The organism is Streptomyces sp. AK02-01A (genome assembly GCF_033795305.1).
In the GTDB taxonomy this organism is placed as follows: Bacteria; Actinomycetota; Actinomycetes; order Streptomycetales; family Streptomycetaceae; genus Streptomyces.
This window is the reverse complement of the sequence record NZ_JARBAE010000023.1, coordinates 1-56,505: the sequence shown is the minus strand read 5'-3', so window position 1 is coordinate 56,505 and position 56,505 is coordinate 1. Positions and strand designations below refer to the sequence as shown.

At 67.5% G+C, this 56,505-nt stretch carries 54 protein-coding genes and 1 pseudogene (1 of these 55 only partly in view); 28 read left to right on the top strand and 27 right to left on the bottom strand.

Translation table 11 applies throughout. The features are described 5' to 3' along the window. A protein-coding gene (locus tag PV679_RS21415; RefSeq protein WP_319681948.1) for an Ohr family peroxiredoxin crosses the window boundary here: on the bottom strand, window positions 1-79 show its start. Its footprint begins 419 nt before the window's first position; only the first 79 of its 498 coding nucleotides appear in the window; the start codon lies at window positions 77-79; its stop codon lies beyond the left edge, outside the window. A 497-nt stretch (window positions 80-576) separates the two neighbouring features. Then, window positions 577-1,473, bottom strand: coding sequence for an RNA polymerase sigma-70 factor (locus PV679_RS21410; protein ID WP_319681947.1), 897 nt, complete (start codon window positions 1,471-1,473; stop codon window positions 577-579). Window positions 1,474-1,930: 457 nt separating this feature from the next. Between PV679_RS21410 and PV679_RS21405 the strand changes: the two genes are divergently transcribed. Further along, on the top strand, window positions 1,931-2,782 hold the full coding sequence (locus PV679_RS21405; protein ID WP_416069769.1) for a PP2C family protein-serine/threonine phosphatase: 852 nt from the start codon (window positions 1,931-1,933) through the stop codon (window positions 2,780-2,782). A gap of 216 nt (window positions 2,783-2,998) precedes the next feature. On the opposite strand, the gene PV679_RS21400 is transcribed toward PV679_RS21405, so the two are convergent. Continuing rightward, entirely contained in the window at window positions 2,999-3,739 is a 741-nt protein-coding gene (locus tag PV679_RS21400; protein WP_319681998.1) for an SDR family oxidoreductase, read from the bottom strand. A gap of 449 nt (window positions 3,740-4,188) precedes the next feature. On the opposite strand from PV679_RS21400, the gene PV679_RS21395 reads away from it, so the two are divergent. Next, window positions 4,189-4,560 (top strand): cupin domain-containing protein, encoded by a 372-nt coding sequence (locus PV679_RS21395; RefSeq protein ID WP_319681997.1) that lies wholly within the window; start codon window positions 4,189-4,191, stop codon window positions 4,558-4,560. Window positions 4,561-4,850: 290 nt separating this feature from the next. On the opposite strand, the gene PV679_RS21390 is transcribed toward PV679_RS21395, so the two are convergent. The 6 genes from PV679_RS21390 to PV679_RS21365 all read right to left on the bottom strand — a co-directional run bounded on the left by PV679_RS21390 (window position 4,851) and on the right by PV679_RS21365 (window position 10,884). Then, entirely contained in the window at window positions 4,851-6,251 is a 1,401-nt protein-coding gene (locus PV679_RS21390; RefSeq protein ID WP_319681946.1) for an aldehyde dehydrogenase family protein, read from the bottom strand. Beyond that, complete coding sequence (locus PV679_RS21385; protein WP_319681945.1) at window positions 6,251-7,351, bottom strand: AMP-binding protein; 1,101 nt, start codon at window positions 7,349-7,351, stop codon at window positions 6,251-6,253. Before PV679_RS21385 ends, PV679_RS21390 begins: the two co-directional genes overlap by 1 nt. Window positions 7,352-7,782: 431 nt before the next feature. Further along, complete coding sequence (locus PV679_RS21380; RefSeq protein ID WP_319681944.1) at window positions 7,783-8,217, bottom strand: VOC family protein; 435 nt, start codon at window positions 8,215-8,217, stop codon at window positions 7,783-7,785. Window positions 8,218-8,451: 234 nt separating this feature from the next. Then, window positions 8,452-8,934, bottom strand: a complete 483-nt coding sequence (locus PV679_RS21375) for a cupin domain-containing protein (protein ID WP_319681943.1) — start codon at window positions 8,932-8,934, stop codon at window positions 8,452-8,454. A gap of 221 nt (window positions 8,935-9,155) precedes the next feature. Continuing rightward, window positions 9,156-9,920 (bottom strand): SDR family oxidoreductase, encoded by a 765-nt coding sequence (locus PV679_RS21370; RefSeq protein ID WP_319681942.1) that lies wholly within the window; start codon window positions 9,918-9,920, stop codon window positions 9,156-9,158. A 490-nt stretch (window positions 9,921-10,410) separates the two neighbouring features. Further along, window positions 10,411-10,884: a carboxymuconolactone decarboxylase family protein gene (locus tag PV679_RS21365; protein WP_319681941.1), complete on the bottom strand. Its 474-nt coding sequence runs from the start codon at window positions 10,882-10,884 to the stop codon at window positions 10,411-10,413. Between the two features lie 203 nt (window positions 10,885-11,087). Between PV679_RS21365 and PV679_RS21360 the strand changes: the two genes are divergently transcribed. Further along, the gene (locus PV679_RS21360; protein ID WP_319681940.1) at window positions 11,088-11,438 is read left to right on the top strand and encodes a metalloregulator ArsR/SmtB family transcription factor; all 351 of its coding nucleotides are present in this window, start codon (window positions 11,088-11,090) and stop codon (window positions 11,436-11,438) included. A gap of 39 nt (window positions 11,439-11,477) precedes the next feature. Here the strand turns inward: PV679_RS21360 and PV679_RS21355 are convergent, their stop codons facing one another. Genes PV679_RS21355 through PV679_RS21345 form a run of 3 tightly spaced genes read right to left on the bottom strand, consistent with a single transcriptional unit; the run spans window position 11,478 to window position 14,243 of the window. Beyond that, on the bottom strand, window positions 11,478-12,332 hold the full coding sequence (locus PV679_RS21355; protein ID WP_319681939.1) for a prephenate dehydratase: 855 nt from the start codon (window positions 12,330-12,332) through the stop codon (window positions 11,478-11,480). Beyond that, window positions 12,329-13,279: a hypothetical protein gene (locus tag PV679_RS21350; RefSeq protein WP_319681938.1), complete on the bottom strand. Its 951-nt coding sequence runs from the start codon at window positions 13,277-13,279 to the stop codon at window positions 12,329-12,331. The genes PV679_RS21355 and PV679_RS21350 overlap by 4 nt, the downstream gene beginning before the upstream one ends. A 4-nt stretch (window positions 13,280-13,283) precedes the next feature. After that, entirely contained in the window at window positions 13,284-14,243 is a 960-nt protein-coding gene (locus PV679_RS21345; protein ID WP_319681937.1) for an NAD(P)-dependent oxidoreductase, read from the bottom strand. Between the two features lie 415 nt (window positions 14,244-14,658). On the opposite strand from PV679_RS21345, the gene PV679_RS21340 reads away from it, so the two are divergent. After that, a complete protein-coding gene (locus tag PV679_RS21340; RefSeq protein ID WP_319681936.1) occupies window positions 14,659-15,330 on the top strand; it encodes a helix-turn-helix domain-containing protein in 672 nt (223 codons plus the stop codon). A 306-nt stretch (window positions 15,331-15,636) separates the two neighbouring features. Here PV679_RS21340 and PV679_RS21335 read toward each other — a convergent pair whose 3' ends face one another. Next, a complete protein-coding gene (locus PV679_RS21335; RefSeq protein ID WP_319681935.1) occupies window positions 15,637-16,461 on the bottom strand; it encodes a helix-turn-helix transcriptional regulator in 825 nt (274 codons plus the stop codon). A gap of 795 nt (window positions 16,462-17,256) precedes the next feature. Here PV679_RS21335 and PV679_RS21330 point away from each other — a divergent pair. The 6 genes from PV679_RS21330 to PV679_RS21305 all read left to right on the top strand — a co-directional run bounded on the left by PV679_RS21330 (window position 17,257) and on the right by PV679_RS21305 (window position 24,797). Then, entirely contained in the window at window positions 17,257-18,723 is a 1,467-nt protein-coding gene (locus PV679_RS21330; protein WP_319681934.1) for an MFS transporter, read from the top strand. A gap of 98 nt (window positions 18,724-18,821) precedes the next feature. Then, window positions 18,822-19,274, top strand: a complete 453-nt coding sequence (locus tag PV679_RS21325; RefSeq protein ID WP_319681933.1) for an SRPBCC family protein — start codon at window positions 18,822-18,824, stop codon at window positions 19,272-19,274. A gap of 94 nt (window positions 19,275-19,368) precedes the next feature. After that, window positions 19,369-21,429, top strand: a complete 2,061-nt coding sequence (locus PV679_RS21320; protein ID WP_319681932.1) for a multicopper oxidase family protein — start codon at window positions 19,369-19,371, stop codon at window positions 21,427-21,429. A gap of 115 nt (window positions 21,430-21,544) precedes the next feature. Then, on the top strand, window positions 21,545-22,108 hold the full coding sequence (locus tag PV679_RS21315; RefSeq protein ID WP_319681931.1) for a TetR/AcrR family transcriptional regulator: 564 nt from the start codon (window positions 21,545-21,547) through the stop codon (window positions 22,106-22,108). Between the two features lie 129 nt (window positions 22,109-22,237). Continuing rightward, window positions 22,238-23,590: a carotenoid oxygenase family protein gene (locus tag PV679_RS21310; protein WP_319681930.1), complete on the top strand. Its 1,353-nt coding sequence runs from the start codon at window positions 22,238-22,240 to the stop codon at window positions 23,588-23,590. Window positions 23,591-23,696: 106 nt separating this feature from the next. Continuing rightward, window positions 23,697-24,797: a medium chain dehydrogenase/reductase family protein gene (locus tag PV679_RS21305; RefSeq protein ID WP_319681929.1), complete on the top strand. Its 1,101-nt coding sequence runs from the start codon at window positions 23,697-23,699 to the stop codon at window positions 24,795-24,797. 112 nt (window positions 24,798-24,909) lie between these two features. Here the strand turns inward: PV679_RS21305 and PV679_RS21300 are convergent, their stop codons facing one another. Together PV679_RS21300 and PV679_RS21295 are read right to left on the bottom strand one after the other, a co-directional pair. Beyond that, window positions 24,910-26,238, bottom strand: coding sequence for an FAD-binding oxidoreductase (locus PV679_RS21300; protein ID WP_319681928.1), 1,329 nt, complete (start codon window positions 26,236-26,238; stop codon window positions 24,910-24,912). Between the two features lie 147 nt (window positions 26,239-26,385). After that, entirely contained in the window at window positions 26,386-26,823 is a 438-nt protein-coding gene (locus PV679_RS21295; protein ID WP_319681927.1) for an Rrf2 family transcriptional regulator, read from the bottom strand. 274 nt (window positions 26,824-27,097) lie between these two features. Here PV679_RS21295 and PV679_RS21290 point away from each other — a divergent pair, with 274 nt between their 5' ends. Beyond that, entirely contained in the window at window positions 27,098-27,850 is a 753-nt protein-coding gene (locus tag PV679_RS21290) for a helix-turn-helix transcriptional regulator (RefSeq protein WP_319681926.1), read from the top strand. 97 nt (window positions 27,851-27,947) lie between these two features. Here the strand turns inward: PV679_RS21290 and PV679_RS21285 are convergent, their stop codons facing one another. Continuing rightward, window positions 27,948-28,646, bottom strand: coding sequence for an SDR family NAD(P)-dependent oxidoreductase (locus PV679_RS21285; RefSeq protein ID WP_319681925.1), 699 nt, complete (start codon window positions 28,644-28,646; stop codon window positions 27,948-27,950). A gap of 105 nt (window positions 28,647-28,751) precedes the next feature. On the opposite strand from PV679_RS21285, the gene PV679_RS21280 reads away from it, so the two are divergent. From PV679_RS21280 to lipA, 5 genes are all read left to right on the top strand, one after another. Further along, the gene (locus PV679_RS21280) at window positions 28,752-29,630 is read left to right on the top strand and encodes a helix-turn-helix transcriptional regulator (RefSeq protein WP_319681924.1); all 879 of its coding nucleotides are present in this window, start codon (window positions 28,752-28,754) and stop codon (window positions 29,628-29,630) included. Between the two features lie 222 nt (window positions 29,631-29,852). After that, window positions 29,853-30,005 (top strand): hypothetical protein, encoded by a 153-nt coding sequence (locus tag PV679_RS21275; RefSeq protein WP_319681923.1) that lies wholly within the window; start codon window positions 29,853-29,855, stop codon window positions 30,003-30,005. 47 nt (window positions 30,006-30,052) lie between these two features. Further along, window positions 30,053-30,724 (top strand): transposase family protein, encoded by a 672-nt coding sequence (locus tag PV679_RS21270; RefSeq protein WP_319681922.1) that lies wholly within the window; start codon window positions 30,053-30,055, stop codon window positions 30,722-30,724. Between the two features lie 326 nt (window positions 30,725-31,050). Beyond that, the gene (ilvA, locus tag PV679_RS21265; RefSeq protein ID WP_319681921.1) at window positions 31,051-32,298 is read left to right on the top strand and encodes a threonine ammonia-lyase IlvA; all 1,248 of its coding nucleotides are present in this window, start codon (window positions 31,051-31,053) and stop codon (window positions 32,296-32,298) included. Between the two features lie 493 nt (window positions 32,299-32,791). Then, window positions 32,792-33,697: a lipoyl synthase gene (gene lipA / locus PV679_RS21260; protein WP_319681920.1), complete on the top strand. Its 906-nt coding sequence runs from the start codon at window positions 32,792-32,794 to the stop codon at window positions 33,695-33,697. A gap of 237 nt (window positions 33,698-33,934) precedes the next feature. Here the strand turns inward: lipA and PV679_RS21255 are convergent, their stop codons facing one another. The 6 genes from PV679_RS21255 to PV679_RS21230 all read right to left on the bottom strand — a co-directional run bounded on the left by PV679_RS21255 (window position 33,935) and on the right by PV679_RS21230 (window position 40,538). Beyond that, window positions 33,935-34,198, bottom strand: coding sequence for a hypothetical protein (locus PV679_RS21255; RefSeq protein ID WP_319681919.1), 264 nt, complete (start codon window positions 34,196-34,198; stop codon window positions 33,935-33,937). Between the two features lie 216 nt (window positions 34,199-34,414). Beyond that, window positions 34,415-35,614, bottom strand: a complete 1,200-nt coding sequence (gene dxr, locus PV679_RS21250; protein ID WP_319681918.1) for a 1-deoxy-D-xylulose-5-phosphate reductoisomerase — start codon at window positions 35,612-35,614, stop codon at window positions 34,415-34,417. Next, window positions 35,611-36,384, bottom strand: coding sequence for a Fe-S cluster assembly ATPase SufC (gene sufC, locus PV679_RS21245; protein ID WP_319681917.1), 774 nt, complete (start codon window positions 36,382-36,384; stop codon window positions 35,611-35,613). Before sufC ends, dxr begins: the two co-directional genes overlap by 4 nt. Before the next feature lie 7 nt (window positions 36,385-36,391). Then, the gene (gene sufD / locus PV679_RS21240; RefSeq protein WP_319681916.1) at window positions 36,392-37,552 is read right to left on the bottom strand and encodes a Fe-S cluster assembly protein SufD; all 1,161 of its coding nucleotides are present in this window, start codon (window positions 37,550-37,552) and stop codon (window positions 36,392-36,394) included. After that, window positions 37,549-38,979, bottom strand: coding sequence for a Fe-S cluster assembly protein SufB (gene sufB / locus PV679_RS21235; RefSeq protein WP_319681915.1), 1,431 nt, complete (start codon window positions 38,977-38,979; stop codon window positions 37,549-37,551). Before sufB ends, sufD begins: the two co-directional genes overlap by 4 nt. 80 nt (window positions 38,980-39,059) lie before the next feature. After that, complete coding sequence (locus tag PV679_RS21230) at window positions 39,060-40,538, bottom strand: catalase (RefSeq protein WP_416069768.1); 1,479 nt, start codon at window positions 40,536-40,538, stop codon at window positions 39,060-39,062. A 618-nt stretch (window positions 40,539-41,156) separates the two neighbouring features. Between PV679_RS21230 and PV679_RS21225 the strand changes: the two genes are divergently transcribed. After that, the gene (locus PV679_RS21225) at window positions 41,157-42,149 is read left to right on the top strand and encodes an AraC family transcriptional regulator (protein ID WP_319681914.1); all 993 of its coding nucleotides are present in this window, start codon (window positions 41,157-41,159) and stop codon (window positions 42,147-42,149) included. Here the strand turns inward: PV679_RS21225 and PV679_RS21220 are convergent. Next, the gene (locus tag PV679_RS21220) at window positions 42,100-42,702 is read right to left on the bottom strand and encodes an NAD(P)H-dependent oxidoreductase (RefSeq protein ID WP_319681913.1); all 603 of its coding nucleotides are present in this window, start codon (window positions 42,700-42,702) and stop codon (window positions 42,100-42,102) included. The two genes, PV679_RS21225 and PV679_RS21220, sit on opposite strands and share 50 nt — an antisense overlap. A gap of 258 nt (window positions 42,703-42,960) precedes the next feature. Here PV679_RS21220 and PV679_RS21215 point away from each other — a divergent pair, with 258 nt between their 5' ends. From PV679_RS21215 to PV679_RS21200, 4 genes are all read left to right on the top strand, one after another. Continuing rightward, a complete protein-coding gene (locus PV679_RS21215) occupies window positions 42,961-43,689 on the top strand; it encodes a metal-dependent transcriptional regulator (protein WP_319681912.1) in 729 nt (242 codons plus the stop codon). 488 nt (window positions 43,690-44,177) lie between these two features. Further along, window positions 44,178-45,431 (top strand): NAD(P)/FAD-dependent oxidoreductase, encoded by a 1,254-nt coding sequence (locus PV679_RS21210; protein WP_319681911.1) that lies wholly within the window; start codon window positions 44,178-44,180, stop codon window positions 45,429-45,431. Window positions 45,432-45,738: 307 nt separating this feature from the next. After that, entirely contained in the window at window positions 45,739-46,143 is a 405-nt protein-coding gene (locus PV679_RS21205; protein ID WP_319681910.1) for a hypothetical protein, read from the top strand. A gap of 182 nt (window positions 46,144-46,325) precedes the next feature. Then, entirely contained in the window at window positions 46,326-46,868 is a 543-nt protein-coding gene (locus PV679_RS21200) for a DUF6328 family protein (RefSeq protein ID WP_319681909.1), read from the top strand. 91 nt (window positions 46,869-46,959) lie between these two features. On the opposite strand, the gene PV679_RS21195 is transcribed toward PV679_RS21200, so the two are convergent. After that, window positions 46,960-47,895 (bottom strand): SDR family oxidoreductase, encoded by a 936-nt coding sequence (locus PV679_RS21195; RefSeq protein WP_319681908.1) that lies wholly within the window; start codon window positions 47,893-47,895, stop codon window positions 46,960-46,962. Window positions 47,896-48,039: 144 nt separating this feature from the next. On the opposite strand from PV679_RS21195, the gene PV679_RS21190 reads away from it, so the two are divergent. Further along, the gene (locus PV679_RS21190) at window positions 48,040-48,609 is read left to right on the top strand and encodes a TetR family transcriptional regulator (protein WP_319681907.1); all 570 of its coding nucleotides are present in this window, start codon (window positions 48,040-48,042) and stop codon (window positions 48,607-48,609) included. Window positions 48,610-49,056: 447 nt separating this feature from the next. On the opposite strand, the gene PV679_RS21185 is transcribed toward PV679_RS21190, so the two are convergent. Continuing rightward, the gene (locus PV679_RS21185) at window positions 49,057-49,584 is read right to left on the bottom strand and encodes a GNAT family N-acetyltransferase (RefSeq protein WP_416069767.1); all 528 of its coding nucleotides are present in this window, start codon (window positions 49,582-49,584) and stop codon (window positions 49,057-49,059) included. A 143-nt stretch (window positions 49,585-49,727) separates the two neighbouring features. Here PV679_RS21185 and PV679_RS21180 point away from each other — a divergent pair, with 143 nt between their 5' ends. Continuing rightward, on the top strand, window positions 49,728-50,354 hold the full coding sequence (locus tag PV679_RS21180; RefSeq protein WP_319681994.1) for an alpha-ketoglutarate-dependent dioxygenase AlkB: 627 nt from the start codon (window positions 49,728-49,730) through the stop codon (window positions 50,352-50,354). A gap of 165 nt (window positions 50,355-50,519) precedes the next feature. Here the strand turns inward: PV679_RS21180 and PV679_RS21175 are convergent, their stop codons facing one another. Then, window positions 50,520-50,912, bottom strand: a complete 393-nt coding sequence (locus PV679_RS21175) for a helix-turn-helix domain-containing protein (protein ID WP_319681906.1) — start codon at window positions 50,910-50,912, stop codon at window positions 50,520-50,522. Window positions 50,913-51,153: 241 nt separating this feature from the next. Here PV679_RS21175 and PV679_RS21170 point away from each other — a divergent pair, with 241 nt between their 5' ends. From PV679_RS21170 to PV679_RS21150, 5 genes are all read left to right on the top strand, one after another. Continuing rightward, complete coding sequence (locus PV679_RS21170) at window positions 51,154-52,113, top strand: NADP-dependent oxidoreductase (protein WP_319681905.1); 960 nt, start codon at window positions 51,154-51,156, stop codon at window positions 52,111-52,113. Window positions 52,114-52,170: 57 nt separating this feature from the next. Further along, window positions 52,171-52,935: an SDR family oxidoreductase gene (locus tag PV679_RS21165; RefSeq protein WP_319681904.1), complete on the top strand. Its 765-nt coding sequence runs from the start codon at window positions 52,171-52,173 to the stop codon at window positions 52,933-52,935. Window positions 52,936-52,984: 49 nt separating this feature from the next. Then, on the top strand, window positions 52,985-53,641 hold the full coding sequence (locus PV679_RS36220; protein WP_416069773.1) for a cation transporter: 657 nt from the start codon (window positions 52,985-52,987) through the stop codon (window positions 53,639-53,641). A 130-nt stretch (window positions 53,642-53,771) separates the two neighbouring features. Continuing rightward, a complete protein-coding gene (locus PV679_RS21155; protein ID WP_319681903.1) occupies window positions 53,772-55,277 on the top strand; it encodes a GMC family oxidoreductase in 1,506 nt (501 codons plus the stop codon). A 581-nt stretch (window positions 55,278-55,858) separates the two neighbouring features. Next, window positions 55,859-56,221 carry a hypothetical protein gene (locus PV679_RS21150; protein WP_319681902.1) on the top strand — a complete coding sequence of 121 codons (363 nt, stop codon included), beginning with the start codon at window positions 55,859-55,861 and terminating at the stop codon, window positions 56,219-56,221. Between the two features lie 36 nt (window positions 56,222-56,257). Here the strand turns inward: PV679_RS21150 and PV679_RS21145 are convergent. Then, window positions 56,258-56,505: pseudogene (locus PV679_RS21145) on the bottom strand (transposase); the annotation flags it as partial.

The window sequence follows — 56,505 nt, the reverse complement described above, 5'->3', positions numbered from 1 at the left end:
TGGTGTAGATGGGGGCGAAGTACTCTCCGTCGAAGTCCTTGTCGGTGGACAGATTGGGCGGCGGGATCTGCTCGGTCACCGCATGTCTCCGTCAATGTCGCCGTACGCGGCCGGGCGCGCAGCCGACATCGATGAGGGAAGGCCGGTGTCCGCCGGAGGTGTGGTTTTACGCCGACACGCGATGCGAGAGACCCGGCCATGGGCAGACCTCGCCGAACCAACTGTGTCAAATGCCATATTTCATGCGCCTTCGTATCGTGAGGGAAATCCCGGGTTCCGGACAGCTAGTTGACCGACAAGTCACCCACCTTGTGACAGTCGCTGACAAGCGGCCCGCTTGAGCGCGACTCCGCCCTCGTCGAGCGGGCATTCCAATACGGAACGTGCGGCATCCTTGCGCTGTGTGACGATATCGAGGGTGCGGGCAGCCCAGAACATCCCGACCGTGTCAGTCGAAAGCGCAGGAGACGGACGGCTTGCTCAGGCCGGGAGGAGGGCCGGCCGCTGCTTGGACCGTGGTGGGGAACGCCGGCCCGACTCCGGGCACTCAGGCGCGGAGCCGGTGGAAAGGCCGCCTCAGTTGTCCAGCGAAGCCACGTAAGGAGCGAGTTTGGCCGGATTCATGACCCACATGATGCGTTCGATGCCGCGTGCCGACACGTCGACGGACAACAGAGCCACCGCGTTTCCATCGGCCGAGACAAGGACGGCCGGCCTGCCGTTGGCCTCGACCCAGCGAATGTCGGCCTGAGGCCAGAAACGTGGGGCGAAGGCGGCAAGGTACTTGGAGACGTGCGGACGTCCGACGACCGGAATCTTGGATGCCCCGCGCACTCCTCCGCCGTCGGAGTAGCTGACCACGTCCGCAGTGAGAACATCCTCAAGCACGGACAGACTGCCGGTCTGCGCCGCGGCGAGGAACACCTCCATCAGCCGCCGGTGCGCGGTAGAGCTGACCGGCTCCCGGCGTTCCGCAGCCAGATGCTTCCTGGCACGGCTCACCAGCTGACGCGTATTGGCTGCGCTCGTCTCCAGGATGTCCGCGATCTGCTTGTACGGGTAGTCGAAGGCTTCCCTCAGAACGTAAGCAGCCCGTTCCACCGGGTTGAGCTTCTCCAGAAGGAAGAGAACCGCCAGGTCGAGTGCCTCTGCCCGTTCCGCGCCCAACTGCGGATCCACGCTGGTGTCGACCGGCTCCGGAAGCCAGGGCCCGGTGTACGACTCACGCCGCATCCTGGCGGACTGGGCGAGGTTGATCGCCAGACGGGCGGTGACCGTCGCCAGGAACGCCGCCGGCTCCTGGATATCGGCGCGGTTGGTGTTCTGCCACCGCAGCCACGCCTCCTGGACGATGTCCTCGGCTTCCACAGTGCTGCCGAGCACGCGGTACGCGATCCCGAACAGTTGGGGACGCGCTGCGATGAATTCCCCCGTTGCCTGGTCAAGCGAGTCTGCGTCATCCCCGGCGCGCATATAGATGTCCTCCAGCTCTGGATCACCATGCTACAAGCCGTCACAGCGGGACGCGCGCCGCCCCGTGCGGGTTGTCCCGCTCCGCGCGGGCGCGTGCTCTCCCAGGCCCGCCGGCCCCGCGCGGTGGCCGACCGCGGTCCCAGGACGAGGCCGCCGAAGCGAAGCCGGGCGCCGCTGCGGAGTGGTCGAGCCTTCGCCTCCGAAGGGGACGAGCGCATACGAATCCAAGTGGGAAACAGTCGGAAGACCGAGCAGGTATGAATACCGTCACGCTGGACTCCGGCCCTTCTCCTGTCACAGATCCAGTGCCTCTCCTGTCTGTTTTTACGAACCTGAGGCGGCAACACGTGAATGAAGGTGGGGTACCACGCCAATGCCTTACGCAGCTGCAACCTTTACCACTGGCACGACATCGACGAATGAAGCTCGGCGTCTGGGGGCGGGATGCCAACACCACGTGGACACGAAGCGTATTGACGCATTCGGATTCAGTACTGAGCCCCGGCAGGCCGCGCAGCAGAAATTCTGGGAGACAACCATAGCTGCGATAGAGGCCAACGCGCTGATTGCCCAGGAAAAAGCATCTCTGGAACGAGGTCTCCTTCCTACGCCCGCACTGCGTGGAGACGACTTCATGGTCGCCTCGCGCTACGTTCCAGGCCGGACGCACGCGCTGCTGAGCGGTGACTTCTACGACATTGTGCAAACCGAGGATTCGACTGTGCACGTGATCTTGGGAGACGTCTCCGGACACGGAGCGGCGGAAGCCGCTCTCGCGGTTCACCTGCGGGTGGCGTGGCGGACTGCTGTTCTCTGCGGAAAAACCCAGTTCGAGCAACTGTGCATCCTTGAGAGGATCCTGGCCGACGAAAGAGCGGACGACGACACATACAGCACGGTTGTGTCGCTGGTGTTCCCTCCGGGAGGCTTGTCGGTCAGAGCGGTGAGCGCGGGGCACCCAGGGCTCCTGCTGCGAAGGTCCGGGGAAATCAGTTGGGTCGAGCCGCCTGCCGGAATCGCGCTGGGCCTGTTTCCGGGATGCGAAGACTGGACGGCGACGGATATCCCGCTTTCACCGCATGACGGTGTGGTCCTCTTCACCGATGGACTGTTCGAAGGAAAGACTGCCCCGAAGACACGACTCGGCGAAGAGGGCCTGCTGCGGTTGGCGACTCGGCACTCACACCTGCAAGGGCAGGATTTCATTGACGCCTTGGTCCATGGCGCCGCGTCCAAGTCGGCATCCTTCGGGGGCCTGGCGGACGATGTGGCTGTTCTCCATCTGGGCTGGAACGCGGAGAATGGCTGACCGCCCAGGCGCGCTCCGGCCCGGCGTGCCTGATGCAGGCGTCGAGTGACGCCTGCCATTCCCTCGTTTCCTCGGAGTCACCGCCGCGTAGCTGGTCGAGGCCTTCCTGCCAAGGCGTGGGGAGAGGAAGTACGGACGGCGTCGCGGGTACGAACATGCTGCCGGCGGCCGTCGAGAAGAGGTAGGCAGGGAGAAGTCGCCGCGCATCCGCGCGCGTCAGCGCTGCGCGAGCCACTCACCGAAGGACGTGCGACCGATCTGGGCGTCCATGCCTGGGAGAAGCGTGCGTTCCTGCAATCCCTCGGCGAAGAGCCCGGCGCGCCCATCGGAGACGACGCCACGCGTGTCGCCCCCGGCCGCCAGGAGCTTCGTCGTGAGCGTGTCGAGGCCGTACTCTTCCGGTCCTGCCACCTCAAGCGTGCCGTACAGCGGCAGTCCCACCGCGACACGCGCGACCGCGGCAGCGACATCGTCTGTCGCTACAGGACGGATCAGAGCAGGCGCGACGTGCACCTCGTCCTGGTGCGTGTCCGCGAGCGCCATGGCCTCAAGGGTTTCGAAGGACAGCGCGGCACGCACGATCGAGTGAGGGATCGGAGAGCGCCGTACTTGGTCCTCCTGCGTCAGCTTCGCGCGGCAGTAGCCCGACCACAGCCGCTCGGCTCCCACCAGCGACAGGACCACGTGGTGCTCGACGCCCGCCGAGCCGGCCGAGGCCAGGAGATTGGCCGTAGCGGTACGGAAGAACCGCAGGCCGGCTTCTTCGGTGCGCGCGGGCGCATCGGTGACGTCCACCACCACCTCAGCGCCACGCAAGGCCTTGTCGAGACCGGTCCCGGTGATCACATCAACGCCATTTCGGCGTGAAACGGGCACGACTTCCACGCCATGGTCACGGAGCCTGGCCACCGTTTTGGAGCCGATCAGCCCGGTGGCCCCTGCGACAACGACTCTCATCTGAATCCCTTCCCATCGAGGGGTCAGCGACCCCGTTGGCGTCCTGGTGACGGCGAAGTCAGCCACACGCACTACATACGACAGAACGCGCACCGCTGTTGTGACACTGAGTTGGGCTGTCACGATGCGCCCACTGAACGCTGCGGCCACCCGCGCCGGGAGGATCCAGGCGCGCGCTTCGAGCGGAGCTCTCTGGAGCGGCGACATCTGTCACAGAAGCAGGGTGCATTCGGTCTTCACTTCGAGGCGGTCGTGTGAGCCGCCTGGAACGCACGGACGCTGTTACCGCCGCGAGAGATGTTGGTACACCGACCTCACCATCTGGCGGCAAACGGTCGGCTGCCCGTGCAGGACAACAACTTCGGAGGTGCAACACCGTGTCTAGTAAGGACTCAGCGGGCGAGAACAACGAGAAGCCGCGCTCCGAGACGTGGCAGTCCGCGGCGACCATGCTGCAGGACGCCAAGCCGCTGTCCATCCCCGAGGGCGCCTCGGCGATGACCATCCTGGTCGAGTGGGAGCCCGGTGACCCCGGCACTCCGCCGCACCGCCACTCGGGGCCGGCGTTCGGGTACGTGATCGAGGGCGAGGTGCGCTTCGAGCTGGAGGGAGAGCCGGAACGCGTGGTCAAGGCCGGTGAGACGTTCTGGGAGCCGGGCGGCGACGTGATCCATTACCAGGACGGCAACGCCCGGACGGATGCCCGGTGCCGGTTCGTCGTGACCATGCTGTGCCAGCCGGGTGAGCCGATGCTCACGCTGGTCGACGAGGAGGAACTGGCACAGCGGGCCGCTCTGCGTGCTCCGCGCCCCGTGAACTGACCTGCGGCTTCCTGATCAGGCAGGTCGACCGAAGCAGACCCGCTCCGTGGGAGGGCTCGACGCATGGCCTTGTTCACGAGAAAGAATGCGTGAACAAGGCCATCGCACCTGGGAACGGTCGTGACGGTCCACCCAACGCGGTGTTCGCTGAACCGGCAAGCGGTGTGAACCCGTATGAGGCATGGGCCCCACCAGTCGCGGCGCGGGTGATGGCCGACGGCATCGCCGGAAACCACTCGCCCCGCGGACCTCGATGACCGAGCGGCAAGCTCGGGTTGGTTCATCGAGTGTCAGAACGGTCCTGGCCCGATCACGGCCTTGCTGCGCATCAGGAAGTCCGACAGGTAGCTGTCGTGCGGTACGCCAGGCGCCATCAGACAGGTGGGATGACCACCGATATACAGGTTGGAAATGGTCGGTTCGGCGAGCAGAGCGTCCAGGAGAGCGCTGTCGCGGGTCAGGGCCGACAGAACCAGCGTGTGCCGCAATGGTCCGATGCCGTCTTCCCGGCTCCAGGGAGCCAGCCACACGCAGGGAAAGGCGAGCTCGGTTCGTAGCTGTCCCGCATCGGCGTGGTCGACCTGGTGGACGGCAGGTCGCAGAACAGCACTGCCGTCACCGAGATCGTGTGCTACGCCGTTTCCTCCCAGCCAGGCCCGTGTTCCCGCGGCCACTTCCCTGAGGTGAGAACTGACAGCACCGGCCCGGCCGGACGGGCAGACAGGCAGCACCGCCCGCTCGTCCTGCGGAGGCAGGCTGGGCAGCGCGGCCAGGCGGGCAGTGATCGCCTCGGCAAGAGGTGCGGGATCTCCCTCGACGAGCACCGCGGTGGTGTTGACGCATGCCGTGCCACCTTCGGCACTGATCGAGCCCACGATCATGTCCAGATGCTCGCGCCAGTCGGTGTCCGCGGTGATGAGTATCTTCGTCCGGCCCGGACCCTGAGGAAGCACCCGGGAATCGTGCGCGTACTTCGCGATCACGTCGTCGCCGCCGTACACCACAGCACGGTCGGCGCCCCGCACGACGGAGTCGGCCGTCCGGTGATCAGTGGGCAGCAGCACGAGCTGGTCGTCGCGCACGCCTGCCTGACGCAACGCCCCGACCAACCGGTAAGGGGTGAACGGCTCCCGCTGGGAAGGACGGACCGCAACCCGGTAGCCCAGAGTCAGTGCCTCCAGCCACAGACGATGCACGCCGGGATGGTTGCCGGACGCGTTGACGGCGAACACCTCACCCTGACGCACCCAGACGGCGTGCCCGCTGCGCACCGCCGGACCGTCCCAGCCACCGGCCGCCGCGCCCCGCGGTCTGCCTTGCTGAGCGGACGAGTGTGCCTGCCGCAGGAAATGTGCCGTTTCCGCGGTCGCGGCCCGGACCACACTGATGGGAGTACCTGACGTCCGGCTGACGAGATACTCGTACTCCCGCACGCTCAAGCCGTCAATCGTGTCGGAAACGAACGCATCTCCTGCCGTCGCCAGTACGCCGTCGAGCTCGGCGGCCGGTACCGGCTCGGCCCGCCGCAAAGCGGCCATCGCCCGCGTGACATACACCGGCGGCACCAGGCTCAGCCGTGCCACCTCCCGACCGGAGACGTCCGTCACGGGACTCGGGTGACGGGTCCGGTAGGCCCCTCGGGGCCCCAGTGCGTCCAGATGGACAGGCGCGGCGACGGGCATGACCGCCATCAGTAGACCCCTTCGATCACCTTCGCGCCCTTGACGGAGGGCAAGGGCGCGACGTCCGCGACGGCGTCACCGGCGTGGCGTCCGGCGGGGCGGACACGCAGCGCCGTGTCGCGCTCCGCGTTGTTGGGAATCAGCATGGACTTGCTGACATGGCTGACCACAACATGACCCCGCTCGCCGTGAGCCACCGGTTCTCCGGTATCCGGATCCACAACTGACAGGAAGACGTAAGGGGATACAGGGTCGAACACACACGGATCCGATGCGGTGAGTCCAGCTCGCTCCACCAGAGCGGTGAGCATCATGGTGTTGCCATACATGCCAATGACCCGCACATCGGGGAAGACGTCGGTGCGCAGCAGGTCCCGGGTGTCGGGGTCCATGTGAGTACCGCCCCAAATGATGGCCTTGACACGGCTGTTGATGATCTCGACGAGCTCGTCCTCACGGGCGAACCGCTCCAGCAGCGGGGGAGTGGCACCAATGACCTCTACATTCTGGCTGCGCAGTACACGACGGCACTGCTCCACCAGGTGATCGGTGTAGGCGTTGACCTCGTCGGTCCTTCCTGCGGCGACAAGCCGTTTGACCCACCGGGGATCCATGTCGATGGTCAGGCCTGTGCCGCCGAGTCCCGCCGCCGCGCGCTGCAGGACGTCGCCGACGAGATGTGGACCCGTTGGCGCGACGGTCAGCCAATGGGCGCCGACCGGAAGATCATGAGCTCTCAGCCGGCTGTCCACCTGTCGCGCGCTGCGCCGCATCCAGTCGGCGAGCTGTATCACGCGCTTGGGCGCTCCGGTGGTGCCGCCGCTGTCGAAAACGTTCAGTAGCCCGGCGCGAGGACCGTACCCCTTCGGAATCAGGTCCGCGACCGGTACTTCCCGCAGCTCGTCGGCCATGTCGGGGAAAAAGGCAAGGTCCTCGACGCCCTTGACGTCGTGGATCGGGTCGAAGGCGAGGTCTTCGACCCGAGAGAGCCAGTACCGGGAGCCTGTCGCAGGGCCGAAGTGCCACTTCATAGCCGCTCTGACGAACTCGTCCGGATCCACTCCGTCGGATGGATCGGTCTCCAGGACCGTCAGCGACTCGTCCGACATGGGGATGTCCCTTCTCGATGGACCGCGCGTCCTGGCGGCAGCCGGCTGACCTCCGCTGTGCCGAAGTACGGCGTGCGCCGGCCGGTCCCACCACTACGACCGAATGGCCGTGCCGCTTGTGACAACGGCCTTTGCCGCGAGCCGATTTGACCTGATTCGTACGGACGTCAGGATGGCTCGCCCGCTTGACCGGCGTTGCCGCGGCTTGACCGTCGCGCTGGACAACGAGCGCGGCTGTCCCACCGGATCGGCCCGGTGGGACAAGCGGATGTGACGATGCGTCAGAAGATGCCTCAGGTATGCCCTGAGACGGACTGTGGGCGGTCACCACGCACAGGGGAGTGTCTGCCGGTTACGACGTGGTCGACAAGGGAGAACGCTTGGTGATGCCTGACCGTTGGCTGACGGCGTCGCTCGTCCGGCCCCCTGGGTTATTGGGATACGCAGAGTTCGTTGTTCTCCGGGTCTGCGAGTGTGGTCCATACAGAGGGTCCCTGCCTGCCGTGGTGCAGGAACGTGGCGCCCTTGGCGATCAGCCGCTCGACCACGGCTTGGGCATCGTCGGAACCGGTGCGCACGTCCAGGTGGACGCGGTTCTTGACCACTTTGGGCTCCTGCACGAGCTGAAAGAGGACACGCGGTGCGCGGTCCAGGCCCTCCGGATGACGGATCGCGGCGCCGGCCTTCCATACGAGGATGCCCTGGTGGGTGGTGGTGTCGTCCTCACTCGCATGGCCCTCGGCGACCATCCGGCGGATGAACGTCTCGTCGCCCGGCTCCACTTCCCAGCCAAGAGCATCAGCCCACCAGTCGGCAAGCGAGTGCGGGTTGGCCGAGTCAACAGTCACTTGAAAGGTGTATGCCATGGCCAGACTCTACTGAGAAGCCGTGGCCCACGCCGTTGTTTCCCGAGGGAGCCATGGCCGTGACAGGGAGGCAGCCGCGCGGGTCCTTTGAGCGATGACGAAGCGGGCCCGTGCGGCCTTGTCCCATCCTGTCCTGCGCCGAACTCGTGCTCGTCACACCGAAAGCCGTGTTGAATCACTCACCAGCCGAACGCCGTGGCCGGCACGTCCGACTCTCCACAGCCGGCGACGTCTTTACTCCACAAAGTACGAGTCGTGCTTGTCGAAGAACTTGGCGCGCTCGTCATCCGTGGCCTGTGCTAGTTGCGAAAGCCCCTCAAAATACTCTTCACGCGGTGCTCCTGGTGTGAAGAGCAGCAGCATTTCAGCCGGCGCGTCGGAGTCGTTGCGGAAGGCATGCAGTCCGCCCTGCGGTACATGCAAGAAGTCGCCCTGCCGCGCGTCGATCCACTGTGCGCCGTCGAAAAGACGAACGGTACCGTTGAGGATGAAGAAAGACTCCGAGATGGTCTTGTGGAAATGAGTCTTCGGGCCGCCCGCCTTCGCGCTCATCTCGACTCGGTAGAGCCCGAACTCGCCTCGCGTGGAGGTAGTGCTCGCCAGGTAGTGAATGGCATCACCGCCGGCTTTGCCAACATTCGGCGGAGTGTTCGCCGGCCGGAAATTCGCATTGATCTCGCCGTCATCTCCCGAGTACACCTGCTGGGGGTACGACATGAAAACCATCCCTTTCTTACGGTGGCTGCGCGACGACGCGCTGACAGGGAATGCGCGGACCATTCTCGTGGCCGTGAACCGCCGGCTTCTCGCGGGCTGCCCGCGGCCACGCCTCCCACAGGAGAGACCGAGCACCCCCGGCGTGTGTGACACCTTCCAGACCGCCTGCCGGCGGCGAATCCGGGGCCGGCGGTCCTGGACCGCCGCTGCCGCACAGCGGATCAGACGAGTTCAAGTCCCCCGTCGATCGTCAGCACTTGGCCGGTGACGTGCGTGCCCAGCGGATCGGCGATGCGCAGGATCCAGTTCGCGACGTCCTTCGGGTCGCCGAGACGGCCCGTGGGGATGCGGTCACGTTCGTAGGTGAACATCTCGTCGATGGTGTCCTGGGGCAGGCCCGTCGCGGCCAGGACGTCGGTCTTGGTGGGGCCGGGAGCGATCGCGTTGACCCGCACGCCTTCCGGCGCGAGTTCGAGTGCCCAGCTCCGCGTCAGTTGCTCCACGGCGCTCTTGGTGGCGGCGTAGTGGGCTCCTCCGGCCATGGGGCGGTGTCCGTAGGTGCTTGAGACGTTGACGATGGAACCCGACGAGTCGCGGAGGTGCGGCAGGGCCGCATGGGCGAGCATGCTCGGCGCCGTCACATTGAGCTCGAACAGGCTGGTGATCACGGCTCGGTCCGTCTCCGCCAGAGGCATCACGGCAGTGGTGCCGGCGTTGTTCACGAGCACGTCGAGCCGGCCCCACCACTCCACGGCCGTGGCAACGACCGTGTCTGCAGCGCCCTCCTCGCAGATGTTGAGCGGCAGGATCGCGATGTTGGAGTGGGCGCGAGCCGTCTCTTCCAGGGCTTCCTTCCGGCGCCCCACGCCGAGGACGCGTGCCCCTGACTCGGCCAAGGCGATCGAAGTGGCACGACCGATGCCCGATCCTGCCCCTGTGACGATTGCGACGCGGTCCGCGAAGTGTAGGGGTGTAGAGCTGGGCATTGCTTCCCTTTGTTCGATGTTCGTAGGACGTAGAACAACGTAGCAGACGTATGTGTGTGCCAGCGTGTGAGAAGGTGTGGAACATACGGGAAGGTGATGTCACGGGCCGGAGCCCGGGTCGCGGCCCCGGGACGTTTCGCGAGGCGATACCTGCCTCTGGCCTGGGAAGCCAGGCGTTGTCGGCACTGTCGGTACTGCCGTGCGGCTCGTTGAACAGGCAGGCGGAGCCGGGGCGTCAGGCAGGAGCGCCCGGCGGCGAGACCGGCTTGACGGTGGGGCGGCGACGGCCGAGCGCACGCGGTGACTGGGCCGCGCCATGTGCGGACCGCTCGGAGACGGTGTGTGTACGGCCCGCCCGCGCCGACCCCTGGGCTGCGAGGCGGCGAAGTCATGGTTCAGTGGGACCGGTTGGCGCCGGTAGCCCGACTCCCGCCGCGGGTTGGCGCGGCGTGGAGCCGGACCGTACGTGTCCGGCCGGGACAGGGGCCGGTCAGCCGAACTGGCCAGGCTGGTAGTCCCCGGCAGGCTGCTGGTTGATGACGTTGATGCGGTTGTAGGCGTTGATGACGGCGATGAGGGAAATCAGCGCGATCAACTGGTCCTCGTCGAAGTGCTTGGCGGCGTTTGCCCAGACCGTGTCCGTGACACCACCAGCGGCGTCGGCGAGGCGGGTGCCCTGCTCGGTCAGTTCCAGTGCGGCGCGCTCGGCTTCCGTGAAGACCGTGGCCTCACGCCAGACCGCGACCAGGTGGAGGCGCTGCGGGGTTTCTCCCGCCAGAGCGGCGTCCTTGGTGTGCATGTCAGTGCAGAAGCCGCAGCCGTTGATCTGGCTTGCGCGGATCTTCACCAGTTCCTGGACCACGGTCGGCAGCGTTGAGTCCGAAACCGCCTTGCCGGCCGAGTTGATGTGCTTCAGCACCTTCGCGGCGAGAGGGTTGCCGAAGTAGTTGAGACGCGATTCCACAGTGATCTCCTAGCCATGTCGCGGATACACCACTACTGACCGGGACACCCAGGTGAAGTGTGACAGGAAGCCGAGTGTGATGCGCGTCGCACTCTTATCCGCGGTGCAACATGTTCCGGTGCCGCGGACAGTGGTAACGACGGCCGTTCCTCTTCAGGGGACCGACGTTCGTAAGACACCGAACGAGCGGTAATCTGCTTCCCATGCCGGCTCCCTCGTCACCACCCTCCCAGAGCGAGATCACCTTGCCGCGTCTGCTTGGCGCACTCAGTGACCCGACGCGGCTCGGCATAGTCCGGATATTGTCCGACGACGCCGAACGCGGGTGGGGACAGTTGCGCGCACCCGTGGCCAAGTCCACTCTGAGCCATCACCTCAAGGTGCTGCGTGAAGCGGGCGTCACGCGGACCCGCCAGGAAGGCACTCGCTGCTTTGTGACCCTGCGCCGAGACAGCCTTGAGGCGCGCTTCCCCGGACTGTTGCCGGCCCTGCTGTCCGCAGCCGTCGCCGACGGCGTCGGCGAACACGTGACGGAGAGCAACGAGGAGGAGTGACTGTCGCGTTACCGGTCCGCTCCACGCGACAGCACCAATTCACTCCGCTCGGCGGTGCCCGCTGCTCAGCCGGTGCGGATGCGCCGGATACACACCGAGGATGCGTACTTCGGACGAGAAGAAGCCCAGTTCCTGCAGAGCGAGGGCAACGCGGGGCTCGTCAGGGTGTCCTTCGATCTCGACGTAGAAGCGGCTGGGATTCAGCCCGGCACCCATCTGGTAGCTCTCGATCTTGGTGAGGTTCACGGCGCCGCTCGCGAATCCGCCGAGCGCCTTGTAGAGCGCGCTTGGGATGTTCCGTACGCAGAAGAACAGACTCGTCATCGTCGGTTCGTCCGTCCTCGGCGAGAGAGCGGCGTCCCGGGACAGCACGACGAAGCGCGTGGTGTTGTCGGGATCGTCTTCGACCGCCGGCCTGAGCACTTCCAGACCGTAGAGCCGCGCCGCGGCGGGCGGGGCCAGCGCCGCGTGCCGGGGGTCGCCCAGCTCCGCGACTTCACGGGCCGCGCCCGCCGTGTCGTCGCTGACGAGTGTGCGCCAGTCGCCTTCGCGCAGCACCTTCCGGCACTGTCCGAGTGCGTGTACATGGCTGCGCACGCACTCCACCTGATCGAGCGACGTGCCGGGGACGGCCATGAGGTCGAAACGGATGGCGAGGAAATACTCGGCGACGATGAAGAGGCCTGACTCCGGCAGAAGATGGTGCACGTCCGCGACACGCCCGGCCGCGGAGTTGTCCACCGGAATGACCGCCACCTCGGCGGTGCCGAGCGTCACGGCCTCCAGGGCCTGCTCGAAACTCCTGCAGGCAAGCTCGCTGCTCCCGGGATACAGGGCATGGGCAGCGGTCGCCGAATTGGATCCCGGTTCACCCTGGTATGCGACGACCATCACGATGTCGGGCCTTCCGCCGTGGAGGTTGCGTCGCCGGGCGGCAGAAGCTCCACCGCGAACCGCATGCACTGCAGTACCGGCGTACTGCTCTCGATCAGGGACACCAGTGGGTGGTGACCGCTGCTTCTGTGGAAGGGCGCGGCGTATTCGTACGCTGCCGCGACCACCTCGTGGACCATGTTACTGGTCCGCCGCACCGGCGCGGTCAGCGAGTGGCCGAAGGACACCGCGGCACCTGGTGCCACGCTGGAAGCACCGGACGACCGCAGTGTCACCGCCAGACACAGTCGTTCGTCGTGCAGCGCGGCGGCCAGTTCAGCGGCCGCGGCAGCGGCCGGCATGGCCGCCGCGACGGGGAAGGCCGCCTCGTCCTGGGCCAGCGCCGCCAGCGCACCGGTCAGACGGCGGGCGGAGCCGAGTGCCATGGCGGTGACCGCCGTCCACAGGAAGGCAGCGTCTTCGGTCCGTAGCGGCGTGCCCGCTGAGCTGGTGGCGAATCCGCCCGGCACATACACCTTGTCCAGCCGGAACGCCGGCTCGTACGTGTCCGTGCCGCCGGTGACGCGGTGACGGCGCTGCGAGTGCGGCAGCACGTTCGAGGAGACCACGAAGACGTCCGGTCCTCTTTCCACCGTGTCGCTCCGGGGCTGCTGGCAGCGGTCGGTGAGCGGCAGCGCCAGCCACCGTCCCTGCTTCACATCCGACGGTATGCGCCACACCCCCGACAGTGAGAAGCCGCCCGGGACGGGACGGGCGGTGGTGAGGCGACCGTGGTCAGCGGGAAGGGCGGCGGGAAGCGGCGCGGCCCAGTTCCATGCGGCGGTGAACGACTCCCACGCCGCAGCAGGGTCCTGGTGTCCCTCACGCTCGTAGGCGTGCAGCACCTGTGCCAGGTCAGTGCCCGGCCCGACGGCCTCGGCGTGAGTGCCTCGCGAGGCTGTGGCCATATGCCTAGGCAGCTTGATCACCGGCCCAGTGCTTCCGCGTGATGGGGATGACGCTCTCCAATTCCTCTCCGTGCGCGTAGCGGTGGAGCTGCCGCCGCAGGAAGTCCATGGTCATCGGCCGGAACGCGTCGGTGAACGCCGCCACGTGAGGCGTGATCAGCGCACCAGGGAGGTTCCAGAGAGGGTGATCGGCGGGCAGGGGCTCTGGATCGGTCACGTCGAGCGCAACCCGCAGCCGGCCGGCGCGCACCTCTCGGGTTACGGCACTGGTGTCCACGAGTTCACCGCGGGCGGTGTTCACCAGCACCGCCCCGTCCTTCAACAGCGCCAGGGAGTCCGCTCCGAACATGCCGCGCGTCGCTTCTGTCAGCGGTGCGCACAGCACCACCGCGTCCGCCGTGGGCAGCAGTTCGGGCAGCGCTGCCACGCCGTGCACGTGGTCCGCCGGAGTGGTGCGCCCGGCCCGGGCCACTGGCACGACCTCGCATCCGAACGCGTTGAGCCGGGCCGCGACGGCCGTGCCCACGGCCCCGTAGCCGACGACCAGGACGCGCTTGCCGACCAGCGTGGGAAAGATCTTCAGCTTCCATTCATGGTCTGCCTGTTGGCCGATGAAGTGGTCAAGACCGCGCAGGAGGGCCAGCAGAAGTGTGACAGCCAGCTCGGCGGTGGCTTCACGGTGGACTCCTCGCGCGGTGGCCAGCCGCGCGCCGGGCGGCATCGCGTCCAGCAGCGGCGCCATGTTGTCGTATCCCGAGCTGAGGAGCTGGAGGACCTCCAGATTGGCCGTCCGCGGCAGCACATGGCTCAACGCGTACTTCACACCGGGCGCCGGAGGCCCGACGAGGAACCGGACGTCGTTCGGGTCACCAGGCAGCGAGTCGGAACCGTCCCAGTACTGATAGGAGAGTCCCTCCGGCAGGCCGGGAATCTCCCCTGGAGGATAAGGAAGCCACGCGGTCATGCCGTCTTTCATCGTGCATCAGCTTCTTCCGGGTCTTGTCGTGCTGCTCGGGTGACAACCGGCGTGCCGTCCACGTAGCGGAAGCTTCTCTGTGCGATGACCGTCCTCGCGGCACAGGACATGTGGACAGGATGGGCCGGCACCTGTTCCTGTGCTCGCGCGGGCTGTCTTTGAGAGCTGCGTCACAACGTTGCGCGGTCAACGGAACGCCGAACAGCACCGTGTCACACGTTATGTAAGGTTGCAACTTGCTTGACACGGTGCCGAGGAGCCGCCTTTCGCCCGTACGATCTGGCGTATGCCGCTGCCGTTCGGTGCCTGCCGCCGACGGCGGTGTCACGGCTTTCGCGGTCACACGGTCATACGTTGGGCGGGCCGGACTCCGGCCCGCTGAGGTTCAGACGACAACGCCGGTATGCCACTTCGGGCCGGCACTGACCTCAGTACGCCGGCGAGCGGGTGGAGGTTGGTCATGGCGGGGGACAGGGTGCGGCCGGCGTGCGGGACGCGCTGTCGTGGGTCTCGGGCGGACGCGGTGCGCAACCACGGCCGGATCCTTGCGGCCGCCCGGGACTTGTTCGCTCAAGAGGGGTCCCATGTGTCGCTGGACCGCATTGCTCGTCTGGCGGGCGTCAGCAACGCGACGCTGTACCGACACTACGACGGCCGTCAGGAGTTGTTGGCTGACGTCGCGAACAGTATCGCTGACGCGGTGTTGGCCGCGGAGTCACAGGTGCCCGGGAGCGATCCCTTCGTGGTGTTCCGGGGCTTCCTGGGGGTGTTGGCGCGTGAGCGGCCGGCTGCCCTGTTCTGCCTGCCGGATCAGATCGCGGACAGCGCACGGGCTCGCGTGGTGGCTGCGACGCGGCGACAGCTCGGACGGGTTCAGCGGGCAGGGCGAGTGCGCGACGACGTGACCGCCGGAGAAGTGCTGGCAGTTGTGGCACAGCTCGGCCGGCCGCTGCCAGGCGTCAGCTGGCAGGCCGCCGACGAGATGGGACCGCGTCTGCTTCAGCTGTTCGCCGACGGTCTGGCCGTCGCGGGCCGCGCGGGACGCTCTCCTGCCGCGCCCATGGCCGGCCCATGACCCGGGAGGTGCTCGGCCTTGTGGTCTGCGAGCGCGGCCTTCCCCCGGCCCGCCACCTGACCATGTGGCTCATGCGCGTGACCGCACGGATCGGAAACGCGTAGGAAGGGACGGCCGAGGCCGGCTTCCGCCGTCGCTGGACCGCAGGGCTGTCCGGTAATCCCCGGCGGGCGCGCGACGACGGCTATGGCACCTCGCCGCGTTGTCGGCACACCTCCATACGCCCAGCATGGGAACGCCCGTCCGCCTTCCTGCGCCCCGCATCTGACGCCGCGCGCTGATCCGCCAGGGATTACGGGACGGCCCTCAGCCATCGAGGACGGAGAGGAGCTGAAGGCTTGTATGGCTCTGCGTGCCCGGTACCGCGGTGAACACCAGAAGTCGCTGCGACTGGTCGGGGTCGACGAGCGTCTGGCAGTGCAGCTCCAGCGCTCCCAGCTTCGGGTGCTGGAAGCGTTTGGGCGCGCAGTACGGTCCGAGTACCGGGTGCTCACGCCAGAGCGCGGCGAATTCAGGGCTGGCTGCCCGCAGTGCGTCGACGAGGTCGGCGGTGCGCGAGTCACCGCCGTCCCGCGCATACGCGCCATGGAGATCCGCCACCAGCAGACGGCTCTGTGCGGCGCGGTCGCTCTCGGGATGGATCAGCCGGGAGGCTGGATCGGTGAACCACCGATAGTGCAGACTCCGGGCCCGTCCGGTGAAGGCGGTCGCGTCACCCAACAGCGCGACCGCCATGCGCGTCTGCTTCAGCGTCTGGCCCAGGTGGTTGACCACCTGCGCGGGAGTGTCCTCAAGCCGGTCGAGGATGCGCATCATCCCCGGGTTGAGGTGATCGCCGCGCCGCACCCTTTGAGGAACGGCGTGGCCGGCGAGCTGAAACAGATGATCACGTTCCTCAAGAGACAGATGGAGACCGCGGGCGATCGCGGCAAGCATCTGTTCCGAGGGATGAGGTCCCCGCGGCTGTTCGATCCTGCTGTAGTAGTCGGCCGACATGTCGCACAGCGCGGCGACTTCCTCTCGACGCAGACCGCCGGTACGCCGACGTCGCCCGCGTGGCAGTCCGACGTCCTCCGGCTGGAGCGCCGCTCGCCGTGCTCTGAGAAAGGCCGCCAATTCGGCTCTGTCCACTGTTGCTTGTCCTGTTCGTTCAAAGAGGATCTTCCTGACGGCACCGGCTGCCTCAGACGGCTGCGAAACGGTGCTCCGCCATGGACGGACAGAGCATGGCAGGAGCCACCTGGGGTCATTCCGCCGGAAGCGCCGGTCTGGCGCCGACCCGGCCATGACTCCCTGTAACAAGGTGTTGCTTCACACGGTATGTTCGCTGTACGTGCCTCGATACATGGTTGCATATCTGTACCTCGGCACTCATGGCGTTGGACCGGACGCCGAACGCCGTGACGCACCGGTGTCCTTCTTGTATGCCGAAGACATCTCGCCCGGCGGAGGGCTGTCCCGTAATCCCCGGCGGGCGCGCGACGACCCCCACGGCGCCTCGCCGCGTTGTCGGAACGCCCGAATACGTCCAGTATGTGAGCGCCCCTCCGTCTTGCGATCCACCGCGTCTGACGCCGCGCGCTGATCCACCAGGGATTACGGGACAGCCCTTGGACGAAATACATGGGCCCGGTCGCCTTCGTCGGTCATCGACGCATTCTTGATCAAGACCACCATGCGGTTGACACTCAGAATGAGTGAGTGGTTAAGTACTCACAGACGAGCAAGTCCAACGGATCGAGAGAGGCTGCCCGCCCGTCGGGCTGCGGCCACCTGGTCGCGGCCCCTCGCAGCCATAGTCGAACGGTCCGTGAAGCGCCGCATTGAAAAGCACCTCGGGGTCGACGGCCCCTTCGTCCCTGACGGCATAAGGCTGCCTCACCTTGGTCGCTTTAGTGAGTGGTCAACCACGCAAGGAGAAGTTGAATGAAGCCGACCGTAGCGGGCGGACCAGCGCTCGCCGTCCTGGCCGGGGCCCAGTTCGTCGTGACGATGAGCACTTCCATCGTCAATGTGGCCCTGCCGTCCGTCCGGGACGGTGTCGGCTTGTCGGACGCCGGCATGTCGTGGGTCGTCAACGCGTACGGCCTGGCCTTCGGAGCACTGCTCCTGCTCGGCGGAAGGGCCGCCGACCTCTTCGGCCGGCGCCGGGTCCTTCTCGCGGGGCTCGCCGTGTTCGCCGCGGCCTCTCTCACCGCCGGGCTGTCCACGACACCGGGTCTGTTGATCACATCCCGCACGCTTCAGGGGCTCGGCGCCGCTGCCGTGGCACCGGCCGCGCTCGCCCTGGTCATGGGCCTCTTCCCGCCGGGGCCGGGGCGGGGCAGAGCGCTCGGGGTGTGGGGAGCGGTTTCCGGTGCGGGCGGCGCGGCCGGGGTCCTGGCCGGCGGGCTGCTCACGCAAGGGCTGGGCTGGCCGTCGATCTTCTACGTGTCGAGCATCGGCGCCGTCCTCGTGGCCGCCGCGGTCGCCGTGCTGGTGCCCGCCACTGCGGCGTCCGGCGGGCCCGGCAACCGGCTGGACCTCGCGGGTACGTTCACCGTGACGCTGGGGCTCGTCGCGCTGGTCTACGGACTCACCACCGCCCGCCAGTCCGGCTGGACCTCTCCGCTTGTGCTCGGCACGCTGGGAGGCGGAGCGGTCCTGCTGGTGCTGTTCTCCTTCGTGGAGCGCCGCCACAGCACCCCTCTGCTGCCCCGGCGCCTGTTCTCCCAGGGGCTGGTCGTGCCCGCCAACGGAGCGATGGCCCTGCTCGGTGCGGTGTGGATCGGCCTGTTCTTCTTCCTGCCCCTCTACCACCAGCAGGTCCTCGGCGCAGGCCCACTGGAGACCGGCGTGTCCCAACTGCCCCTCGGCGCGGCGAACATAGCCGGTTCCTTCCTCGCGCCTCGGCTCGCCCGCCGCCTCGGGCCGCATGTGACGCTCGCCGCCGGGTTGCTGAGTCAGGCCGTCGGACTCCTGTGGCTGACCCGCGTCTCCGCACAGGGCAGCTTCGCCGCTGACCTGCTCGGGCCCGTCGTCGTCATCGGCCTCGGCCTGGGAATCGCCTTCGTACAACTCACCGCCGCGGCCGTCACCGGCGTCCGGCCCGCGGACTCCGGTCTGGCGGGCGGCCTGGTCAACACCAGCCGTCAGATCGGCGGCTCGATAGGCCTGGCGGTCTTGAGCACCCTGGCCGCTTCGACCACCGCGGCGGCCGAAACCCACCACATCGGTCACGCCGAAGCACTCACCGAGGGCTACCGGACCGCGTTCCTCCTCTCGGCCGCCCTCATCGTCGCCGCGGCCGCACTCACCCCGCTCCTCGCCCGCCGAACGGCCCGGCACAACGAAACGGACGCGACACGGGCCCTTCGTGCTGCCGCTCCGCGCCCTTTCCGCGCCCGCCGGTGAACCGGCGCTCCGCGCGGAGCCGCGACGACATCCCTGGCCACCACAGCACCACTCCCACCGATCTGAGCGCCATCCGCACTCCCGAAGGAGCAACCACCATGACGACACACCTCACCCACTTCGTCGACGAGACGGCCCCTGTCATCGTCCGCGTGTCGACGACGATCAACGCCGCGCTGGCGAAGGTGTGGGACATCCACACCGACATCGGTGCGTGGGCCACCTGGAACCCCGACATCTCGCAGGCCGAGTTCGCCGGCCCGCTCGTCCCCGGCGAGACCTTCCACTGGCTCACCCACGGCCTCGACATCACCTCCACCGTCCGTGAGGTCGTGCCCGCCGAGCGCATCGTCTGGGGCGGCCCCGCACACGGCATCGACGGCGTCCACGTATGGATGTTCGACGAGAAGGACGGCGTGGTGACCGTCCGCACCGAGGAGTCCTGGAGCGGCGCACCCATCGAGGCCCAGCCCGCGGCCATGGAGCAGGCACTCCGCCAGTCCCTGGAGAGCTGGCTCGGTCACCTGAAGTCGGAAGCCGAACAGCGCTGAGGCGTGTTCCGAACCGCGCTCCGTCGCGACCACCGGCCCCACCCCACCACTCCCTGTCCCCGTTCCCACTTCCTTGATCAGAGAGGCCGTTTCCGTGTTCGAACCACTTTTCATCATCGACCTGACCATCACTCTCCTCACTCTGGTCACCGCGCTCATGGCCGGTCGCAGGGCCGGCCGGCTCGCCCGCGCCACCGACGACGGAGCGGCGCAGGCGACGCGTCGCCTGCGGCGCGCGCTGTACGGCACCGTGGCGCTGACAGCGCTTCGTCTGGTGGTCGCGGGCCTGCTCCTGACCGGCGGCTGGAATCTCGCCTCGAACCGCCTTGTGGTGGTCCTGCCTCCGGCGGTGCTGGGCCTGGCCTGGGCGGTGACTGCCGAACGCCGTAACGCCCGCCACGGCACGGTGGGCCTCGCGCCCGCCGTACACACCGGGGTGGCCGGTGTGCTGCTCTCCGCCTACTGGCTGCTGGTGCCGTCGGGCCCCGGCGACACACCGGCGTCGGTCCTGATATCCGTCGCGGTGCTCGCGGCGGTCGCGGCTGGATCGACAGTCCTGGCCCGCCTCCGCGCCGCGCGCACCGGGTACGGAGCGGTCCACGCGCCCTGGCTCGCACTGGGCCTGGTGCTCGCCCTGGGCAGTGTCTCCTTCCTCGGATACCAGGGCAGTCTGTCGCGGCCGGCCGGTCACCAGGCGGGGCCCATGGACTGGGGCGGCGGCGCCGTACCCGCGCAGAACAGCGCGGCGGACGCGCACCAGGGCCATGGTGCGCAGCACACCGGCCACGACAGCAGCGGCGGAAGCGCGGGTACGCGCGATGTCGAGGATCTCACCGGCCCCCGTGCCCGCACTCCTGACGTCCGTTACACCCTGACCGCCGCGCACCGGACCGTGAAGCTCGCCTCCGGCACGACCGTGGATGCCCTCACTTTCAACGGCACCTCACCAGGGCCCGAACTGCGGGTGCGGCAGGGCGAGCTGTTGGAGGTGACGCTCGTCAACAAGGACGTGAAGGAGGGTGTCACCGTGCACTGGCACGGCGTCGACGTGCCCAACGCAGAAGACGGCGTGCCCGGCGTGACTCAGGACGCTGTTGTGCCCGGCGGCCGCCACGTGTACCGCTTCGTACCCGACCGTGCCGGCACCTTCTGGTACCACACCCACCGCGACGCGGCCCAGACCGTGAAGCGGGGACTGTTCGGAGCACTTGTCGTCGAACCGCCCGCCGATGCCACGCCCGCCGGATCCGCGTCCTCCGGGCAGCAGCCGTACGAGCGTGTCGTGTTCACGCACCTGTGGCCCGGCAAGGGCACGCAGGATCTGGTGCCCGCCTTCGACGCCGCCGACACCGTCCGCAGCACGTCCGTCGCGCCGGGCCGTCCCGTACGTCTGCGGCTGATCAACAGCTCCGACGAACCGCAGCGCATCCTGCTGGGCGGCGCTCCCTTCACCGTCGTGGCCATTGACGGCAACGCCCTCAACCGCCCCGCCGCGCTCAAGGCCCGGACCGACCTCCTGCTGCCCGCGGGCGGCCGTCTCGATGTCGCCTTCACCATGGGGCGTGAAGACTTCAGCCTGCGCCTCGACGGAGCCGAGACACCCAACCGGGCCGGGCTGGCCCTCAATCCCGGTCCCTCGAAGGCCCCGGCCGAACTGAGCCGCGGCACCCTTTTCGATCCCCTTGCCTACGGCGAGCCCACCTCCGGTCAGCCGGCCGGGACAGACAGGGCGGACCGCCGTTTCGAGATGGTCTTCGACAACGGATTCGGGTTCTTCGACGGCGGCTTCACCTTCGCCAACACCATCAACGGGCGGCTCTATCCGAATGTGCCGACCCTGATGGTCACCGAAGGCGACACCGTACGGATGCGGATCACCAACCGCAGCATCATGGACCACCCGGTCCACCTCCATGGCCACCGGGTACGTGTCCTGAGCCGTAACGGTGACGCGGTCACCGGCAGTCCCTGGTACACCGACACGCTCAACGTCGCGCCCGGCGAGGTCTTCGAGATCGTCTTCAGCGCCGACAACCCGGGCATCTGGATGGACCACTGCCACAACCAGGAACACGCCGCCGCCGGCATGGTGATGCACCTCGCCTACACGGGCATCACCAGCGACTTGCACGGCAACGGCCACTCTCCCGAATGAACAGCAAACCTCGACACCGGCTCCACACCACTGCCGCACCGCGCCCGCACAGAAGCAGGCGTCATCGCCGGGCTCCACGCTTGACACAGAAAAGAGTGAGTGGTTGAGTACTCACATGAAGACCGAGCGACGCCAACTGTCCACAGCCGAGGAACGCCGGGAAACGGTGCTGCGCACCGCCATCGGGGCCTTCGCCGCCCGAGGATACTTCGGGACCACCACCACGGAGGTGGGCAAGGCCGCCGGTATCTCTCAGGCTTACGTCTACCGCCTCTTCCCGAACAAGGAAGTCCTGTTCACCGCGGTTGTCGAGCACTGCTTCGTGCGGGTCCGCGCGGCCCTCGAAGTCGGAGCGGCCAAGGCCGAGAGCGGCACTCCCGAGGCGGTGCTCGCTTCGATGGGTGACGCGTACGCCCACCTGATCAGCGACAACGACCTCATGCTGGTCCAGTTGCACGCCCAGGCGGCCGCGGTCTCCGAGCCGGCGATCAGGGAAGCGGTACGGGCGGGGTACGCCCGCACGGTCGAGTACGTCCGCAGCGCCTCGGGCGGCGACGACCAGCAGGTGCAGCAGTTCTTCGCCACCGGCATGCTCTGCCACCTGCTGGTCTCCATCGACGCCGAGTCGGTGTCCGCGCCCTGGACCCGCACCCTGACGGCCGGGATCACGCACTACTGACGCGACGCCCGGATGGGCGGCCGTCAGTCCGCGGACTTGGCGGCGGCCCATCTTTTGCGCCATTTAGTGAGTGGTCAACCACGCACATCTTTCTCCTTCGTCGAATTCCTCCCGAGACCGAGGTTCATCATGGCCAGCAAGCCCTATCTGACCGGTCACTACACGCCCGTCGCCGACGAGATCACCGCCACCGAACTGACGGTGGAGGGTGCTCTGCCGCCCGAGCTGACCGGCCGACTGATCCGCAACAGCCACAACCCCAAGCCCGGTATCACTCCGAGCCACTGGTTCAAGGGCAGCGGCATGGTCCACGGCATCCGGCTGAACGAGGGCCGCGCCGAGTGGTACCGCAACCGGTGGGTCCACACTCCCGCTCTGGACGGCGCCCCCTATATGACCGAACACGGGCCGGACCTGAGCGTGAGCACCGCCGGCACGCATGTCATCGAGCACGGCGGGCGGCTCCTGGCGCTGTCCGAGGCGGCGCTGCCCTTCGAGCTGACAGCCGAGCTGGAGACGGTGGGTGCCTACGACTTCGGCGGCAGGCTGACCTCCGCCATGACCGCGCACCCCAAAGAGGACCCGGCCACCGGCGAGCTGCACTTCTTCGCCTCCTCGCCCTTCCCGCCGTTCCTGATCCATCATGTCGCCTCCGCCGACGGCCAGGTGTTCGACAGCCAAGAGGTGCCCGGTGCGAGCGCCGCGCTGAAGCACGATTTCGCGATCACCGAGCACTACGTGATCTTCCTGGAGGGCTCGGTCACCTTCGACCCCGCCGAGCACTCGGGCATTCCCTACACCTGGAGCGACGCGCAGGCCTCACGGATCGGGGTCATGCCACGCGGGACGGGCGGCGCGCGGGAGATCCGCTGGTTCGGGATCGGCCAGGGGTACGGCATGCACTTCGCCAACGCCTACGAGGACGCCAACGGGCGGATCGTTGTGGAGGGCCCCACCGTGGGCCGTGAGGGGTGGCAGCGCTCCTGGAACTGGTGGGTCGGAGCCCCGGACCGCGGCGCCGAGCCGAACTCCGGCTCGCGCGGCCGCCGCTGGACGCTCGACCTGGCGGCAGGGGTCGTCAAGGAGGAGCAGACCGACGACCTGACGGTGGAGTTCCCGACCATCAACGACAACTTCACCGGCCGCGAGCACCGCTACCAGTACGCCCTGTCCTTCCCCGACGACCTCGGCATCGGCAACCACACCCTGGTGAAGTACGACCGCACCACCGGCGGTCGCCAGCTCCTGCCCTTCGGCAACGGACAGTTGCCCAGCGAAGCCGTGTTCGTCCAGGCGGACGGCGCCACCGGTGAGGACGCCGGCTACCTCCTCACCGTCGTCAGTGACCTGAACGCCAACGCCTCGAAGATATTGGTCCTGGACGCCTCCGACCTCACCGTGCCTCCAGTCGCCACGATCCACCTTCCCCGTCGCGTGCCCGCGATGATCCACGGCTCCTGGATCCCCGACTCCGCACTCTGAAATCTCAACCGGCATCCGACGCACGCCCTCGCGGTACCCGGTGCCCAGCGCCTTCAGCTCCCACCTCACCTCGCCGCACCATCAGTCACACTGTCCAAGGAGAGCCATGAAGAACCTCAGCGGCCGCAATGCCGACACGGATCCCACGAGTGAAAACGCCTCCCCGTTCGCTTCGTCCACCGTCACCGAAGCCGTACTGCCCGGTGTCGTGGAGCCCGGCGGCATCCAGCTCCGCACCCGGCCCGCCCGGCCGGCCGGCCCGGGGCAGGTGGTGCTGGCGATGGAGGCCGCCGGAGTCTCCTTCGCCGAGCAGCAGATGCGGCGCGGCAAGTACTACGACCAGCCGCCCTTCCCCTTCGTCCCCGGCTACGACCTCATCGGGCGAGCCGTCGATGTGGGTGAGCGCGTGTCCAGGGACCTGCTGGGGCGGCGCTTCGCGGTCCTGACCAAGACCGGCGCCTGGGCCAGCCATGTCACGGTCGATGCCGGTGATCTGACCGAGGTACCGGAGTCGGTCGACTCCGCCGGCGCGGAAACCTTCGTGGTCAACGGCATCACCGCCTGGCAGATGCTCCACCGGCTCGCCAAGGTCCGCGCCGGAGGCACCGTGCTTGTGCTGGGTGCGAACGGCGGCGTGGGCTCCACGCTCGTGCAGCTCGCCCGGATCGCGGGCGCGCGGGTCGTCGGGACCGCCTCGGCCAAGCACCACGACGCCGTCCAGGCTCTGGGAGCCACGCCCGTCGACTACCGGGCCGCCGACCTCGACGACCGGCTGCGCACACTGGCTCCCCACGGTTATGACGCGGTGTTCGACCACGTGGGCGGCGAGGGCATCGTGGACTCCTTCCGCCTGCTCGCGCCCAAGGGCACGCTCGTGTCCTACGGCACGGCTTCGACCCGTGATGTCCAGGGCTCCTCCAGGGCCCCGGTCCTCAAGCTGTTCGGCCGTCTGATGCTGTGGAACGCACTGCCCAATGGCAAGAGCGCCCACTTCTACAACATCTGGGCCGGCCGGCGCAGGCTCGACACGTTCCGTACCAAGCTGCGCGCCGACCTGACGCAGGTCTTCGCACTGCTCGCCCAGGGCGCCCTCACACCTCAGGTCGCCGCACGCATCCCTCTCACCCAGGTCGGCGAAGCGGTACGGCTGGCCGAATCCGGCACCGTGGTGGGCAAGGTCGTTCTGGTACCGGAGGATGACGCCTGAGAACGCCAACTCGGCTCGGATGCCTCCCGCGGCCGGTCATCCATGCTCGCCGGCACGCCCTCTCCTGCGCACCAAGAGCCGTGCGGAGGAGAGGGCTTCGCCGTGTGGAGCATCAGAGATCTTCCGGTGCTGAGACCAGGACAGTCTTCCGGTGGGAGGGCTGGTTCTGGTGATGACCAGCGCCGTCCTCGCGCTGGACCGGGTGATCCGGTTCGACCTGTCCACCCTGATCGGGGGAGCGGTCTTCGGTCCCGAGCCACAGATCGGGACCGAAGACCTCGTAGTGGATGTGTGCGGGAGACACTCCTCGTGCCAGCAGTTGGGTTCTCACGGTCCGCATGAACGGCAGCGGGCCGCAGAGGTAGGCGTGCACGTTGTCGGGCAGGGAGATCCGGGAGATGTCGACCAGACCGGTGAGGTCCTCCGGGTCCGCGCCGTGTGGCCTCTCGTACCAGAAGTGGGTGCGACCGTCGGCGAGCCGGCCGGTCAGGTTCTTCTGCTGGGTGCGCAGCGCGTGCTCGGCGGCGGTGCGGTCGCCGTGGACGACGGTCACAGCGCCGCGGTGTCCTTGTACGGCCAACTGCTCCAGCATGGCGAGCATGGGAGTGCAGCCGATTCCGGCGGAAGCGAGCAACAGCGGGGCGGTGGTGTCCTTGATGACCAGGTCGCCGTACGGAGCCGAGACGTTGAGTGTGTCGCCCTCGTGGAGGTGTTCGTGGAGGTGATTGGACACTTCACCGTCCGGGTTGCCGCGTCCGTGGACACGTTTGACGGTGATGTGCCGAGTGTCGTCCTCTCCGGCGGCTCGGGAGAGGCTGTACTGGCGTATCTGGTTTGCTCCGTCCGGCAATTGGACCTGCACGGACACGTACTGCCCAGGCCGGAAGGCGGGAGCGCCGGCATGGTCGGCGGGTGTCAGGGCGAAGCTCGTCACATCGTCGGTCTCCTGTGTGCGAGCGGTGACGGTCCATGGTCTCCAGGTGCTGCCGACGAGCACTCCGTGCTGTGCGTAGAGACGCTGCTCGATGCGGATGAGGCTGTTGGCCATCAGCCAGTACACATCGCTCCAGACCGCGGCCACTTCGGCTGTGAACGGATCACCGAGCACCTCGCCGATGGCGGCTGTCAGATGCTCGTGCACCACCGGATACTGCCCCGGGCTGATGCCCAGTGAGGCGTGCTTGTTGGCGATGCGGCTGAGCAGCACATCGGGCCGCTGGTCCGGATTGTGCACCAGTGTGCCGGCGAAGGACGCGAACGCGCCGGCCAGTGCCTGCTGTTGGGAGCCGACGGCCTGGTTGCCGCGGTTGAACAGGTTCCGCAGCAGCCCGGGGTGAGCCGCGAAGAGCCGGTCGTAGAAGCGTTTGGAGATTTCCCCGAGGGCGCTTTCCACCAAGGGAAGAGTGTCACGGACGACAGCCGTGGACGCATCGCTGAGCATGGGAACTCCTCAATGGCATAGAATATGCATCGTAGATGAATGTTTTTTCTCAAGGCTGAGCCCGCCTGGTGACGGCGTCGCCAACCGCCGACGCGTGACAACGCCAAGCGAAGATCGGCGACAACCGTGGAAGGCGCTACAGGCTGATCAGGTGTTCCTGCCGACCAGGCTGACCAGAATCGGTCCCGTCGGTGACCCGGCCAGGTCTTCCACCGTCAATGGATCCAATGAGAGGTAGAAGGCCTCCTGGGCCTGGCGCAGTGCCCCGCGCAGCCGGCACGCCGCGTTGAGTGGGCATGGCGTGGCCCCTTCGCAGTCGACGACGTCACCCTCACCCTCCAGGCGTCGCACCAGACCTCCGACGGACGCCCGCCGCCCGGAGGCGGTGATCACCAGTCCGCCGCCGCGGCCCCGGCGCGTCTCCACCAGACCGAAATGCTGCAACTGGGCCACTACCTTTGTCAGGTGTGAGTACGGGACCCGCATCGCGTCGGCGATCTTCCGGATCGTCGACGACTCGTCTCCCATGACGGTGAGAGACATGACGACCCTCAGTGCGAGGTCGGTGGACTTGGTGAGCCTCATGGGCACACGTTAACATGCATTTCAGATGCACCTTAAAGGGGTCGGTCGGCTGCCCGGAGATGTTCGTGCAGCCGAGAGTCCCCGGGCGGCGGTGCGGCGCCTCGAAGGGCGAGGCTCTCGACCGGAAGAGATCGGCGCCGGCTCTCGCGCTCACCCGCGTGGCTTCCTGAGGTGTGACAGTCGCGACGTCCGTGCCACGCGGTGCTTGCCGCCGCCCTGCCCGCTCCCGTATGTTCGCAGTCCCACTCGCCCATTTTCGATAGAGTGCCAAGTAATGTCGAAATACACCCATGACTGGGAGACGGCAACGCTCGTCCTGACACTGCCGTCCAGGTCTGTCATCGCTCACCACGTACACGATGAACACCAACTGGTGTATGCCAGCGCCGGCGTCATCGCTGTGACCACCGCGGCCGGAAGCTGGATCGCGCCGTCAAACCGCGGCATCTGGATCCCCGCCGGCGCCACCCACCAACACCGTGCCTACGGCCCCACCAAGCTGCACGGAGTGGGGCTCCCGGCGGACTGCAACCCTTTGGGCCTGAGCAACCCAGCGGTCGTGGCGGTGGACCCGCTACTGCGCGAACTGATCATCCGCTACACCGCGCCGGCCACCGCCGAGGACGACCCAGCCAGACGAGCGCGCATATTGGAGGTTCTGCTCGACGAGGTCTCCCTCTCTCCTCAACAGCCGATACGACTTCCCACCGCCGTTGACCCGCGTCTCGTCGAGGCATGCCGGCACGTAGAAGCGCAGCTGGGCGCACCGATCGACCTTGAACATCTGGCGCGGCTCTGTGGTTCGAGCTCGCGGACGCTGGCCCGGCTTTTTCGGGAGGAGATGGCGATGAGTTACGTGCAGTGGCGCACTCAGCTACGCCTGCACCACGCTGTGCGGATGCTCGCGGACGACATCCCGGTCGGGACCGTCGCACACCGATGCGGCTGGAAGTCCGCCAGCTCGTTCGTCGTCGTCTTCCGTCGCACGTTCGGGCATACGCCCGGTGGCAGGCAGCCACGCCAGTGAGCCTCCGCCACCTTGAAGACGCAGGTCAAAGGGCTGGCGTGACGGTCGCCCCAGGTTCTCACGCTGGTCGGAGGCGGCAGTCTCCGGACTGCCGGGGTCAGGACCAGGCGATCTCGCCATGGCGGTCGATGAAGCGTCCGGTGCCGGCGCCGGGTTCCTCGGTGGCGAGGGCGACGATCGCGTCCGTGCCCTCGGTGAGGGTCTGAGAGCCGCTGTGACCGTTGATGTCGGTCGCGGTGTAGCCGGGGTCGGCGGCGTTGACGCGAATGCCCTTGAGCCCCTTGGCGTACTGCGTGGTCAACATCGTCAGCGCCGCCTTCGAGGAGGCGTACAGCGGCACGACGACGTGCGACTCGGACCGGCCGGGGTCGTGGGTGAAGGCGAGGGAGCCCATGCCGCTGCTGACGTTGATGATCACGGGGTCGTCCGAACGGCGCAGCAGCGGCAGGAACGCGGTGGTGGTGCGGACGACGCCGATGACGTTGACGTCGAGGACGGCGCGGGCGTCGGCGGCGGTGAGGTCGCCGGGATCACCGAAGGGACCCTGTACCCCCGCGTTGTTGATCAGGACGTCGATCCTGCCCTCGTGCTCGGCGACGTCCGCGGCGGCGGCGGCCACGGACGCGTCGTCGGTCACGTCGACGGGGACGAAGCGTGCGCCCAGCGCGGCGGCTGCCTCCTCACCCCGCTCTCGGTCGCGGGCTCCCAGGAGAACGGTGTGACCGCAGGCGATGAGGCGGCGGGCGGTCTCGCGGCCGATGCCCTTGTTGGCTCCGGTGATGAAAGTGATCGTCATGCCTTCGATGGTTGCCTGGACGAGGGAGCTGGACCAGGGACGCTTCGACGGTGGGAAGACCAGTACCACCCTCGCGCCCCCGCATGTGATCGGGGACGCGGGAGGATGGAGGGCATGACGACGACACCCCCCGGGGCCGGACTGGGCGCGGCGATCCGCACATGGCGGAACCGGCTGCCCCCGTCGGCCGCCGGGCTGCCGGTCGTCCGCAAGCGCCGGGCTGTCGGGCTGCGGCGCGAGGAACTGGCTGACCTGGCCGGAGTGTCGGTCGACTACGTCGTGCGTCTGGAGCAGGGGCGGGCCACGACACCCTCGGCGTCGGTGGTGGCGTCCCTGGCACGCGCCCTCCAGTTGTCCACTGCCGAGCGGGACCACCTCTACCGGCTGGCCCGGATCGTGCCGCCGGCGGACGGCACGATCTGCGACCATCTCCCGTCCGGTATGCAACGAGTGCTCGTCCGCCTCGGAGACGTACCGGTTGCCGTGTTCGCGGCGGACTGGCAACTGGTGTGGTGGAACCACGGGTGGGCCGCCCTGCTGGGCGACCCCTTGGCCTCGCCGCCGTGGATGCGCAACTTCGCCCGCGACAGGTTCCCGGTGGGCGCCGATCACACCCCCCTCGTGCTGTGGCCGGTCACCGATACGGACCCCGACACCACCGACGCCGCCCTCGTCTCCGACCTGCGCCGCGCCACCGGCCGCTTCCCCCGGGACAGTCGCCTGGCCGCGCTGGTCCGCGACCTGAACGCGGGCAACGAGAGGTTCGCCGAGTTGTGGGCGAAGGGAGAGGTGACCGCGAACCGCGAGGTCCGCAAGACGGTCGACCACCCGTCGGTGGGCCCGGTCACGGTGGACTGCGATGTCCTGACCGACGGCGACACCGAGCTCAAGATCGTCATCATGACCGCCGCGCCGGGCAGCGAGGACGAGACCAAACTCCAGCTCACCACCGTCGTCGGCCCACCGGCCGGCACGCGCAACTGATCCGCGCCGCGCGTCGGCCGACCGGCGGCTCACGGTCCCCTGTCAATCGCTTCGCGTCGTGGGGAACCTTTCAAGCGGCCAACTCCACGGAGGGGTCGGCAGTGGGACACGGCGCGACGAGACGCCCTTGGCCAATCGCCGGACCCGTCGAACACGGCCTGAACCTCGTCAGCTCGCCGATTCTTGCCCGCTGCGGCTGGGCGCCCTTCTACGATCCGGTGCATGGATCCCGAACTACTGAAACGGATCACCGCGCGGCGCGCGGAACTGGACGAACTCGAAGAACGGCTGGCTGCCCGCTTGATTACCAGTGCCGTCTGCCGCTGTCCACGCGCACCGTCAACCACCTCGCCGATCTACTGCGACGCCATCTGAAGGCAATACGGTCCAGGTGGCGGATCCTGCCGCCCGGGAGGATCACGGTGGTCGTCCTGACCGTGCTGCGCCACGACCGGCGCCTGGCCGACATGGCCGGCGGCAACAACGTGTCCGAGTCCACCGTCCGCCGCTGGCACGACGAGCTGATCGCCCTCCTCGCCGCGCAGGCTCCGCGTCTGGACCGCGCTCTGAAGAAGATCGCCAAGCAGGGCCGGGAGGTAGTCCTGATCGACGGCACCCTCATCCCCACCCGGCGCCGCACAGGAAAAGCCGACCGACGAAACTACTCCGGCAAACACCGTCATCACGGCCTGCACTTCCTCGCCCTGACCGACGAGAAAGGCCGCCTGACCTGGATATCCGCCGCCCGGCCCGGCTGCACCCACGACAACACCGCCGCCCGCCATGACCACATTCTGGCCCACCTGCGCGCCGCCGGTCTCGGCGCACTGGCGGACCTCGGCTTCCGCGGCCTGGACAACGACGTACGCGACCTCGTGATCGTCACCGGCTTCACAGCCACCCGCGCTCACAAGCTCACCCCCGGCCAGAAGACCGCCAACCGTGTCCTCGCCACCGGACGCGCACCGGTCGAACACGGATTCGCCCACCTCAAGAACTGGCGGACCCTCACCAAACTCCGCACCGACCCCGCCCGCGCCACCCACCTCCTGCGCGCCCTGCTCGTTCTGACGAACCTCGAAGTCAACCGCTGACGGATGATCTACTCCGCAGACCGTCGCCCACGACCAGCGTGAGCACCCCGTGAACCGGTCACACCAGCTCTTTGACCTGTGATTTCAAGTTGGCGGAGGCTCAGTGAGGTGCACCGCCCAATGCGTCGCCCGCGATCTCACTGAAGTCACCGCCGACGCATTGGCTCGTTTGCAATAGAGGATGGCACTTTAATCGCAAAGGGAAGAGCGAACGGCTGGAAGGATGCGTTGCGGGTCCAGGACGGTGCGTTCGAGAGACGCGCCACGGTCCGAAATGGTCTGCCGTGTGATGTCCACACGGCGGCACACACGGTGGAAGGAACGCGTTGGCGATCTTGAACGCGGCGCAGGTGGACGCGGCGGCGACGCGGCTTGCGGATATCGTCCGTACGACCGCGCTGGAGCGCAACGCACGGCTGTCCGACCAGTTGGGCGCACAGGTGTGGGTGAAGCGCGAGGACCAACAGGTGGTCCGCTCGTACAAGATCCGCGGGGCCTACAACCTGATCGCGCAGTTGGACCACGACGCGCGAACGACCGGGGTCGTTGCCGCGAGCGCGGGCAATCATGCCCAGGGAGTCGCCTTCGCGTGCTCGGCGCTGGGGGTGCGCGGCCGGCTGTATCTGCCGCGTACGACCCCGAGGCAGAAGCGAACCCGGATCGCCGCACTGGGCGGAGAGGCGATCGAGATCGTGGTCACCGGGGAGACCTATGACGAGGCGCGTCAGGCCGCTGCCGCCTATGAGCTGGAATCGGGCGCGACACCGGTGCCCGCTTTCGACGACGCCCGGACGATCGCCGGGCAGGGAACCGTCGTGCGGGAAGCGGTTGAGCAGCTTGGTCATGCCCCTGACGTCGTCGTGGTTCCGGTGGGCGGCGGCGGACTACTGGCCGGCACCGTGGCGTGGCTGCGAGAGCGGCATCCAAGAACACGCATTGTGGGGGTCGAACCCGCCGGGGCCGCGTGCATGGCCGCCGCGCTCGCGGCGGGCAAACCCGTGCCGCTCGCGGAAGTGGACCCGTTCGTCGACGGCGCCGCGGTCCGCACTGCCGGGGCGGTCACCTTTCCGCTGATCGCCTCCGGGGACGTGGAGCTCGCCTCCGTCACCGAAGGGCAGGTGTGTGCGGAGATGCTCACCCTTTACCAGGTGGAGGGCATTATCGCGGAGCCGGCAGGGGCTCTCGCCACGGCGGCACTCGGCGAGAGTGTCATCATCTCTCCGGGCGCAGACGTCCTGTGCATCCTGTCCGGCGGGAATAATGATGTCAGCCGATACGCCGAAATCGCGGAACGCGCCCTCGTCCACGAACGGCGTAAACACTACTTCCTGGTGGAATTCCCGCAAGAGCCCGGAGCTCTGCGAGATTTCCTCGACACGGTCCTGGGCCCAAATGATGACATCACGCTGTTTGAATATGTAAAGCGCAGTAACCGCGAGACCGGGCCCGCGCTGGTGGGAATTGAGCTGGGAGATCCGCAAGAATTTCCGGCACTCGTGTCCCGTCTGAACAAATCGGGCCCTCGCTTCGAGCTCATTGACTCTTCCAGCCCACTGTTTCGCTTTCTGCTGTGAAAGGGTCGAACTGACCGTTTCACCGTGAACTCCTCATCGCCGTCTCCCCCCGAAAAGCCGGGCCGGCGCCCGCGAGGCCGATCAGTGTGGCCGCGTCGACGTGCGGGGGAAGCCGTATCGGATGCAGGCCGCGGAGGTCACGGCGATCATGCCCGCGCCCGCATGCACCAGCGGGTGTTCGTCGTGCACATGATTTCAATACTGGTTGGCATTTTATCGACACTGGTCGGCGCAGGAGACTGCGAACATAGGCCGGAGGACGTTGCGGCGAAAAGCCCGCACGGCACAGACGCCGCGACTCTCAGCGGCTGGACACCAGGCCTTCGGTGCTCTCTCGCACCGGGCCCAGGAGAACGATGAACACCTCACCGACCCCAACCACCCGCGCTTGCGCGCTGTGGATGTATCCAGCGGCCCGTCGCGCCTACACGAAAGGCCCGCGGTGAGCATTCCGTCGGTATCCCCGGCTTCCGGGGCAGGAAGTCCGCGCCGCATGTTGCGCATCGAGGCACGCAATACGCGGGTCCCGATCGAACGCAAGCCCGCCTGGATCAAGACCAGGTTCCGCCCCGGACCCAACTACGCCGAACTCACAGAGCTGGTCCGGGGTCAGAACTTGCACACTGTCTGCCAGGAGGCGCAGTGTCCCAACATTTTCGAGTGCTGGGACGCACGCGAGGCGACTTTTCTGATCGGCGGCGGGACCTGCAGTCGCCGCTGCGACTTCTGCAAGATCAATACGGGCAAGCCCGACCCCCTGGACCGCGATGAGCCCGCGCGTGTCGCAGCCAGTGTCAAGACCATGGGACTGCGCTACGCGACCATCACCGGGGTGGCCCGGGACGACCTCGACGACGGCGGCGCCTGGCTCTACGCCCAGACGGTCCGCGAGATCCACTCCGTCAACCCCGGAACGGGCGTGGAGATGCTCGCTCCGGACTTCCGCGGCAACACCGCACGTCTGGCCGAGGTATTCGACAGCGGGCCCGAGGTCTTCGGACACAACATCGAGACGGTCCCGCGTCTATTTCGCCGTGTGAGGCCGGGATTCGACTATGAGCGCTCTCTGCAGGTGATCGAGGCGGCGGACTCGGCGGGCCTGATCACCAAGTCCAACCTCATCCTCGGGCTGGGCGAGACACGCGCTGAGATCTCTGTGGCGCTCCGCGACCTGCGCGCGGTGGGATGCGAACTCCTGACGCTGACGCAGTACCTGCGGCCGTCTCCACAGCATCACCCCGTGGAGCGCTGGATCCACCCGACCGAGTTTGTCGAGCTGCAAGAGGAAGCCCGCGCGGCAGGGTTCACCGCGGTGCTCAGCGGCCCGCTCGTGCGCTCTTCCTACAAGGCCGGCGCCATGTATCAGCAGGCCCTCGCCTCCAGGAGTTCCGGACACTGAGCCACGCCTGCGAGCGGTGCCGGCCGGCCGTCGAGCCCGAGGACGTAGCCGGCCGGCACCGCTCGCACGGGCGCTCTCGATCGTCAGCGCCGTCCGGCGCTGACGAACACGCGGATACGCGTCAGCCCAGCGCCCCCGCGAGAAGGGACCGGCACACACGCGGCCTCAGCCGGCATCGCCGCGGCCCGCGTCCGCCACCGGCGAACCACCACGTGAAACGATCCGTTGTCGCGTCGATCAGCGCCATCGCTGCGGGATGGTGGCCAACTGCGTCGGCAGATCCCAGTCGGCCGGCCTGAGCTTTGGCTCGTACCACTGGGCACCGCCGGCCACCCAGTGCTCGCGCAGCTCACGTACCTGTGAGACGGAGTCGTCTCCGATGCCGGACTCGTTGTAACAGCACGGGCAGATGACGTACTGCGGGACGCCGTACTCATCGAACAGCGGCACGCCGTCGTCGTATCCGCAGATCCGGCAGGCGGCCTCCGTCCTGTCCTCCATGGTCAGAGTCCACCGGGCACGCCGAACACAACGGCGTCTCAGAACACGCGGGACCTCACACGGACGACCGGCCATGCGCCTCGGCCCCCGCGACCGATCCGGCCCTGCGACAAGACCGGCTCGATCAGCGCCCACAGTTCGTCATCGACCACCCATGGTTGGGCCGCGTGACCGGCCCAACCGCCGCACCGGTCAAGGCCACCAGCACAGGCTTCTTCAGCGCTTCACCAGGTACTGGGCGTGATCGCGCGCCCAGGTCTGAGCGGATTCCACAGCTTCAAGTCCGTCGGCCGGCGTTTCGCTGTGCCGTGTGTCCAGCCAGGTGTACAGCGCCACGGAGACGAGATCGATGATGTCCAGAAAACCGATTTCGCCCCGAAGGAAGGCCGCGACCAGGAACTCGTTCGCGGTGTTGAGGACCGCCGGTGCGCACTCGCCCGCGATGCCCGCGGTGCGAGCGAGATCGACGGCGGGAAATGTGACGTGGTCGACGGGCTCGAAGTGCCAGTCGTGACAGGCCGTCCAGTCCAATGGTGTGACGGCGCCGGGGACACGCCGGGGCCAGTCCAGACCCGCCGCGATCGGCAGACGCATGTCGGCGGACGAGCATTGAGCGAGCATGGATCCGTCGCTGAACTCGACCATGGAGTGGACCGCGGACTGCGGGTGGACAACGGCCTCGATGCGCCCGTAGGCGATACCGAACAGCAGGTGCGCCTCAATGATTTCGAGACCCTTGTTCATCAGGGTCGCCGAATTGGTGCTGATGCCGGGCCCCATGCTCCAGGTGGGATGGGCCAGTGCCTGCTGTGCGGTAATCGCGGTGAGGTCCGGCCTCTTGTATCCCCGGAACGGCCCTCCGCTCGCTGTCAGCACCAGCCGTGCGACCTCCCGCCTGTCCGCACCACGCAGACATTGCGCCAGTGCGGAGTGCTCGGAGTCGACAGGGACGATCTGGCCGGGCCCGGCCCGGTCAGTGACAAGCCGGCCGCCGATGATCAGCGACTCCTTGTTGGCCAGCGCGACGGTGCGCCCGGCGTCCAGGGCCGCCAGTGTGGGGCGAAGGCCCGGTGATCCGTCGATGGCGTTGAGGACCACATCGCTGTCAAGTCCCGTGAGTTCGACCGCGGCGCCCCGCCCGGCGACGATCTCCGGCAGCGGAACCTCAGGAGGATAGGCAGCGCGGCACAGCGCGTCGAGCTCCACCGCCTTCGTCTGATCGGCGATGCCAATGAACGCGACCTCCAACCGGGCCGCCTGCGCCGCGAGAACATCGAGTTTGTTTCCCGCCGCACACAGGGCTCTGACCTCGAAGCGGTCCCGGTGATCGGCCATCAGGTCGACGGCCTGGCTTCCGACGGATCCGGTGGATCCGAGCAGGACGACGCTGCGCCGGGCAGGGGCGGACAGTGTCACGATCGGCCGCCCGCTGGTTCATCCCGCAGGCCGAAACGCGCGTAACCATCGCCTTCGAGGGTGTCGGCCAGAGTCGCGTCACCCGACTCCACGATGCGCCCCTGATAGAAGACATGGACGAAATCGGGGCGTACATAGCGCAGGATGCGGGTGTAGTGGGTGATCAGCAGAGCGCCGAGGCCGGCCTGTACGGAGCGGTTGACGCCCTGACTCACCACCCGCAACGCATCCACGTCCAGGCCGGAGTCGGTCTCGTCAAGAAGCGCGATCTTGGGCTTGAGGACCTCCATCTGGAGGATTTCGTGCCGCTTCTTCTCGCCGCCGGACCAGCCTTCGTTGACGTTGCGCTGGCTGAAGGCGGGGTCCATTTCCAGGAGGGCCATCGCCTGGTTCACTTCCTTGACCCAGGCGCGCAGCCGGGGCGGATCCCCGCGAAGTGCTCCTGCCGCGGAACGCAGGAAGTTGGCCGCCGACACGCCGGGGATCTCCACCGGGTACTGCATGGCCAGGAAGATTCCGGCGCGGGCGCGCTCGTTGACGGGCATGGCCAGCAGATCCTGCCCGTCGAGAGTGACGCTCCCGCCGGTGATCCGGTACTTGGGGTGCCCGGCGATGCAGCTCGCGAGTGTGGACTTGCCGGAGCCGTTGGGTCCCATGACGGCATGGATCTCGCCGGAACGGACCGTGAGATCCACGCCCTTGAGGATGGGGGTGACGGTCTCGTCGTCGACGACGGCTGCGTGGAGACCGCGGATGTCGAGTGTGGTCATGATGGTGTCAGGTCGCCTTCCGGGAGGGGCTGCTGCTGAGTTTCGCGTCGATCGCGGCCATGATGCGGTCGCGGACGGAGGGGGCGTCGATGCGGTGCACCACGTCGGCGAGGAAGCCGCGCACGACGAGCTGCTGTGCCTGGTCCTGCGGGATCCCGCGGGACTGGAGGTAGAAGAGTTGCTCGTCGTCGAAGCGGCCCGTGGCGCTGGCGTGGCCGGCTTCCTGGACGTCACCGGTCTCGATCTCCAGGTTCGGGACGGAGTCGGCGCGAGCGCCTGGGCGCAGGATCAGGTTGCGGTTCATCTCGTAGGTGGACGTCTGCCGTGCCTGCGGGCGGATCCGTACGTCGCCCGTCCACACGGTGCGCGCGTCAGAGGCGGCGAGCACGTTCTTGTACAGCACGTCCGAGACGCAGTCCGGGTACGCGTGGTCGATGTGCAAACGGGTCTCCAGGTGCTGACCGGCGCCGGCGACGCCCACACCCAGCATGTGTGCGGTGCCGCCCGGTCCCAGGAAGTGCACGGAGGGCGACGTACGCAGGACACCACCGCCGATGTTGACCGAGACATGTTCCAGCGTGGCGCCGGGGCCGACGGAGCAGGCATGGGCGGACACATGAACGGCGTCCTCGTCCCAATCGTGCAGGGCGACCAGTGTCAGATGTGCTCCTCGGCCAAGACTGACCTCGACGTTCCCGGACGACGTGGTGCTGCCCTGGTGGTCGAGGATGACTACGGCCCTGCTGTCGGCGGCGGCGTTGACAACGAGGTGGTGGTACGAGATGCCGGGCTCGCCGCGCAGGACGACGCTGATCGGCTGTTCCGGAGTGTGCCGGCCCGGGATGTCGAGGATCCACGCCCGGCCGGCCTGCGACCACGCCAGCGCGCTGACCCGGTCCGCCGGCTGGAGGACGCGGCCGGTCGCCGGATGCCGCGCGGCGATGGATGACCACCTCACCGGGTTTTTCTGGTCGGCGTGGAGAGCGATGCGGCCGGTGGCGGCGGACGGGCTGAGCAGCGGCCGCATCCGCGCCAGCGGAGTGAACTGCCAGAGTTCGTCCTTGCCGTGGGGCTGCGGAAAGTCCGCCCAGTCGCGGGAGGTGAACCGCTCGGCGGGTGATCCGGAACGCGCGCGTCCGGGCTCGGTGACAACGGGTGCGTCTGTCATCCCACCGCTCCTTCCATCTGCAGCTCGATCAACCGGTTGAGCTCGACGGCGTACTCCATCGGGAGCTCGCGCGCGATGGGTTCGATGAAGCCGCGGACGACCATCGCCATGGCCTCGTCCTCCGACATGCCTCGGCTCATGAGGTAGAAGAGCTGCTCCTCGCTCACTCGGGACACTTTGGCCTCGTGTCCCATGGACACGTCGTCTTCGCGGATGTCGGCGAAGGGATAGGTGTCGGAACGGCTGAAGTCGTCTACCAGGAGCGCGTCGCATTTGACGGTTGAGGCGCTGTGGTGCGCGCCCTTGTTGACGCGTACCAGCCCGCGGTACGAGGTGCGGCCGCCGCCGCGTGAGACGGACTTGGACACGATGTTGGAGGAAGTGTGCGGGGCCATGTGCACCGCCTTGGCGCCGTTGTCCTGGTGCTGGCCCGCTCCCGCGAAAGCGATGGACAGAACCTCGCCCTTCGCGTGCTCTCCCATCAGAAAGATCGCGGGGTACTTCATGGTGACCTTTGACCCGATGTTGCCGTCGACCCACTCCATCGTCGCTCCGGCCTCGGCACGGGCGCGCTTGGTGACCAGGTTGTACACGTTGGTCGACCAGTTCTGGATCGTGGTGTACCGGCAGCGGCCGCCTCGCTTGACAATGATCTCCACGACCGCCGAGTGCAGGGAGTCACTGGAATAGACCGGGGCGGTGCAGCCCTCGACATAGTGCACATAGGCGTCCTCGTCGACGATGATCAGAGTCCGCTCGAACTGGCCCATGTTCTCGGTGTTGATGCGGAAGTACGCCTGCAGTGGGATCTCCACATGCACGCCCTTCGGCACGTAGATGAACGAGCCACCGGACCACACCGCGGTGTTCAGCGCGGAGAACTTGTTGTCGCCGGCCGGGATGACCGACGCGAAGTACTCCTGGAAGAGTTCCGGCTGCTCCCTGAGGGCCGAATCGGTGTCCAGGAAGATCACACCCTGACGCTGCAGCTCTTCGTTGATCTTGTGGTACACAACCTCGCTCTCGTACTGAGCCGCGACGCCGGCCACCAACCGCTGTCTCTCAGCTTCGGGGATGCCAAGACGGTCGTAGGTGTTCTTGATGTCCGCCGGCAGGTCATCCCAACTCGTCGCCTGGCCCTCTGTCGAGCGTACGAAGTACTTGATGGCGTCGAAGTCGATGCCTGACAGGTCGGCTCCCCAGTTGGGCAGCGGCTTCTTGTCGAACAGGGACAGGGCGCGCAGCCGCTTGTGCAGCATCCACTCGGGCTCGTCCTTCTTGGCCGAGATGTCGCGGACTACCGCCTCGGACAGTCCACGGCGGGCGTTGGCGCCGGCCGCGTCCTGGTCGGACCAGCCGTAGGCGTAGTGCCCGAGCGCCTCGATCTCCTCGTCCCGGGTGCGGACGGGTGACGGCGGTGTTGTCATTGCTGACTTCCTTTCAGTGGCCGCTCGCCGGCTGCCCGATGGCGGGCGAGCGTTGGCGAGCGGTTGTCGTATCGGCCTGGTCAGATGTCCAGGGCGGCCAGTGCCTCGGAGACGCCGCGGCCGTAGGCGGGGTCGGCCCGTGTGCAGTGGTCGATGTGGCGGCGGCGTACCTTCTCGGTGACACCGGCCAGTGCTCCAGCAGTGTTGCTGTACAGCGTCTGCCGCTGTTCCTGGCTCATGGACCGGAACAGGTCGCCGGGCTGGGTGTAGTAGTCCTGGTCGTCGGCGCGGAAGTCGTAGCGGTCGGCCTCGGCTCCAATGGACTCGGCGGGCTCACGGTAGGCGGGCTGCTCGGACCAGTAGCCGTGGGTGTTGGGTTCGTAGGCCAGGGTGCTGCCGTGGTTTCCGTCCACCCTCATCGCACCGTCGCGGTGGAAGGAGTTGACCGGGCAGCGGCCGGCGTTGACCGGTATCTGATGGTGGTTGACACCCAGCCGGTAACGCTGGGCGTCGCCGTAGGAGAACAACCGGCCCTGCAGCATCTTGTCCGGACTGAACGAGATCCCGGGTACGACATTGGCCGGTGTGAAAGCGGCCTGCTCGACCTCGGCGAAGTAGTTGTCCGGGTTGCGGTTGAGTTCCCACACACCGACCTCGATGAGCGGGTAGTCCTTCTTCGACCACACCTTGGTCAGGTCGAAGGGATGGAAACGATAGTCCGCGGCGTCGGACTCCGGCATGATCTGGACGTAGAGCGTCCACTTCGGGAACTCGCCGCGCTCGATCGCCTCGTAGAGATCCCGCTGATGGCTCTCCCGATCGGTAGCGATCACCGAAGCCGCCTCGGCGTCCGTGAGGTTTCTGATGCCCTGCTGGGTCCGATGGTGGAACTTCACCCAGAACCGCTCACCGTCAGCGTTGATGAAGCTGAACGTGTGCGATCCGAACCCGTGCATGTGACGGTACGAGGCGGGAATACCGCGTTCGCTCATAAGGATCGTGATCTGATGGAGGGCCTCAGGCAGTGAAGTCCAGAAGTCCCAATTGCTCTCGGCGCTCCGCATGTTGGTACGGGGATCGCGCTTGACCGCGTGATTGAGGTCAGGAAACTTCAGGGGATCACGGAAGAAGAACACCGGAGTGTTGTTACCGACAAGGTCCCAATTTCCTTCCTCTGTATAGAACTTGACCGAGAATCCACGGATGTCACGCTCGGCGTCGGCCGCGCCCCGTTCGCCGGCGACGGTGGAGAACCGTGCGAACAGGTCGGTCTTCTTGCCGACCTCGGAAAAGATCTTCGCCTTCGTATAGCGGGTGATGTCGTGGGTGACCGTGAAGGTGCCGTGGGCGCCGGAGCCCTTGGCGTGCATACGCCGCTCGGGAATCACTTCCCGGTCGAAGTGTGCGAGCTTCTCCAGGAACCACACGTCCTGCAGCAGCATGGGCCCGCGAGGGCCCGCGGTCAGCGAGTCCTGGTTGCTGACAACAGGTGCACCCGCGGCCGTGGTCAGCGGATGCTGTGGCGACCCGTTCGACGGCGGGCGGTTGACGCTGTTCACGATGCTGTTCTCCTTGCGTCATCTCGAAAGACATGGCCCCCGGTGCCCCGACCCGGCGACTCCCGCGCTGTCCAAAGCCGAGTCGGGGCACCCCCGTCGGGCGGCCCGGAGGCGCTGCGAACACCTCATCAGAAAGGTGACGGGTCGCCTCCGGGAGGCCCTGGGGACACCGCGGAGCCAATAAAGGCCCGCGGCAGTGGCACGCAGACACTCGGGGTGTCCGAGGGGGAGCGTCCGCACGGCTGGTGAATCCTGCCGTTACCGCCTTCTGGTCGAAGAAGAGCGGCTTGCCACGGCTCCACACTTGCAGACCGGAGAGGGTTGCTTCCAAGCGCTGGCCAGCTTCACAGACGACTCGGCGGATTTTCGATATATCCAACCCAAATACCGCAGCTCTGCTTGGCAAGGGGCAGTTTTGAGGTGTGCATACTGGTCTGGACGCCGCTGCCGCAGGGCGTCTTGCTCCCGCCTTTCACTCCAGGCCGCAGGCCTATTTCCCGGTAGCCGGTTCGCGAAAGTCGTGGCTGTGAGCATTCCGCTCTCCGGCCCGTCGCACCCTGGCTGCTTCGGCGCGTGAGCTGAATCCGGGGGAGTTGTTGTCACCGAGGAAGGATGCGGATGCGCCTCATCACGGAGAACGAGGTTCTGCCTGGGCGGGACGCGTTGCTACTCGTGGAGAACCTGCGGTTGGAGCAGGGGCTCCGGGCCCACTCGCACGGCTTCGCGGCCCTCACTTTCGTCCGTTCCGGCCAGGCCCGCCAGCACACCGAACACGGTCCGTCGGACTTGTCGCCGGGACGGGTCGTCGTCATCGGGCCGGGCAGTTGGCACTCCTACGAGCCGAGGGGGCAGATGTGTGTGTCGAACCTCTACATCGGCATGACTCTCCTGCGTGCTGCCGGCGGGGCGATGCCGCACCTGCCGGCGCTGGCCCCGGTCTTGTGCGCGAATCCGGGCCAGGCGCACCTGGATGTGATGACCCTCGACGTCGCTGACGATGCGCTGGAGTCGTGCATCTCGGTCGTGGATTCGTTGTCCCGCGGCACCACCACGAACCTGCTCGGATGCCTGGCCCGGCTGTTCGACATCCTCTCCTTCATCGCTCCGCGACCCGTCCCCGCGCCGGCGCCAGGACACGGGCCCGGCCGGGATCAGTCCCTCACAGCGGCCCCGAAGACATGGCACGGCACAGGCCAAACCCATGCCGCCCGGGCCGTGTCACTGCTGAACGAGCGGCTTGCCTCGCCCTGGACGCTGGCCGCTCTGGCCAGGCAGGTCAGAATCTCGCCCTCCCAGTTGGCCCGCCGCTTCTCCGCGGAGTTCGGGATCAGCCCCATGGCGTATCTGCGGCGGGCACGCGCGGAACACATGGCTTACCTGTTGGAATCCACGACCATGCCGGTGTTCGCCGCCTGCCGGGCAGTGGGCTGGCATGACGCCAACTACGGGGCGAGGCGCTTCCGCGCCCACTGGGGCCTGTCTCCCAGTCAGTATCGTGCGGTGAGCGCGGGAAACACACCGGCCGCCCAGGACGGGCCGGGCAACCCGGCCTGTCACACCGTCAGCCCGTCGGCCGTGTGGCAGGCGAGGTCTCGTCACGGGCGGTCTTGAGAACCGTGGCCCACCAGCTGATCTCGTCAAGGAGCTCCCGGCCGGCAACCGCCAGGTGCTCGTGTTCGCCCAGGCCGGTGCTTTCGTCGACCGCGCCCCGGTATTCGTTCAAACCGATATGGACCGCGCGCCGCAGCGGCACCAGTTCCAGTTCGCAGGCGATCTGCCGCAGATGCTCAACGGCCCGTGCACCTCCGGTGTTGCCGTACGCGATGAAGGACGCCGGCTTCTTGTTGAACTCGGCATAGGGGAAGTCCAGGGCATTCTTGAGGGCGCCGGAAATGCTGTGGTTGTACTCGCCTGTCACAAAGATGTAGCCATCCATGGCGGCGACTTTCGCGCACCAGCGGGCAGCATGAGGGTTCTTGGCAGGAGTGAAGATCGGTGGCTGCGGCTCGTCGAAGAAGGGAAGGACGTAGTCGCGCAGGTCGATCAGTTCAACCGTCATGTCGCCACGCTCGGCAGCCTGCTGGAAAATCCAATGGGCCGGTTTGTCGGCGAACCTGTGCTGACGCGTGGTCCCGATCACCACACCCAGGTGCGGTTTGGTCATGGCAGGGCCTTTCTCTGTCGTCGGTCCGGGGCGTACGCGCAGGTCACGCGAGGAGCTGTGCCGCAGCGGCGCCTCCGGCTCTGCGAGTAAAGATTGCCTTACCTAAGCATGTGATGGGGGTTCAAATCGGCGCGTCAGATCGCATGATCGGCGCACTGGATTCTTCGGGTGGTGGTCGCGGAGCCATAGTGGGCGCCCGGGCCGGGGCAGGCGCCTGCCCACATACGGACGGGCCGGCTCATCGATGGAAGGGCTCTGATGAATTCTCCGCATGAGGATTTGGTGGACACGGTCGAGATGTACCTGCGCACGGTGTACGAGTGCGAGGAAGAGGGACGCGTGGCACTCCGCGCCCGGATTGGCGAGCGACTGGGGCACCGGGCGCCCACGGTGAGTGGAACCGTGGCGCGTATGGTGCGTGACGGCCTGCTCGTGCTCACGGCGTCCCGTGAGCTGCGGCTCACCGACCTGGGGCGCGGCAAGGCCGTTTCGGTCATGCGCAAACACCGGCTCGCGGAACGTTTCCTGGGAGATGTCGTCGGACTGGCGTGGGACCAGCTACATCCGGAGGCAAGCCGCTGGCAGCACGTCATCAGCGATGAGGCCGAGCGATTGATCGCCGGACTCCTCACACCTCCGCTGTTGTGCCCTCACGGGAGCCCGATCCCGGGACTGGACGCCCTTGGAATCCCGAGCGACGCCACTCGGGCCGTGCCGGAGCCACAGGGTGTCCGGGAGGCCGAGCTGCTGCCTCTGTCCTACGCCGCTCTTTCCTCGGCGGCGGTCCAGATCGAGCGCATCGGCGAAGTGCTGCAGAGAGACCCACCTTTGATGCGCGCGATGGAGCGCGTGAAGGTGCTGCCGGGTCAGAGAGTCTCAGTCGAATCTGATGGGTACGACGTCATCGTCCATTCACCGGGCGGGCGGCTCGACCTGCGTGTAACGACCGCGGACCACATCTTCGTCACCCGCCTGGCGGACACCTGAGCGAGGGTGAACCAGGGTGTACGGAGGCGCGCCGGCGACATGGCTCAGCGAACACCGGGATCAGCGCGGACCTCGCTGTCCAGCGTGCGTGCTCGTTGGGGTATCAGGGCCTGGAAGTTGGCGACAGGACAGAGCGCCGTCCCGGTATCCCGGACGGCCGATGACAACAACGAGCGGCCGGTAGAGCCGGCCAAGTCCTCGGCCTTGTAGCCGATGTGCCCTCCGCGGTGTCAGCCGCCGCGGTGAGGCCGAGAGTCGGTTGCGCGGTGCCAGACCATGCGAGCGACGAGGCCAACCAGAACCTTGACAAATTTTATCCAGGATATATAGCATCCAGATATCGAGTGAGGCTGCGCTCAGCATCTGCACAGGGCCCCTCACCGGCCGGACGTCTGTCGTTTCATCCCAGGAGCTGCTGCCCCTCACACGGCAGACGTCTGTCGTCCACCGCAGCAACTGCTGCCCTGTCTCCAGAGAGGGAACGACGAATGACACACATTGTGGTAATTGGCGGAGGCTTCGCCGGCGTATGGAGCGCTGCGGGCGCCGTACGGGCTGCCCGCGCTGCCGGACAAGCCGGCGAGGACATCCACGTCACATTGATCAGTGGCGGTGATGACCTGGTCCTTCGCCCCCGCCTGTACGAGGACGATCCGCAGAGCAAGCGTGTGCCATTGGATCGTGTTCTGGGTCCGATCGGCGTCCGAAGGGTCACGGCGACTGTCACTGGTGTGGACACCGAGGCTCATACCGTCCAAGCCGTCGGCCGGACCGGTGAGGATGTCCGTCTGAGCTACGACAAGCTTGTTCTCGCTTCCGGCAGCCAGCTGATCCGCCCTGGCTTCCCGGGTGCGCAGTACACCTTCGACATCGACACCCTGACCTCCGCGGCCACTCTCGAACACCACTTGTGGAGCCTCCCTGAGCGGAAGCCGTTCGCAGGCCGGCACACGGCCGTCGTGGTCGGCGCCGGCTTCACCGGCCTGGAGATCGCCACCGCTCTGGTCGAGCGCCTGCACACCATCGCCGATCCGCACGGCGCGGGCGAGGAAGTCCGCGTCGTCCTCGTCGACCGCGCCGACGTTCTGGGCCCGGAGCTTGGCTCCGGACCCCGTCCGTATATCGACAGTGCGATAGATGAGCTGAAGATCGAGCGACGTCTGGGACTGACCGTGACATCGGCGACCCGTGACGAGATCACGCTCTCAGACGGCGAAGTAATCCCCGCGGCCACTGTCGTGTGGACGGCCGGCATGATCGCCAGCCCTCTGACGGCGCAGATCCCTGGGGACCGGGACAGGCTCGGCCGACTGAGCGTGGACGCGTACATGCGGGTCAACGGAGTGTCCGACGTGTACGCGGCAGGCGACACCGCCGCCGCACTCGTCGAAGAGGGCCACTACACGATGCAGAGCTGCCAACACGCCCAGCCCATGGGCAAGTTCGCGGGACACAACGTGGTGGCAGACCTGACGGGGACCGCGGCCGTGCCTTTCACAGCGGACGCCTACAACACCTGCCTGGACCTCGGAGCTGACCACGCCATTGAAACCAAGGGCTGGGACCGTGTGATCCATTTCACCGGACAGGAGGCCAAGACGCTCAAGCAGAACATCAACGCCCGGTGGATCTATCCGTCGGTCGACGACCCGGAGGCGATCCTCGCTCACGCGGGCCGGTTCAGTAACGCTGAAGCCAGCAAGAAGGCCGGTACTCCCGAGACCAGCCGTCCCTCGGCATAGGGACCACGAGTCTGGACTACCAGTCTGGACTACGAGTTGAACCACGGTCGCAGGAAGCCCGTAGGGCCGAGGGGGAGTGGTGGCCTGCCCCAGCCGCTGCCCCTCCTCCTCCCTGGCGGCGCATCTCGCCCAACCTCTTCGGTGTCCGCTCCCGAGGTGGACGTTGCTGGAGCCGCGTGATCTCCGTGGGGTGCGCTGTCACTCGGCCATCGTGCTCGCACTCATCGTTTGACGGGTTCCGGCGGTGGGCAAATGCCCGAGGCTGGAACTCGGCTGCGTGGCGCTGGGAGGAAGTGTGCCGTACAGCATGCGGATCTGGTGGACGTGGGGGCTGAACGTGCTCCTGGTGCAGATGGGTGTGGCTCTCGTGATCGGCGGCCTCGCGGAGTGGCGGCCGTCCTTCCTCAACGTCTTGTACTGGGTGTCCGGTGTCGCATGGGTGGTGCTGACATGGCGAGGGCTGGCTCGGCGTCTGCGCGTGACGACTTCCGGGGTCCGCAGTCATGGACTGTGGCGCACCCGCCTCGTCCGGTGGGATGACGTGGCGCTATTCGTGAGCTCCGCGGACCCAAGATGGGAATCACCGGCGGCAGAGCTCTTCAACGGGCGGCTGGTGATCCTCGACGGAATACGCGGATTGTGCAGCGACGAGGAATCTCCGGTTGACAAGATCGTCATCCGGCTCAACGCGGAGCTGAACAAGACCTCTTGAGAAGACAGAGCGCGTTGCCGCCGGGACCGCAGGCATGCGTCCGGGCGCTGGGTTGTAGGGGAGGTTTCGGCAGGAGGGCGACCTGGCGACCGTTCGACCGGTCAGCCGTGTCTTCAGGGTCAAGTTCCGGACCGCGGCTTACGGTGCTCAGGAGCAGGTCCCGCTGGAGGTGGGAGGCCCCGATGGCGCAGGACGACAGTGGTCGCGGCCGTGGTCACGGCCGCGACGAGACGATCGAGCAGCGGGCCGACCGGCTGTGGGGCGAACTCCTCCAGGAACTCAGGATCGCGCAGACCGGGGTGCAGATTCTCTTCGGTTTTCTGCTCACCGTAGTCTTTCAGGCTCGTTTCTCCGAGCTGTCGGACGCCGACAGAACCCTCTACGCCGTCACGGTCATGTTGGGCGCGTCCGCTGTCGGGGCGCTCATCGGCCCGGTGTCCCTGCACCGCTTGCTGACTGGACACCGGCTGAAACCTCAGGTGGTCGCGTGGGCGTCACGTCTGGCCCTGGCTGGTCTCGTACTGCTGCTCTGCACGATGGCATCGGCCCTGCTGCTTGTCCTGCGCCTGGCGCTCGACAACACCATCGCGGCCTCGCTCGTGGGTGTGATGGTGTTGTGGTTCTTGCTGTGCTGGTTCGCGCTTCCGGCCTTCGCCCGACACGCGGTGCGCAAGGACAGTGGTGGTGCGGATTCCGTGGACGCGGGCCCGGCGAGACGGCGCTGACCGGGACACGCGGGGACCGGCCGCCGGCGCGGAGCTGGCGGCCGGCAGTCGGGTCAGTCAGTCAGTGCCGATGTTGGTCGGGTGCGGTTGGTCAGGCGGACGGGGTGGCGAAGTAGTGGCCCTTGCCGAGGTCGTCGAGCAGCCCGGGCTGGGTCGGCTGCCACGCCAGCAGTTCGCGGGTGTACGCGCTGGAGGCGGGGCTGTCCAGGCCGAGGAAGTCGGCCAGCCAGCTGAAGTGTCCGGCCGCGTCGTCGGGGGAGACCGGAGCCACGGGCAGGCCGAGGTGCCGCCCGATCACCTCGGCGACGGTACGGATCGGCACGCCCTCCTCCGCGACCGCGTGCAGTGTGGAGCCGGCCGGAGCCTTTTCCAGCGCCAGGCGGAAGAGGTGCGCGGCGTCGGACCGGTGTACGGCGGGCCAGCGGTTGGTGCCGTCGCCGATGTAGCCGGAGACGCCCCTCTCGCGGGCGATGGCGACCACGGTGGCGAGGAAGCCCTGGTCCCCGTCGCCGTGCACGGTCGGAGGAAGCCGTACGACCGACGAGCGGACGCCGCGGTCCGCGAGGGCGACCGTCGCGTGCGCGTTGGCCCGCCGCTTGGCCGGGCCGTCAGCCGGGTGGCCGCCGACCGGGTCGGACGCCTGGCCGTCCTGCTCGGTCACGACCTGCCCCGGCGCCAGCCCGAGCGTCCCGGCGGCGATGAGGAATGGGCGGTCGGAGCCGGCGAGCGCCTCACCGAACGTGTCGATGGCATGCCGGTCCGCGTCGGCGGCGTCCGCGAAGCCGCCGCTGAACGCGATGTCGTGCTTGAAGGCGAGGTGGATCACGCCGTCGGACTCGGCAGCCGCGCTGCGCAGGGTGTCGAGATCGTCGAGTGTGCCACGGCGCACCTCGGCACCGGCCTCGGTGAGGGCAGCGGCCGAGGCGTCCGAGCGGGCCAGCCCGACCACCTGATGGCCGGCGCCGATGAGCTCCGGAACAACGGCTGAACCGATCCAGCCGGACGCGCCGGTGATGAACACACGCATGAGGAGAACCTCCGGGTAAGTCGGCCGTCCGCGCCGGGGCACCGGGATACCGGGCACGAGATGTGCGGCGAACGAGCCTATGTCAGTTACTGTCATCAACCGTAACACCTGATGTCAGTCGCTGCCATCACGTAGGATCGCGGTATGGGTCGATGGGAGCCAAACGCGCGCGGGCGGCTGGAGCAGGCAGCGCTGGACCTCTACAGCGAGCGCGGGTTCGAGCAGACCACCGCCGCGCAGATCGCCAAACGCGCCGGGCTCACCGAGCGGACGTTCTTCCGGCATTACGCCGACAAGCGCGAGGTGCTGTTCGGGGGTTCGCAGGCGCTGGAGGAGATCTTCGTGGACACCCTCGCCGGCACCCCGGACACGGTCGCGCCGATCGACGCGATGGCCTCGACACTGGAGACTGTCGCCGCCTTCTTCCTGGAGCGCCACGAGTTTGCCCGGCAGCGCCAGGCCGTCATCGTGGCGAACGCGGAGCTGCGCGAGCGGGAGCTGATCAAGCTTGCGTCGCTGTCCGCGGCGCTCGCCGCCACGCTGCGCCGGCGCGGCGTCAAGGAGCCGGCCGCGAGCCTCACCGCGGAGGCGGGCATCGCCGTCTTCAAGGTCGGGTTCGAGCGCTGGGTCGGTGAGAGCGATGAGGAGCGCGGTCTGGCGGACTTCTTGCGGGAGTCGCTCGCCGAACTCAAAGTGGTGGCCGCGGGCGAGTGACCGCAGACCTGGTGGGAAGCAACAGGTGGGTGCCTCCTTGGCTACCTCAATGGAGCGAGCACATGAGGCGCGACGTTCTGCCCGTCTGGGCCGCCGTCACTGACTGACTGGCGCCGGCTCGTACGCCGTCTTACGGCCGGCCCGGTGTCCGCGGAGAAGTCGCCAACCGCACTGCGAAGAGGCCCGACTTACTGACCCTTCGCCTTCATGCGCCAGGCAGCGTGATGCCGACGAGCGGGCGTTGCGTCCGGCGTCGGCTCCTCTTCCCTCCCGCGGCTTTCGCTTCCTGCCTCGCCGGTGCTGCAGCGCGGACTCGTGGGGCGCGGTCCATGGAGCGGCCAACTCCTCGGCCGGATCACCAAGTTGGGCGCGGGTGATGCCGGTGAAGGCAGGATGTGACAGGGCCGCACGGACACATCCGCCTCACACACTCCACTGCCCTCTTCTTCATACTGCGAGAGCGCCCGCACCTGGCAGTCGCACCATGTAGATGTCGATCGGGTCCTGAACCTCCACGGTGAACCCATGGCGCTCGTACAGCCGCCGGGCACCGCTGCCCCGCAGGACGTTCAGACGGACGAGCAGGCCGTCGGAATCAGTCCGGTCCAGCAGTGTCCGCAGGACAGCCGAACCGAATCCCCGGCCCTGGACGCCTGGGGCGAGATAGAAATGCTCCAGCCACTGTCCGTCCTCGGCCGGCCGCAAAGTGACGCAGCCCGCGAAGGCGCCGCCGGCCAGGATCACCGACGTGTGGTGCGAGGAGAAGGAATCCCGCAGCCGCTGCCGGACCCGATGCTCGTCGAACCGACCCAACCGCTCAAGGTCCGGGCGCATCACCGTGGCCCGCAGCTCCGCGATCGTCTCGACATCTGCCGGCTCCGCGGGGCGGATGGCCCACTCCAGGGGCCGGTCGGGCGTGCGGCCGGGCACCGCCTGGTCCGCCTGTACCGCGTCCGCCTCTGTGCTCGCATCCACGGCCGGATTATGCCAGTGGCCGCCGGTGCGTACGTCGGCGGTGGTGGGAGGCGAGTTCCGGGGGCGGGGTCGGTGACTGCGGGTGTTGGTCTCCCGTCACACCGTCAGAACGTACATTCGATTAAATGGGTACACTGGTGTCCATGGCCACGCATCTCCAGGGCTCGCTCTTCGATCAGACCGATGACATCCGTCTCGGTCCGCTGGGCGAGTCGCGCAGGAGCGAGCTGGGTGACGGTGCCTGGATCGATCTACTGCCCGGATGGCTGCACGGGGCCGATGCCCTGTTCACTCTGCTCGCCTCGGATGTTCCCTGGCGGGCCGAGCGACGGCAGATGTACGAGCACGCCGTGGACGTCCCGAGACTGCTCGCCTTCTATCGCGCCGACGACCCGCTGCCGCATCCCGTCCTGGCCGAGGCCCGTGCCACGCTTACCGCGCACTACGCCGCCGAGCTGGGCGAACCGTTCACCACGGCCGGGCTCTGCTATTACCGGGACGGCCGCGACAGTGTCGCCTGGCACGGTGACCGGATCGGCCGGGGCGCGCGCGAGGACACGATGGTGGCCATCCTCTCCGTGGGCGCGCCGCGCGATCTGGTGCTGCGCCCGCGCCACGGTGGTGGGACTGTGCGGCGGCCGCTCGGGCATGGCGATCTGATCGTGATGGGCGGCTCCTGCCAGCGCACATGGGAACACGCGATTCCCAAGAGCACACGGGCGACAGGACCACGGATCAGTATTCAGTTCCGGCCGAGCGGCGTTTCCTGAACATCTGTCGCGGGCGACGCTCTCCGGTTCGCGGCGCCGGTCGGCCATGCGTACGGCTGCGCTGCGTGGGTGGCGGCGTGGTGTGTTCGGAGACGGGTTGGTCGTGTGGTGGGCGGGAGGTGGCTTGTCGCGTCGGAACGCCGGTGGGTTCGTTGCGGTGCGCCGTCATCCCTGTGAGGTGTCGAAGGTTGTTCTTGAGTCCAGGATGCCGCCGGCGTTCGCCTCTGCCCATCGGGCCAGTGCTTGGACGATTTCCAGCAGGCTGAGTCCGCGTGGGGTGAGTGCGTAATCGACGCGAGGAGGCTTGGTGTTACGGACGGTCCGCGTGACGAGCCCGTCGCGTTCCAGTCTGCGTAGTGTGGCGCTGAGCATCCGCTGGGTGATGGGGCCGCTGAGGCGGCGCAGTTCATTGAACCCGCGTGTGGTGTCGGCGAGCTTGCAGATCACGACTACGGACCACTTGTCGCCGATCCGTTCCAGCACGTTGCGGGTGAGGTCACGGCCTTGTTCGCACAGAGCGGGGGCCGTGTCGTCCGGTTCCGTGATCGGGTGCGCCATGGCGGTAAGTATACGAGCGTGACCTGGTACGGCTGACGTGACCAGGTATGGCTCAGGGATCAGGTGCGGCTCACCAGGTAGGTGCGGCGGCTCACGCGATCTTGGTCCTGGAGTGGTTCTTCCGGGGATACCTGAGCACTTCAAAGTGCCTTCTTGTCGCGTTGATGGTGGTCCCGGAGACTCAAGATGAGGTACAGGAGATGTACCTGGTATTCATTGGGTACTCCTTGAGGGGTGTGACGTGCGAGTAGTTGGGCTGTACGAGTTCGGCGGACCGGACGTACTGCGGGTTGTCGATCTGCCGGATCCGCATGCCGGGCCCGGTGAGGTCCGTGTGCGTGTTCACGCGGCCACGGTGAATCCGGCGGACACGCTGCTGCGGTCGGGGGCGCTCGCGCAGAGGCTACGGGAGTTTCCGGGCCCGTATGTTCCCGGCATGGACATCGCGGGTGTGGTCGACGAAGTGGGTCCGGGGACCGAGACGGAACTGCGCGTGGGTGACTCGGTCATGGCGATGGTCATGCCAGTGGGGACCGCGGCCGGCGGTTACGCCGAGTACAAGGTGCTGCCGGCCGGCTGGGTCGTCCGCGCACCGGAGGGCTCCGACCACGCGAGTGCGGCGACGCTGCCCATGAACGGGCTCACCGCGTTGCGGACGCTCGACATGCTGGCCCTTCCGGCGGGATCGGTCCTCGCCGTTGTCGGGGCGGCCGGGGCGCTCGGTGGTTATCTGGTGCAGTTGGCCAGGCACGCGGGACTCACCGTGATCGCCGATGCCGCACCCGCCGACGAGGAACTGGTACGGCGCTGCGGCGCGGACGAGATCGTGGCCAGAGGGTCTGATGTCGCGGGACATCTCCGCGCTCGGTATCCCGATGGCGTGGACGCGGTCGCCGATGCCGCGCTGTTTGGTCCGCGGCTGTTCGAAGCCGTCCGTGACGGTGGCACATTTGTCCGCTTCCGCGGCGCCGAGGAACCTGGCGGCTACGAGCACGACGACAGCGGCAGGATCACCGTGCAGTCGACTTTCGTCCCGGACTACTTCGGGCGTACGGACAAACTGAACCAGATCCGGGAGCTCGCCGAGGCGGGCGTTCTGGTCCCACGGGTCGCGCGGACCTATTCCCCCGTCGAGACCGGTGACGCGCACCGGCGGTTGGCGGCCGGCGGCGTCCGCGGCCGGCTCGTCATCGCCTTCTGAATCTCTCTCAGCTCCACAACAGCCAGAACAGCCAGAACACTCAGGAAGTGGTCAGCGATGTCAGCACGTTTCACCGACAAGGTCGTCCTCATCACCGGTGCCACCTCCGGCATGGGCCGTGCCGCCGCCGAGCGGCTCGCCGCCGAGGGCGCGAAGGTCGTCCTCGCGGCCCGTGGCAAGGAAGCGGGCGACGCGCTGGCCGCCGAACTCCGTGCCGGCGGAGCGGACGCCTTCTTCGTACGCACCGACGTGACAGCGGAGTCGGAGGTCGCGGACTTGGTCCAGCAGGTGGTCGACCGGCACGGACGCCTCGACGGGGCGTTCAACAACGTCGGCGCGGCCACCGCCGTCGGCCCGGTGACCGGCATCGATGGCAAGGCATGGAACGCCGACCTGGCGCTCAACCTCAGTAGCGTCTTCTTCAGCCTGAAGTACCAAGTGCCCGTGCTGCAGGCGTCCGGCGGCGGTGCGATTGTGAACAACGCTTCCAACCTCGCCATGACCGGAGCCGCCGGCATGGCCTCCTACAGTGCCGCCAAGCACGGCGTTGTCGGACTCACACGGTCGGTCGCACTCGACACGGCCGCTACTGGCGTACGTGTCAACGCGCTTGTCACCGGCGGCGTCGACACTCCCTTGCTCCGCAACAACATGGGCCTGCCGCCGGAAGAGGCCGTCCGTGCGGCCGGAGCGGCGCACCCGGTCGGGCGGATCGCCCGGCCGGAGGAGATCGCGGCGTTCGTGGCCTTTCTGCTCAGCGACGAAGCGCCGTTCATCACCGGAGCCGCACTCGCCATCGACGGCGGCATGACCGCCGCCTGACGGCTGCGCGACCGTCCGAACCGTCCGCGAGGCCCGGGAGAAGTCCGCCCTGCGGATCATCGCCGGCTCCTTCTGCGCACTCGCCGCGTACGTCGGCGTCGACGCGGTCCGTGCCCTGGTAGGCGCCGGCGAGGCCGACCGTTCGATTCCCGGCATCGTGCTCGCCGTACTGTCCCTGGGGATCATGCCGTTCCTCTCCGCCGCACAGCGCCGTGCGGGCCGTGAACTCGGCTCCGCCTCCGCGGTCGCGGACTCCAAGCAGACCCTGCTGTGCACGTATCTCTCCGCCGTGCTCCTGGTCGGCCTGGTCCTCAACGCCACTCTCGGCTGGTCCTGGGCCGACCCCGTCGCCGCACTTGCCCTCGCTGTTATCGCGGTGAAGGAAGGCCGCGACGCCTGGCAGGGCAAGGGCTGCTGCGCACCTTCCGCACATCCGTCCGCCGGCGCCATGGCGGGGGACCCCGGCGCCGGACGCCTGCGGCTGCACTCCGGGCCGCTCCCGCTGTTCGTGAACACCTTGTGGCCGGCCCGCCTCCCCGGCCCGGACCTCTTCCGGATGCTGGTCGCCGCACTGCTCCTGCCGCTCGGGACGCGGCTGTTCCCGCATACCTCAGCCCGGTCTGCGACCGGCCTTGTGCCGACACGGCCGAACTCGGCGTCGACGCCAACCGGCGCCGTCCAGGGCGTGTGGGAAGGCGGCAGTTGAAGCTGGCTGTGCCGTGCCCTGCGGTGCACGGCGGGAGGGCGCCTGGGCTGCGGAGCACTGGCGATGCCGGAAGCGGTGGCGTTGAAGGTCTGACTTTGCGCCGGTATTCGAATTACTTATGCTGAATTCCGTGGATTCATGGGATTTCGTGATAGTGGGTGGAGGTACAGCCGGTTCTGTTCTGGCGTCGCGGCTGTCAGAGCACCCTGACGCCCAGGTGCTCCTGCTTGAAGCAGGACCTGCCGACGGCCCGGCGACGATGTCGGTGCCGTCGGCGTGGCGGGGCCTGATGGGCAGCGAAGTGGACTGGGGCTTCACAACGGTGCCGCAGGCCGGTCTGGGCGGCAGAACCATCCCTTATCCGCGAGGCAAGGTTCTGGGCGGTTCCAGTTCCATCAACGCGATGATGAACGTCCGCGGGCAGCGCTCCGCCGTCGATGCCTGGGTGACCGCGGGCGCACGCGGCTGGGGGTTCGACGACCTCCTTCCCTACTACCGGCGCAGTGAGCACACCGAGAACCTTGACACCGCTTACCGAGGCGTTGAAGGGCCGATGCGACTTGAGGCGGCGGCGAGCTCCCGACCCGCGGCGCAGGCATTTCTCGCGGCGGTCCAGGAGCGTGGCTATCCGGTGTCGGCCGATCTCAACGGGGACGTTGCGGAAGGTGTCGCCTGGACCGAGCTGACCACCGTCGACGGAGTGCGGCAGTCCGCCGCGGATGCCTACCTCCGGCCCTTTCTGAACCGGCCGAACCTGACGGTGGTGACGGACGCCTCAGTTCACACGCTCACTTTTTCCGGGACTCGCTGCACCGGGGTGCGCTACGTCAACGACGGCAGCACTCACACTGCGCACGCGAGGAACGAGGTCCTGCTCTGCGCTGGAGTGATCGGCTCTCCGCAGGTGTTGATGCTCTCGGGTGTGGGCCCGGTCGACGCTTTGCGCGCCCACGGGATCGACGTTGTCGCGGATCTGCCCGGCGTGGGTGCCAACCTGTCTGATCATCCGCTGGGGACGATTGCCTACGCCGCAGCGCGGCAGATGCCGGACGGCGCCAACAATGATGTCGAAGTTCTCGGCGTACTGCGCACAGATCCAGCTCTCGCGGCACCCGATGTGCAGATCCTCTTCATGGAGAGCCCTGTGGTAACGCCCGGGACCCAGGGCTACAGGCTCGGCTTCAGCCTACTGGCTCCCCATAGCCGAGGTTCGGTGACGCTGCTTTCGGACGAGCCCGGAAAAGCACCCGCAATTGATCTCGGTCTGCTGAGCGACGAACGAGACGTCGCCGGGATGATCGCGGCGCTGCGGCTCGCACGCGAGATCAGCGCTTCGAAGGCTCTGGATCCGTGGCGCGGCGAGGAGGTATCGCCGGGTGCCTCGGTGAACAGCGAGGACCAATTGTGTTCCTTTCTGAGGAGCAGTGTGGGGACGTACTTCCACGCGGTCGGCACCTGCCGGATGGGCACCGGCGCGTCGTCGGTAATCGACGCAGAACTGCGCGTTCACGGTCTCGACCGTCTGCGCGTGGTCGACGCGTCCGTGATGCCCGCTCTGCCCGCGGCCAACACCAACGCAACCGTTCTGGCGATCGCCGAGCGGGCTGTGGACATCATCACCAGCCGAGGCCGATGACGTCAGGGCCGGGCGACCGGCCAGGTCGAACACCTCCTCGGCGGGCGCCCGTTGACGTATGTGTTCGCGGCGGGAGAGATCCGGGCGGTTCGCCTGTTCGTGATCGATGGCGCGGAAGCTGTCCTGGAGGGCCGCCGTGGTCTGTTGCGAGGACCAGCACTGACGACCATTTCCACAGGCGGGGACCCGGGCCGGACGACGTGGTCGGCGCCCACGGGCGCACGACGACCCGGCGAAGCCGCCGCCGATTTGACCCGGCGGGCCAGTCCGCCCCGGCGTTGTGTGCGCCGCCCGTCCGACTCCCGCGCCGTCTGTACGGCACGGCGCCGAGTTGGGGGCATGGCGGGATGCGCCGGGCAGGTGAGGGGTGGCTGCGTGGGGGCGGATGAGATCAGGTCTGGCTGCGTAGGCGAGACCGGAGAGCGTTTGCCAGTGGCTTCCAAGAGCGGTTGATGGCAGGGCACTCTGAAAATGTCGCCGAGAATTGAGGAGTACCGGAGTCGGCCCGATGGTGTGCGGTCCGACCGGAGGGTGTGTGGAAGTCAGTGGAACGGTGCGTCGGAGTGGGGAATGATCCGCTCATGGAGCGCGTCATCGATCTTGATCAGGCAGCCGCAGTAATCGCTGAGCGGGCTGCGCGATGGCTGGCGGCCGGGCTCAAGGTTGGGCAGGTGACGTGGCGGGACGAAACTGCGCCATGGCCTCAGCACCTTGAGACTGACAGAACTCTCGTGCGTGACCCCGACTCCGTCGGCGTGCTCATCTCCGGCCCGGGGGACGCCGGGCTGTCCGTGGTGCTGTTCCGGGGCGGCTGGGCTGACGTGGACTACTTCGACGGCCTCGACGACGGCGGACCGATACCGGCGTTCGGCATCAAATCGGCAGCGGCCTTCGGCACCCAGCTCGATCAGTGGGTGCCGCGCGTCTTTGGGAACCTCGGCTAGAGGCAACGCCGTTCAGTTAAGGCGGGGCTGGGGACGTCAAGGGCTGCTCATGATCATGTTGACGGTGATGGTGGCTTTGTAGGTGGTCCGGTCGATGGTGGGTCCGCGTGCGTTGTATTTGGAGATCGCGCGTTTGACGATGCGGTCTTTGGTGCGGATCCGCCGGGCGGGCAGGAGGTGGGCCAGGACGTGACGGCCGATGGTGCCGACGAGATTGATGTCCGTGCCGGTAATGACGCCTGCGGCCAGGATGAGCTGATCGCGGGCCGCGGCGAGGGCGGTGG

Excerpts from the sequence above, each read along its gene's own strand:
- PV679_RS21255 (WP_319681919.1), bottom strand. The coding sequence starts at position 34,198 with ATGGAGGACAGGACGGAGGCCGCCTGCCGGATCTGCGGATACGACGAC.
- PV679_RS21305 (WP_319681929.1), top strand. The coding sequence starts at position 23,697 with ATGAAGAACCTCAGCGGCCGCAATGCCGACACGGATCCCACGAGTGAA.
- PV679_RS21410 (WP_319681947.1), bottom strand. The coding sequence starts at position 1,473 with ATGCGCGCCGGGGATGACGCAGACTCGCTTGACCAGGCAACGGGGGAA.
- PV679_RS21310 (WP_319681930.1), top strand. The coding sequence starts at position 22,238 with ATGGCCAGCAAGCCCTATCTGACCGGTCACTACACGCCCGTCGCCGAC.
- sufC (WP_319681917.1), bottom strand. The coding sequence starts at position 36,384 with ATGACCACACTCGACATCCGCGGTCTCCACGCAGCCGTCGTCGACGAC.
- PV679_RS21315 (WP_319681931.1), top strand. The coding sequence starts at position 21,545 with ATGAAGACCGAGCGACGCCAACTGTCCACAGCCGAGGAACGCCGGGAA.
- PV679_RS21285 (WP_319681925.1), bottom strand. The coding sequence starts at position 28,646 with ATGACGATCACTTTCATCACCGGAGCCAACAAGGGCATCGGCCGCGAG.
- PV679_RS21215 (WP_319681912.1), top strand. The coding sequence starts at position 42,961 with ATGAATTCTCCGCATGAGGATTTGGTGGACACGGTCGAGATGTACCTG.
- PV679_RS21190 (WP_319681907.1), top strand. The coding sequence starts at position 48,040 with ATGGGTCGATGGGAGCCAAACGCGCGCGGGCGGCTGGAGCAGGCAGCG.
- PV679_RS21345 (WP_319681937.1), bottom strand. The coding sequence starts at position 14,243 with ATGACCGCGTGGCTTCCTTATCCTCCAGGGGAGATTCCCGGCCTGCCG.
- PV679_RS21350 (WP_319681938.1), bottom strand. The coding sequence starts at position 13,279 with ATGGCCACAGCCTCGCGAGGCACTCACGCCGAGGCCGTCGGGCCGGGC.
- PV679_RS21400 (WP_319681998.1), bottom strand. The coding sequence starts at position 3,739 with ATGAGAGTCGTTGTCGCAGGGGCCACCGGGCTGATCGGCTCCAAAACG.
- sufB (WP_319681915.1), bottom strand. The coding sequence starts at position 38,979 with ATGACAACACCGCCGTCACCCGTCCGCACCCGGGACGAGGAGATCGAG.
- PV679_RS21360 (WP_319681940.1), top strand. The coding sequence starts at position 11,088 with ATGCCGGCTCCCTCGTCACCACCCTCCCAGAGCGAGATCACCTTGCCG.
- sufD (WP_319681916.1), bottom strand. The coding sequence starts at position 37,552 with ATGACAGACGCACCCGTTGTCACCGAGCCCGGACGCGCGCGTTCCGGA.
- PV679_RS21300 (WP_319681928.1), bottom strand. The coding sequence starts at position 26,238 with ATGCTCAGCGATGCGTCCACGGCTGTCGTCCGTGACACTCTTCCCTTG.
- PV679_RS21295 (WP_319681927.1), bottom strand. The coding sequence starts at position 26,823 with ATGAGGCTCACCAAGTCCACCGACCTCGCACTGAGGGTCGTCATGTCT.
- PV679_RS21175 (WP_319681906.1), bottom strand. The coding sequence starts at position 50,912 with ATGGCGCACCCGATCACGGAACCGGACGACACGGCCCCCGCTCTGTGC.
- PV679_RS21205 (WP_319681910.1), top strand. The coding sequence starts at position 45,739 with ATGCGGATCTGGTGGACGTGGGGGCTGAACGTGCTCCTGGTGCAGATG.
- PV679_RS21220 (WP_319681913.1), bottom strand. The coding sequence starts at position 42,702 with ATGACCAAACCGCACCTGGGTGTGGTGATCGGGACCACGCGTCAGCAC.
- PV679_RS21390 (WP_319681946.1), bottom strand. The coding sequence starts at position 6,251 with ATGGCGGTCATGCCCGTCGCCGCGCCTGTCCATCTGGACGCACTGGGG.
- PV679_RS21340 (WP_319681936.1), top strand. The coding sequence starts at position 14,659 with ATGCCACTTCGGGCCGGCACTGACCTCAGTACGCCGGCGAGCGGGTGG.
- PV679_RS21385 (WP_319681945.1), bottom strand. The coding sequence starts at position 7,351 with ATGTCGGACGAGTCGCTGACGGTCCTGGAGACCGATCCATCCGACGGA.
- PV679_RS21200 (WP_319681909.1), top strand. The coding sequence starts at position 46,326 with ATGGCGCAGGACGACAGTGGTCGCGGCCGTGGTCACGGCCGCGACGAG.
- PV679_RS21195 (WP_319681908.1), bottom strand. The coding sequence starts at position 47,895 with ATGCGTGTGTTCATCACCGGCGCGTCCGGCTGGATCGGTTCAGCCGTT.
- PV679_RS21370 (WP_319681942.1), bottom strand. The coding sequence starts at position 9,920 with ATGCCCAGCTCTACACCCCTACACTTCGCGGACCGCGTCGCAATCGTC.
- PV679_RS21330 (WP_319681934.1), top strand. The coding sequence starts at position 17,257 with ATGAAGCCGACCGTAGCGGGCGGACCAGCGCTCGCCGTCCTGGCCGGG.
- PV679_RS21380 (WP_319681944.1), bottom strand. The coding sequence starts at position 8,217 with ATGGCATACACCTTTCAAGTGACTGTTGACTCGGCCAACCCGCACTCG.
- PV679_RS21280 (WP_319681924.1), top strand. The coding sequence starts at position 28,752 with ATGGAGGGCATGACGACGACACCCCCCGGGGCCGGACTGGGCGCGGCG.
- PV679_RS21180 (WP_319681994.1), top strand. The coding sequence starts at position 49,728 with ATGGCCACGCATCTCCAGGGCTCGCTCTTCGATCAGACCGATGACATC.
- PV679_RS21395 (WP_319681997.1), top strand. The coding sequence starts at position 4,189 with ATGCTGCAGGACGCCAAGCCGCTGTCCATCCCCGAGGGCGCCTCGGCG.
- PV679_RS21150 (WP_319681902.1), top strand. The coding sequence starts at position 55,859 with ATGGAGCGCGTCATCGATCTTGATCAGGCAGCCGCAGTAATCGCTGAG.
- PV679_RS21375 (WP_319681943.1), bottom strand. The coding sequence starts at position 8,934 with ATGTCGTACCCCCAGCAGGTGTACTCGGGAGATGACGGCGAGATCAAT.
- PV679_RS21225 (WP_319681914.1), top strand. The coding sequence starts at position 41,157 with ATGCGCCTCATCACGGAGAACGAGGTTCTGCCTGGGCGGGACGCGTTG.
- PV679_RS21165 (WP_319681904.1), top strand. The coding sequence starts at position 52,171 with ATGTCAGCACGTTTCACCGACAAGGTCGTCCTCATCACCGGTGCCACC.
- PV679_RS21210 (WP_319681911.1), top strand. The coding sequence starts at position 44,178 with ATGACACACATTGTGGTAATTGGCGGAGGCTTCGCCGGCGTATGGAGC.
- PV679_RS21325 (WP_319681933.1), top strand. The coding sequence starts at position 18,822 with ATGACGACACACCTCACCCACTTCGTCGACGAGACGGCCCCTGTCATC.
- PV679_RS21275 (WP_319681923.1), top strand. The coding sequence starts at position 29,853 with ATGGATCCCGAACTACTGAAACGGATCACCGCGCGGCGCGCGGAACTG.
- PV679_RS21290 (WP_319681926.1), top strand. The coding sequence starts at position 27,098 with ATGTCGAAATACACCCATGACTGGGAGACGGCAACGCTCGTCCTGACA.
- lipA (WP_319681920.1), top strand. The coding sequence starts at position 32,792 with ATGTTGCGCATCGAGGCACGCAATACGCGGGTCCCGATCGAACGCAAG.